Origin of the sequence: Salmonella enterica subsp. diarizonae, assembly GCF_008692785.1 — a bacterium.
GTDB lineage: Bacteria > Pseudomonadota > Gammaproteobacteria > Enterobacterales > Enterobacteriaceae > Salmonella > Salmonella diarizonae.
On record NZ_VXJV01000011.1, the window covers coordinates 1 to 57,671 of the forward strand.

A 57,671-nucleotide genomic window follows, 5' to 3' on the forward strand; every position below is an offset into this window, starting at 1 on the left:
TGAATTAAACTTCGTAATGAATTACGTGTTCACTCAGAGACTTGGTATTCATTTTTCGTCCGGGGACGTTAAGAATCCGTATCTTCGAGTGCCCACACAGATTGTCTGATAAATTGTTAAAGAGCAGTGCCGCTGCGCTTTTCTCAGCGGCGCGGGGTGTGCATATTACGCTTTCCCGCTTCAGAGTCAAGCGTTTATTTTCGCTTTTCTCCGTGAGGCTCTGGTCTGAACCCCGCTGACCCGGCGGCCTGTGTGCCGTTGTTCCGTGTCAGTGGTGGCGCATTATAGGGAGTTATTTCCGCCTGACAAGAGGAAATTTAAAATAATTTTCCAAGTGCCTGGTATTTACCCAAAACGCCATTAAACCGCCAGTTTTTCGAGCGTTTCAAAGCCATAACGCTGTAAAACGGGCAATAATTGTTCAGCTTCTGGCGTCATTGCCATGCAATAAGCAATATTGGCATCGGTCGATTTTGCATACGGCGCTTCATGCTCCAACAGCCAGGCTGTACGACGCGCTATCGCCGCGCCGGAATCCACTAACCGCGTCCCTTCGGGCAGGACTTGCAAAAGCTCGTCTCGTAATAGAGGGAAATGCGTACACCCCAGAACGACCGTGTCAGGCGGTTCCGGCATTCGCAGCCATGGACGTAATATACGGCGTAGCTCTTCCAGCGATACCGAGTTGCCATGTAATTTAGCTTCCGCCAGTTCCACCAGTTCTGCCGACCCCAACATAGCTATCTGACATTCATTGGCGAAGCGCGCAATCAGCTCGTGAGTATAAGGACGCTTGACCGTCGCTCGCGTCGCCAGTAGCCCGACGACGCCATTTGCGGTAAGCCGCGCCGCTGGTTTAATCGCAGGTACAACGCCCACCACCGGGAAGGCAAACTTTTCACGTAATGCGGGAAGTGAAACCGTACTGGCGGTATTGCAGGCTATCACCGCCAGTGAAAGGGGATAGCACTGCTGTACCGCAGTAACAATCTCGACAACGCGCTCGACGATAAACGTTTCGCTCTTTTCCCCATAGGGGAATGCCACGTTATCGAAAGCATATATATAGTGGAGATCCGGCAGGAGCCGCCGAATCTCATCATAGACCGACAATCCACCGACGCCAGAATCAAATACCAGCACGGTGGGACGTGGTTCAGAAGGTGTAGCTGCCAGACAAGGTGTATTCTCGTCCTGCAGTTTGGTAGCCATAAACTGTCTCGTAATCTTTGTCGAACAGGTTGGCTATTTTACCACGAACTGTCAGATGTGAGGTGAGCGGATATGAAACTCCAATATCCCACAAGCTCAAGCCGCCCATTTTTACATCTCTATTATTGTCGAAGTCTTTATCGTAACGTTCGCCGAGGTACTGATACATCACATTCCAGCCGAGTTCAAAAATCTGTCCGGTCAGCTCATACTTTACCTGCTGCTTAGCACGGCGATAGAGAACCTTATTGGTTTCATCATCACGCGGATCGACGTATTGCAGCGTCAGGTGGTGATCTACCGGGCCGGTGGTGATATTTCCGGTCCACTCCAGACCTTTAATGGTGGCCGACTTCAGATTAACGTATTGATTATCTGTATAATCGATCAGGTTTTGAACCTTATAATGATATGCAGAAAGGCGCCAATCCAGCGGTCCGGTCAGCCCATCAATGCCGGCCTCCCACTGCCTGGATTCTTCCGGCTTTAGGTTTGGGTTAGCGGCAATACCAGGCCCATAAGATGATGCAAAACGCGTCGCGCCATATTGCTGCCCAAGGGACGGTGCCAGGAACCCCGTACCATAGGAGAGAGTTGCCCGATAACCATCAACAAACTCCCAGCCCGCTGCGGTCTGCCATGTCCCATGCCAGCCGAACTGCTCATCATGATCTTCACGGCCAGAAGCTTCCAACGTGACACTATCGATTTGTTGCTGTCCGGTCAGGTAGAGCCCGGTGGTATCACGTTTGTAAGTATCGGCCTTCGTTGTACTGCTGGAGGTCAGCTTTTCCTGTTTCCAGTCAGCCCCGCCGCTAACCGCTCCGTGCCCAACTTCAACACTATTACCCCACTGAATATAACGCTGCTCCATGTTATCCAGCGAGGCATCCCCCGCATACCGACCAAGATCGTGACTGTAGTTGTAATCTTTAATATGTTGATAATTGGCGATCAGCTGAGAAGAATAGATGCCAGAACTGTATTGCAGGCCAGCATCCCAAGATTGGGTGTAATTCTGGGCCTCATCATTGCCGCCAACATGACCATATGAACCCTGATCGTAATCGCTATTCGCCGTATAGCCATAACCGCGAAAGAAACCGGAGACGTTATCGTTAAACTTATGCTGTACGCCTCCCCAGAACAGCTTATTGCGGTAGCCGTCCCGGTCACTGTCCCCGTTATAGGGAGAGTCAGGCTGAATGTTAAAACCCCTGGTCGTCTCATACGCCCCGGCAGCAGTTACAATCGTATCGCCAAACCGTTTATTCATAATCCCATCATAGGTCTGGTAACCATCCGATCCCATACCGGCGTTGATCTGTGATTTCTCGTCATTGCTCATCGTAATGATATTGACGACGCCGCCAATCGCGCCAGAACCGTACACCGCTGAACGCGGTCCGCGAATGTATTCAATGCGCTGCACTAACGACACCGGAAGCTGACCAATATCAATCGCGTTACTAATGCCCGCCCGCGCCATCGGCACACCATCAATCAGTACCAGGACATGCCGCGATTCGGTGCCGCGAACATACAGCGAGGAACTCTTCCCCATTCCGCCGCTCTGTGAAATATCCACACCAGGAAGACGGCGCATTACGTCATTAAGATCTTTTGACTGCCAGCGCTGAATATCCTCGCGGGTGACGACATCAGTTGGCGCCAAAACAGAGTTTACAGGCTGCTGAAAACGGTTGGCGGTGACAACCAGGGTATCCGGGCTAGTGTCCTGCGCCCAAGCGGAAAAGGCCGTGACGGAGAACGCCGTCAGCAGCGTAGCTTTTTTAATCATTGTAAAGCATCCACAATATAAGAAGGATGCCGCAGGCTTCATCGATAGTACGCGATGATGAAAACCAGATGCGACGTTAGCCGGCAGGTCTTCGGGCTTGGAGGGTTATCCGTTGGCTGGATAGCAGAAATGATGACTTCCCACCGGAGGCAGTGTCTGCTTACGCTCTCATCTCACCTTTCCTTACCGCTGCGCGTCAGCTCCAGATTTTCACTGGATTCCCTATTAACTCACAGGACCGGCCCACGGATGCTACCGTCTGTCACAACACCCTGTCCAGACCGCGCATCACAAATCAGAAATCATCAATAGCTGGACATCCACTGAGCAATCCCTACAATCCCCGCGTACTTTTATTATTCAGGATGCGATATGACCCCCGAACATCTTCCGACAGAACAGTATGAGGCGCAGCTAGCCGAAAAAGTGGCGCGCTTGCAGAGTATGATGGCGCCGTTTTCTGGCCTGGTTCCGGAAGTATTTCGCTCGCCGGTCAGTCACTATCGTATGCGTGCGGAATTTCGCCTGTGGCATGACGGCGATGACCTGTACCACATTATGTTTGATCAGCAGACCAAAAGCCGGATTCGCGTTGACAGCTTCCCGGCGGCCAGCCAACTGATTAATACCTTAATGAAGGCGATGATTGCCGGCGTGCGCGATAATCATGCACTGCGGCATAAGCTGTTCCAGATCGATTATCTCACCACCTTGAGCAACCAGGCGGTAGTGTCGTTGCTGTACCATAAGAAGCTGGACGAAGAGTGGCATGAAGCCGCCACTGCGTTACGCGATGCTTTACGCGCGCAAGGTCTGAACGTACACCTGATTGGCCGGGCCACTAAAACCAAAGTCGAATTGGATCAGGATTATATTGATGAGCGTCTGCCTGTGGCAGGTAAAGAAATGATCTACCGTCAGGTCGAAAACAGCTTTACGCAGCCAAACGCCGCCATGAATATTCAGATGTTAGAGTGGGCGCTGGAGGTGACGAAAGACTCAAAAGGCGATCTGCTTGAGTTGTATTGCGGCAACGGTAATTTTTCTTTAGCGCTGGCGCGCAATTTTAACCGCGTGCTGGCAACCGAAATCGCCAAACCGTCCGTCGCTGCCGCACAGTATAATATTGCCGCTAATCATATTGATAATGTTCAGATTATTCGCATGGCGGCGGAAGAGTTTACCCAAGCGATGCACGGCGTCCGTGAGTTTAATCGCTTACAGGGGATCGATCTGAAGCGCTATCAGTGCGAAACCATTTTTGTCGATCCGCCGCGCAGCGGTCTGGACAGCGAAACTGAAAAAATGGTGCAGGCTTATCCACGTATTCTGTACATTTCCTGCAATCCGGAAACGTTGTGCAAAAACCTGGAAACATTAAGCCAGACGCACACGGTGTCTCGCCTGGCGCTGTTCGATCAGTTCCCGTATACGCATCATATGGAATGCGGGGTGTTATTGACCGCAAGGTAAAATATACGTCGGATAGCCGATTATACCGCTATCTGGCGTTCTGCCGGGGCGCTTCGCTTGCCCGGCCTACATATATGTACAGTTGTAGGCCGGATCAGGCGCTTGCGCCGCCATCTGGCATTCGCACACTACTCCGCGATGTCCTGCTTCCGATTGCGCATCTTAAAGCCAATCCAGAATACCAGAATCACCGACAGCACCGCCGGAAAGAAATTAGAGCCCATATCCGGATATTCTGCACGCACGACGGTGCTATACAGTAAAACGCCAAGAATGAAACAGGCGGCGGCCAACCCCGGCAAACCTACCGGCATAGTACGATTTTGGTAGCGCTGATGCAGGCAATATACCGTCAGCACCAGCGAGATAATCGGGAATACGGAGAACGGCACAATAGCGCTAAACAGCGCCGCGAATGTGCCGTTAATCGATAAGCCAGCGATGAGCGCCAGCAACAGCGTACCTTTATCTTGACCTGACTGTTTCATTACTCGTCCTTCACGTTATTCGGAATGATGTGCTATTTTCTCTTGCTCACGGCGATACCAGTAATACGCCCCTTTCGCAATCATGCGCAGTTGCAATACCAGCCGCTCTTCTAATTGCCGACGCTGTTCAGCGCCGATGTCCAACGCCTCTGCGCCCGCGCTAAAGACAATCGTCACCATCGCTTCAGCCTGGGCTTCAGTAAACGCGCGCGGCATATGGTTTTCGAGTTCCAGATAGTCGGCAAGTTCCGCAATAAAGTGCTGAATCTCCCGCGCGACGGCGGCACGAAACGCCGCTGAAGTGCCGGAACGCTCGCGCAATAACAGACGGAAGGCGTTGGGGTTGTTGCCGATAAACTCCATAAATGTGGAGACCGACGTGCGAATGACGCTGCCGCCTTTCGCGATGCGCTGTCGCGCCTGACGCATCAACTGACGCAACATCAGACCGCTTTCATCCACCATCGTCAGACCGAGTTCATCAACATCGCGAAAATGGCGGTAAAACGACGTTGGCGCAATGCCCGCTTCACGCGCCACTTCACGCAAACTCAGGCTGGCGAAACTCCGCTCAGCGCTCAGTTGGCTGAATGCGGCTTCCACCAGCGAACGCCGGGTTTTTTCTTTTTGTTGCGCTCTAACACCCATCACAATGTCTGAATCCTTCCATATGCCTTATTCGGCACTATACCAGAGAATAAAAGTAACGGGTTCACACTGGATTGTGAATGATTGTTTACAGACAGTTTGTGCTCCGGCTTCGCAAAAAAGCACAACGATAATTGGGTTAAAGCCGGGCAAATGTTATCATCGTGTTTATTTTATGTATAAAAACAGGTGAGTAATACCATGCCACATTCCTGGGATTATGATGCAGTCGTCATAGGGTCAGGCCCCGGCGGTGAAGGCGCTGCAATGGGTCTGGTTAAGCAAGGAGCACGCGTCGCGGTAATTGAGCGTTATCATAACGTTGGCGGCGGATGTACCCACTGGGGCACCATCCCATCCAAAGCCCTTCGCCACGCCGTCAGCCGCATTATTGAGTTTAATCAAAACCCGCTCTATAGCGACCACTCCCGTCTCCTTCGTTCTTCTTTCGCCGATATCCTTAATCATGCCGATAACGTGATTAATCAGCAAACGCGTATGCGGCAGGGGTTTTATGAGCGTAACCACTGTGAAATCTTGCAGGGCAACGCCCATTTTATTGACGAACATACCCTGGCGCTGGAATGCCATGACGGCACGGTTGAAACCCTGACGGCAGAAAAATTTGTTATTGCTTGTGGTTCGCGTCCTTACCATCCCCATGACGTGGATTTCTCGCATCCGCGGATTTATGACAGCGATTCGATCCTGAGCCTGCATCACGAACCGCGCCACGTTATTATTTATGGCGCCGGCGTTATCGGCTGCGAATATGCGTCCATCTTCCGCGGTATGGATGTGAAAGTGGATCTGATCAACACTCGCGATCGCCTGCTGGCCTTTCTCGATCAGGAGATGTCCGACTCTCTCTCTTACCATTTCTGGAATAGTGGTGTGGTGATTCGCCACAATGAAGAGTATGAGAAAATCGAAGGCTGCGATGATGGCGTCATCATGCACCTGAAATCCGGCAAAAAACTGAAGGCTGACTGTCTGCTCTATGCCAATGGCCGTACCGGTAACACCGATTCGCTGGCGCTGGAGAATATTGGTCTGGAAACAGACAGCCGTGGACAGCTCAAGGTCAACAGCATGTACCAGACCGCCCTGCCGCACGTCTATGCGGTGGGCGACGTGATTGGCTATCCCAGTCTGGCTTCCGCAGCCTACGATCAGGGGCGTATTGCAGCGCAGGCGCTGGTGAAAGGCGAAGCGACCGCGCATCTTATCGAAGATATCCCCACCGGGATTTATACCATTCCGGAAATCAGTTCTGTCGGCAAAACCGAGCAGCAGTTAACGGCAATGAAAGTGCCTTATGAAGTGGGCCGCGCGCAGTTTAAGCATCTGGCGCGAGCGCAAATCGTTGGCATGAACGTCGGCACGCTAAAAATTCTCTTCCACCGTGAAACCAAAGAAATTCTGGGGATTCACTGCTTTGGCGAACGCGCCGCCGAAATTATTCATATCGGCCAGGCGATCATGGAGCAGAAAGGTGGCGGTAACACCATCGAGTACTTCGTTAACACCACCTTTAACTACCCAACCATGGCGGAAGCTTATCGGGTTGCGGCGCTAAACGGCTTAAACCGCTTGTTTTAACGCCTTGTCGAAATGGCCATCCATTGCGCCACGGATGGCCTCTGCCAGTTGCTCATAACGGCTACGCAGCGGCGATCCCGGGCGATAAACCAGCCCCACGGTACGACGCGGCTCCGGCTTAATGCATGGCAGATAGACCACGCCGTCGCGCTTACGCTCCTGCGGCACTGCCAGCGCAGGAAGTAGCGTAATACCACTGCCCGCCGCCACCATGTTGCGCAGCGTTTCCAGACTGGTCGCCCGGAAATGGGTATCTTCATCCGCTCCCGCTTCGAAACAGAACCCCATCGCCTGATCGCGCAGACAGTGGCCATCTTCCAGCATCAGCAATTTTTCGCCCGCCAGATCGGACATCGGCACGCGATCGCGATTCGCCCACGGATGATCCTCATAAATAGCCAGCATCATGGGCTCATCAAACAGCGGCACTTCGATAAATGCCTCACTCTCTTTCACCAGTGCCAGAATAGCGCAGTCAAGCTTGCCGCTATCGAGTTGCGCTAACAGCTGATGGGTTTGCGCCTCATGCAGATACATTTCCAGCTTCGGGAAAGTCTGGTGCAACATCGGAATAATAAGCGGCAGCAAATAGGGGCCAACCGTTGGGATTAAACCAATATGTAACGGGCCGGACATCGCCTCACCTTGTTGGCTTGCCATCTCCTTGAGCACCTTGACCTCACGCAGCACGGTGCGCGCCTGATCCACCAGCAGTAAGCCCGCCTGGGTAAACAGCACCTTACGACTCGTACGCTCCAGCAGCATAACGCCCAGCTCATCTTCCAGCTTGCGAATTTGCCCGCTAAGGGTTGGCTGGCTGACGTGACAGGAGTCCGCCGCTCGCCGGAAATGGCGATGTTCGGCTAACGCCACCAGATATTCAAGATCACGAATATTCATTATTCATCCTCCGTCGCCACGATAGTTCATGGCGATAGGTAGCATAGCAACGAACGATTATCCCTATCAACCTTTCTGATTAATAATACATCACAGAAACGGAGCGGTTTCTCGTTTAACCCTTGAAGACACCGCCCGTTCAGAGGGTATCTCTCGAACCCGAAATAACTAAAGCCAACGTGAACTTTTGCGGACCTCTGGTCCGCTTTTTTTTGCGTAAAAAAACCCGGCGTCGCTTACACTCGGCCGGGCTATATTGCCTGATGGCGCTATGCTATCAGGCCTACAACGCGAGGCGCGCCTTCGCATCGTCGATGGCCTGCGCCACCTGTTGCGGAGAAACACCGCCTTTTGCCGCCCGTTTATCCAGACACGACTGTAAAGACAATATCGGATACACATCGTCGCCAATCACGCGGCTGAATTTCTGTAAATCAGCCAGCGGCAACGCTTCCAGCGGCTTACCCTGGCGAATGGCTTCTACCACCGCTTCGCCGACAATATGGTGCGCTTCGCGAAACGGCACGCCTTTCGCGACCAGGTAATCCGCCAGCTCCGTGGCGTTGGCATACCCCTGTTGCGCCGCGTCCTGGCAACGTGGGCGTTTCACCTGAATACCGTCCAGCACCAACGCCGCCATATGCAGGCAGTCAAGCCAGGTATCGAGCGCATCGAACAGCCCTTCTTTGTCTTCCTGCATATCTTTGTTATAAGCCAGCGGCAGACCTTTTAAGGTCATCATCATGCCGGTTAGCGCCCCTTGTACGCGACCGCACTTACCGCGAATCAGCTCCAGCGCGTCCGGGTTTTTCTTCTGCGGCATTAACGATGAACCGGAAGTAACGCGGTCAGAAAGCTCCACAAAGCCCGCTTCACCAGAATTAAAGAAAATCAGATCTTCCGCGAAGCGTGACAGATGCACCATACCAATAGCCGCATCAGAAAGCAGTTCCAGTACGTGGTCACGATCCGACACGCTGTCCAGACTGTTGCGGGTCGCAAACGTGAAGCCCAGCCAGCCTGCCAATTGTTCACGGTCGATTTCATAGGCTGTTCCCGCCAGCGCGCCGCAACCTAACGGACTCACGTCCAGACGTTTGAGTGTATCCTGCAGGCGGCTTTCATCTCGCACCAGCATTTCGACATACGCGAGACACCAGTGGGCGAAAGTCACTGGCTGCGCGCGTTGCAGATGGGTATATCCCGGCATTACCGCGTCCTGGTTCTCCTGCGCGGTTTCCACCAGCGCGCTCTGTAGCTGGCGGTTGGCGGTGAGCAGCTCCATCACCGTCTCTTTGCACCACAGTTTCAGGTCCGTCGCCACCTGATCGTTACGGCTGCGTCCGGTGTGCAGCTTTTTACCCAACTGACCCACTTTGTCGATGAGCTTACCTTCCACCCAGCTATGGATATCTTCCGCATCGCTTTGCAGGATTTGCTGCGGATTCGCGCGAACCTCTTCCAGCAGCACGTTCAGCGCCTCTTCCAACTGTCGTTGCTCATCGGCAGTCAGTACGCCCACCGTGACTAATGCTTTGGACCAGGCCACAGAACCGACAATATCCTGCTCCGCCAGACGGTAATCGAAGCGCAACGAATCATTGAATTGTTTAAACCGCTGGTCTGCCGCCTGTGTAAAGCGCCCACCCCAAAGTGCCATAATATACTTCCTTAAATTCTTCGAATTTCACTGCCGGATAGCGCTACGATTATCCGGCGCACAAAAATAGTTAAGCCAGAATACGCGTGCCAATCGGCGTACCATTAAACAGCGCTGGCAATTGTTCCGCATGACGCCAGGAAGCGATATCCACCGGGCGACCCAGCGCCCTCGCAGCATCGAGAGCCGCATTCACTTTCACAATCATACCGTCGGTAATAATGCCCTGGTCGATAAGCTGCTCTGCTTTGGACGCCGTCATTTCAGCGATACGCTGGCCTTTGCCGTCCAGAATACCGCTCACGTCAGAAAGCAGGATCAGATCGGCCCCCAGCGTCGCCGCCAGCGCGGTTGCCGCCTGATCGGCGTTGACGTTCATCAGTTGGCCGTCGTCTGTTACGCCAATGGAGCTGACTACCGGCAGAAAGCCGTTTTCCAGCAATGTGTTAATCAGCTTCGGCGACCCCGGCTGCGCCAGCCCGACGTGGCCTAACGCTTCATCGAGTTGAGTCACTTTTACGCTGTTGCCATCGCCCAGAAACAGACCAACAGAGGCGATATGGTGTTTCTTCGCCCAGGCCAGCAGGGTTTTGTTAGCGGTTCCCGCCAGCGCCCCGGTAATGATGCCAATCTGATCGGCAGGCGTCACGCGCAGGCCGTCTTTCTTTTTCACTGGCAAATTAAGCCCTTTCATCAGCTCATCCACCACACAACCACCACCGTGAACAACCACCAGCGCACGCTGATGGGACTCACGATAGTTGACCAGCGCGGTAAAAAGACGTTCCAGAGCCTCTTCGCTATCCAGTAATACGCCACCCAGCTTGATAATTAATGGATTCATCATTTCACCCTTAAATAAGAGACTGCGTTTCAGCGAAGCCGAAACGAATATTAGCGCATTGCACCGCCTGCGCCGCTGCGCCTTTCAACAGGTTATCTTCGGTTGCCACCACAATCAGATGTTCGCCCTGGACGGCAAAACCAATATCACAGAACGGCAACCCGACGACGTTCTTTAACGCCGGAACGCCTTTGTCATACAGGCGCACCAGCGGTTTGTCGCCATAGGCTTTTTGCAACACGTCGGCGACCTGCACATGGGTTACGCCCGCTTTCAGGCGGCAGGTAATGGTTTCCAGAATCCCGCGAGGAAAATTCCCCAGATGCGGGGTGAAGATGACCTCCGCGCCCAGATGGGCGGCGATTTCCGGCTGATGACGATGCGTAAACACGCCATACGGTTGCAGACTCACTTCACAGAAACTGTTCGACATTGCCGCCTTGCGCCCCGCGCCGCTCACCCCGCTGGTGGCATTAATTACTGGCCACTGCGTCAGCTCCAGAAGCCCACCGTCAATCAGCGGTTTTAGCGACAACTGCGCCGCGGTTGGATAACAACCAGGAACCGCAATCAGATTCGCCGCGTTCAGTTTATCGGCATTCCACTCCGCCAGACCGTACACCGCCTGTTCCAGCAGTTCAGGATACTGATGAGTAAATCTGTAATACTTTTCATAGAAGGCGCGATCATTTACCCGAAACGCGCCGGAAAGATCGAATACGACGCATCCGGCCTGTAAAAACTGCGGCGCCAGATCGTGGCTCACTTCATGCGCTGTCGCCAGGAACACCACATCAACATCTGCGCTAAAGTCACGCACATCCGACATCGGTTGCAATGGCAGATCAACAATCCCTTTTAACTGCGGATGTAAATCAGAAATTAACTTTCCTGCATCATTGCTTTGCGCTGAGACGGTCAAAGCGGTTATGGTCATATGTGGGTGGCGATTTACGTAGCTTACAAGCTCTGCGCCCGCATAACCGCTAGCGCCTACAATCAGCGTATTCAACATCGGGTTCCTTTATGCTCAACGTTAGTGTATTTTTATTCACAATTAATGCATGAATATTGATACTATCATGACCTGAGGTGTGTCAACAATGAAAAACGTTTTACCGCCATTTATCGAGATTTACCGCGCTCTGATTGCCACACCATCGATAAGCGCAACCGAAGAATCCCTGGATCAAAGTAATGCGTCTTTAATCACTTTGCTTGCAGGCTGGTTCAGCGAACTTGGTTTCAACGTAGAGGTTCAACCGGTTCCGGGAACGCGAAACAAATTTAATATGCTCGCCAGCACCGGACATGGCGCGGGCGGTTTGCTGCTGGCCGGTCATACCGATACGGTTCCCTTTGATGACGGACGCTGGACGCGCGACCCGTTCACGCTGACCGAGCACGACAACAAGCTCTATGGCCTGGGCACTGCGGATATGAAAGGCTTCTTCGCTTTTATTCTGGACGCGCTACGTGACGTTGACGTAACACAACTGAAAAAGCCGCTCTACATTTTGGCGACCGCCGATGAAGAGACCAGCATGGCCGGGGCGCGTTATTTTTCCGAAACCACGGCATTACGTCCGGACTGCGCAATCATTGGCGAACCGACATCTTTGCAACCGGTACGCGCACACAAAGGGCATATCTCTAATGTCGTTCGCGTCCTGGGCCAGTCCGGTCACTCCAGCGATCCGGCGCGTGGGGTTAACGCCATTGAACTGATGCACGATGCGGTTGGCCGTATCATGCAACTGCGTGACGCGCTGAAAGCGCGATATCACTACGAGGCGTTTACCGTTCCATATCCAACGCTGAACCTGGGCCATATCCACGGCGGCGATGCCTCAAACCGCATCTGCGCCTGCTGTGAACTACATATGGATATTCGTCCACTGCCGGGCATGACGTTAAACGACCTCAATGGATTGCTTAACGACGCGCTGGCCCCCGTAAGCGAACGCTGGCCGGGCCGCCTGACGGTGGCAGAATTACATCCGCCGATTCCGGGCTACGAGTGTCCACCGGACCACCAACTGGTTGAAGTAGTAGAAAAACTGTTGGGTACGAAAACCGACGTGGTGAACTACTGTACTGAAGCACCGTTTATTCAGACATTATGTCCAACGCTGGTGCTCGGTCCTGGCTCAATTAATCAGGCCCATCAGCCGGATGAATATCTCGAAACGCGTTTTATTAAGCCCACCCGGGAATTAATTACCCAGGTAGTACACCATTTTTGCTGGCATTAATGCATATTGCTCGGTAGCGCTATGTTTATCGGGCCAGAATCCACCTGTTGCCGGATTAGTGTAGTGTCATCCGGCAACAGGTCATTACCATGTTTTTTACATTTCCATAAGCAATGCTTATTTGATTCGGTATGAATTAAATAACGTAAATTATCGCCATTTTTTCGTTTGCTGAACCGATTTCGCAGTAATTGACGCCACGGGTTTTACGTGGCTTTATAAAGATGAGAAGTGATGTGAAAAAGCTTGGTCCGAAAGATTTCGCGTTGCGGCAAGACGGCAAACGAGCACATCCCAGGGAGCTTACATAAGTAAGTGACCTGGGTGGGAGAGCGCAGCCAACGCCGCCGCAGCGTGAAAGATGCAGGACAATTACAACAGAGATGGGGTGTCTGGGATCATATGAACGAACAATATTCCGCGTTGCGTAGTAATGTCAGTATGCTCGGCAAGGTGCTGGGAGAAACCATCAAGGATGCGCTGGGAGAGCACATTCTTGATCGCGTAGAAACAATCCGTAAGCTATCCAAATCTTCACGCGCCGGCAATGAAGCTAATCGCCAGGAGCTGCTCACCACGCTACAAAATTTGTCTAACGACGAGCTGCTGCCAGTTGCGCGCGCGTTTAGTCAGTTCCTGAACCTGGCCAATACTGCCGAGCAATACCACAGCATTTCGCCAAAAGGCGAAGCTGCCAGCAACCCGGAAGTGATTGCCCGCACTCTGCGTAAACTGAAAAACCAACCGGACCTCAACGACGCAACCATCAAAAAAGCGGTAGAGACGCTGTCTCTGGAGTTGGTGCTGACCGCCCACCCGACAGAAATTACCCGCCGTACGCTTATTCACAAGATGGGTGAAATCAACAACTGTCTAAAACAGCTTGATAATACCGATATCGCCGACTACGAACGCCACCAGGTGATGCGTCGCCTGCGCCAGTTGATTGCCCAATCCTGGCATACGGATGAAATCCGCAAGCAGCGTCCAAGCCCGGTGGATGAAGCCAAATGGGGCTTCGCCGTGGTAGAAAACAGCCTGTGGCAGGGCGTACCTAACTATCTGCGTGAACTGAACGAACAACTGGAAGAAAATCTTGGCTACAAATTGCCGGTGGATTTTGTGCCGGTACGTTTTACCTCCTGGATGGGCGGCGACCGTGACGGCAACCCGAACGTGACGGCGGATATCACCCGCCACGTACTCTTGTTAAGCCGCTGGAAAGCCACCGATCTGTTCCTGAAAGACATTCATGTTCTGGTATCAGAACTGTCGATGGTCGACGCCACGCCGGAGCTGCTGGCGTTAGTGGGCGAAGAAGGCGCGTCTGAACCGTATCGCTATCTGATGAAAAAATTGCGCGCCCGTCTGATGGCGACCCAGTCCTGGCTGGAAGCGCGTCTGAAAGGTGAGAAACTGCCCAAACCGGCTGGTCTGCTGACGCAAAACGAGCAGCTCTGGGAGCCACTTTACGCCTGCTATCAGTCGCTACAGGCCTGCGGCATGGGCATTATCGCCAACGGCGAGTTGCTCGATACGCTCCGCCGCGTGAAGTGTTTCGGCGTACCGCTGGTGCGTATTGATATTCGCCAGGAGAGCACCCGCCATACCGAAGCACTGGGCGAAATTACCCGCTACCTTGGTATTGGTGACTACGAAAGCTGGTCGGAAGCCGACAAGCAGGCCTTCCTGATCCGCGAGCTGAACTCCAAACGTCCGCTGCTGCCGCGTAACTGGGAGCCGAGCAACGATACCCGCGAAGTGCTTGAAACCTGCAAGGTCATTGCCGAAGCGCCGAAAGGGTCGATCGCCGCCTACGTGATTTCAATGGCGAAAACGCCGTCTGACGTGCTGGCTGTGCATCTACTGCTGAAAGAGGCAGGTATCGGCTTTGCCATGCCGGTCGCGCCGCTGTTTGAAACTCTTGACGACCTGAACAATGCCGACGACGTGATGACTCAGTTGTTGAATATCGACTGGTATCGCGGGCTGATTCAGGGTAAGCAGATGGTAATGATCGGCTACTCCGACTCGGCAAAAGACGCCGGAGTCATGGCCGCGTCATGGGCGCAGTATCAGGCGCAGGACGCACTGATCAAAACCTGTGAAAAAGCCGGTATCGAGCTAACCCTCTTCCACGGTCGCGGCGGCTCTATTGGCCGTGGCGGCGCGCCAGCCCACGCGGCGCTGCTTTCGCAACCACCGGGCAGCCTGAAAGGCGGTCTGCGCGTGACCGAGCAGGGTGAGATGATCCGCTTCAAATACGGCCTGCCGGAAGTCACCGTCAGCAGCCTGTCGCTCTACACCAGCGCAATTCTGGAAGCAAACCTGCTGCCGCCGCCGGAACCGAAAGACGGCTGGCGTCATATTATGGATGAGCTTTCTGTGATCTCTTGCGAAACGTACCGTGGCTACGTGCGCGAAAATAAAGACTTTGTGCCGTACTTCCGCTCCGCGACGCCGGAACAAGAGCTGGGCAAATTGCCGCTCGGCTCACGTCCAGCGAAACGTCGTCCAACCGGCGGCGTCGAATCGCTGCGCGCGATTCCGTGGATCTTCGCCTGGACGCAAAACCGCCTGATGCTACCAGCCTGGCTGGGCGCGGGTACTGCGCTGCAAAAAGTGGTGGAGGATGGTAAACAAAGTGAACTGGAAGCCATGTGTCGCGACTGGCCGTTCTTCTCCACGCGTCTTGGAATGCTGGAGATGGTGTTCTCGAAAGCCGACCTGTGGCTGGCCGACTATTACGATCAGCGCCTGGTGGCGAAAACGCTATGGCCGCTGGGCAAAGAGCTACGAGACCTGCTGGAAGAGGACATTAAAGTGGTGCTGGCGATTGCCAACGACTCGCACCTGATGGCCGACTTACCGTGGATTGCGGAGTCCATTCAGTTAAGAAATGTTTATACCGATCCTTTAAACGTGTTGCAGGCGGAGTTGCTGCATCGTTCCCGTCTGACTGAAGAGCAGGGAAAATCGCCCGATCCTCGCGTTGAACAGGCGTTGATGGTCACGATTGCGGGCGTCGCCGCTGGTATGCGCAACACCGGCTAACGCGAAAAGAAAGCCGCCCTCATGCGATTAAGCAGGGGGCGGCATGAAATACTGCTGTCATAATCGTCGTTTTTTCAATATATTCCTGTCTGCATTTTATGCATCTATAAATCTTTCTTAGCAAAACGCGCGGCATAAAGCAGGTTTGCTTCAGATTCTTTTAAGGTTCAGGCGCTACGTTTGGCGCTACGATTAAAGACAGGCTCTCATTATGCAATCCACATTACTCCAGACTAAACCCGCGTTTAGCTGGAAAGCCCTGGGTTGGGCACTCCTTTACTTTTGGTTCTTTTCCACCCTCCTGCAGGCCATTATTTATCTCACCGGATACAGCGGGACAAACGGCCTGCGGGATTCGCTACTGTACAGCTCACTGTGGCTGATCCCCGTCTTTCTGTTTCCAGGCCGCATCCGACTCATTGCCGCCGTCATTGGCGTCGTACTCTGGGCCGCCTCGCTGGCGGCGCTGAGCTATTACGTGATCTACGGGCAGGAGTTCTCACAAAGCGTGCTGTTTGTGATGTTTGAAACCAATGCCAATGAAGCCAGCGAATATTTAAGCCAATATTTCAGTCTGAAAATTGTTCTTGTCGCGCTGGCTTATACGGTGGCGGCGATTTTGCTGTGGACACGTCTGCGCCCGGTTTATATTCCATCGCCCTGGCGTTATCTGGTGTCGTTTGCCCTGCTGTACGGGCTGATCCTGCATCCCATCGCGATGAATACCTTTATCAAGCATAAGTCGATGGAGAAAACGCTGGATAGCCTGGCGTCACGAATGGAACCCGCCGCGCCGTGGCAGTTTATCTCTGGCTACTACCAGTATCATCGCCAGCTCACCTCGCTGAATAATCTGCTGAATGAAAACGACGCCCTGCCGCCGCTGGCTAACTTCAAAGACCACTCCGGCGATGCGCCACGCACGCTGGTACTGGTGATTGGCGAATCGACCCAGCGTGGCCGTATGAGCCTGTACGGTTATCCGCGCGAAACCACGCCGGAACTGGACGCGCTGCATAAAACCGATCCCGGGCTGACCGTGTTTAATAATGTGGTGACTTCGCGACCTTACACCATTGAGATTCTGCAACAGGCGCTAACGTTCGCGGACGAAAAGAACCCGGACTGGTATCTGACGAAGCCATCGCTGATGAATATGATGAAACAGGCCGGGTATAAAACCTTCTGGATCACTAACCAGCAGACGATGACGGCGCGTAATACCATGCTGACCGTGTTCTCTAAGCAGACTGATAAGCAGTTCTATATGAACCAGCAGCGCACTCAAAGCGCACGCGAATATGACAGCAACGTGCTGGCGCCGTTTAAAGCGGTGTTAGCCGACCCGGCGCCCAAAAAATTCATTATTGTGCATCTGCTGGGAACGCACATTAAGTACAAGTTCCGCTATCCGGAAAACCAGGGCAAGTTTGATGGTAAAACCGACCATGTTCCGCCGGGATTAAGCAATGACGAACTGGAATCGTATAACGATTACGACAACGCGAATCTGTATAACGACTATGTTGTCGCCAGCCTGATTAAGGACTATAAAGCGACCGATCCGAACGGTTTCCTGCTCTACTTCTCCGATCACGGTGAAGAAGTGTATGACACGCCGCCGCATAAAACGCAGGGACGGAACGAAGATTCGCCAACCCGTCATATGTATACGGTGCCGTTTCTGCTGTGGACCTCAGAGAAATGGCAGGCGGCGCATCCGCGCGACTTCTCGCAGGATGTCGATCGTAAGTACAGTAGCTCCGAGCTTATCCATACCTGGTCTGACTTAGCGGGCCTGACCTATGATGGCTACGACCCGACGCGTTCCATCACCAGCCCGCAATTCAAAGCAACCACGCGCTGGATTGGCAACCCGTATAAGAAAAATGCGCTGATTGATTATGATACGTTGCCGTATGGCGATCAGCCTGGGAATCAGTAACCGGTATATTGCCCGATAGCGCTAACGCTTATCGGGCCTGGCGTTATTCTCTCCCGTAGGCCGGATAAGGCGCAGTTCAGCGCCACCATCCGGCAATAATCGCTTGAGGGCATCGGTTTTCGACGTTACTGTTTCCCCTGTTTGCTATCGGCAAGGGATTATCATGTATCACGACGTCAGCCACCTTCTTTCCCGCCTCATCAACGGCCCGCAGCCGCTGCGTCAGATTTATTTTTCCAGCGCCAGCGGCCCAGCACCGGAACTGGCACATCAGGTTGATTTTCCGCGGCTGGAGATTGTGCTCGAGGGCGAGCTTACTGACATAAGCATTACCGCCCCGCTCATTCCTTGCGATGTTCTCTACGTTCCGGCTGGCGGCTGGAACATCCCGCAATGGCAAACGCCCGTCACCACCCTGAGCATCCTGTTTGGCAAACAGCAGTTAGGTTTCAGCGTGGTCCACTGGGACGGTCAGCAGCATCAAAACCTCACGAAACAGCACGTTGCGCGCCGCGGCCCGCGTATCGGCTCTTTCCTGTTACAGACGCTTAATGAGATGCAGATGCAGCCGCAAGAGCAGCAAACGGCCAGATTGATTGTCGCCAGCCTGCTAAGCCATTGCCGCGATCTGCTCGGCAGCCAAATCCAGACCGCCTCCCGCAGCCGCGCGCTTTTTGAAGCTATTAGGGAGTATATTGATGAGCGCTACGCCGCACCGTTGACGCGCGAATCGGTAGCGCAGGCGTTTTATATCTCGCCAAATTACCTCTCGCACTTGTTTCAGAAAACGGGAACCATCGGCTTTAACGAATACCTGAACCATACGCGGCTGGAACACGCCAAAACGTTGCTGAAGGGTTATGACCTGAAAGTTAAAGAGGTGGCGCACCGCTGCGGCTTTGTCGACAGTAACTATTTCTGCCGCCTGTTTCGCAAAAATACGGAACGCTCGCCATCGGAGTATCGCCGCCAGTATCACAGCCAGCTAACGGAGAAATAATCCACACTACAATAAAGAAAATGCAGTAGATAAAAGGCGCATTTACTGGATTATTGTAATATAAATGCAAAAAACTCACTCCCCCACAGGGCATACAACAGCACGTTACACGTTAATCATCGCCAACTTGTGAAGTTAATCACACTTTACCAAGCACATCACATTTGTCCAGTTTTTGGCAGATTTGTCACATAGCGCATCCCGGCAACGCTCCTTTATCCTGTCGATAACGAAAGCTCACGAAAGGAAAGACTATGGAACTCTATCTGGATACCGCTAACGTGGCGGAAGTTGAACGTCTGGCGCGCATTTTCCCGATTGCCGGCGTCACCACCAATCCGAGCATTGTGGCTGCCAGCAAAGAATCTGTCTGGGATGTGCTGCCCAGGCTGCAAAACGCCATCGGCGAAGAAGGCACTTTATTTGCGCAGACCATGAGCCGCGACGCGAAAGGTATGGTGGAAGAAGCCAAACGACTGAATAACGCCATCCCCGGTATTGTGGTTAAAATTCCAGTGACCGCCGAAGGTCTCGCGGCTATTAAACTGCTGAAAAAAGAAGGCATCGTGACGCTGGGCACCGCCGTCTACAGCGCATCCCAGGGCCTGCTGGCGGCGCTGGCGGGCGCAAAATATGTCGCTCCCTACGTCAACCGCGTTGATGCTCAGGGCGGTGATGGCATTCGTATGGTTCAGGAGCTGCAAACGCTACTGGAACGTCACGCGCCCGACAGTATGGTGTTGGCGGCCAGCTTTAAAACGCCGCGGCAGGCGCTGGATTGCTTACTGGCAGGTTGCCAGGCGATTACCCTTCCTTTAGATGTAGCGCAACAAATGCTCAATACGCCTGCGGTAGAGTCAGCAATAGAGAAGTTTGAGCAAGACTGGAAAAACGCTTTTGGTAATCTGAACCTGTAGGGGAGAAATGTATGGATCGCATTATTCAGTCACCAGGCAAGTATATTCAGGGTGCAAACGTCATCGCGCGTCTTGGCGATTATTTAAAACCGATGGCGAACAACTGGCTGGTTGTGGGCGATAAATTCGTGCTGGGATTTGCCGAAGAGACGCTACGCAAGAGCCTGACTGATGCAGATTTATCAGTAGAAATCGTCCCGTTTGGCGGCGAATGTTCGCAAAACGAGATCGACAGGCTGCGCGCCGTCGCCGAGAAAATCCAGTGCGGCGCCGTACTGGGCATCGGCGGCGGTAAAACGCTGGATACCGCCAAAGCGCTGGCGCACTTTATGAACGTCCCGGTCGCTATCGCGCCGACCATCGCCTCTACCGACGCGCCGTGCAGCGCGCTCTCGGTTATTTATACTGATGCCGGTGAGTTTGACCGCTATCTGATGCTGCCGCATAACCCGAATATGGTCATTGTCGATACCCAAATAGTAGCGGGCGCACCGGCGCGTCTGCTGGCAGCCGGTATCGGCGATGCGCTGGCAACCTGGTTTGAAGCGCGCGCCTGCTCACGCAGCGGCGCCACCACGATGGCGGGCGGCAAGTGTACACAGGCCGCGCTGGCACTGGCGGAGCTATGTTATAACACGCTGATCGAAGAAGGCGAAAAAGCAATGCTGGCCGCCGAACAGCATGTCGTCACGCCAGCGCTGGAACGCGTCATCGAAGCTAACACCTACCTGAGCGGGGTCGGTTTTGAAAGCGGCGGTCTGGCCGCAGCGCACGCGATTCATAACGGTTTAACGGCGATTCCGGATGCGCACCACTATTATCACGGTGAGAAGGTCGCTTTCGGTACGCTAACGCAACTGGTGCTGGAAAACGCGCCGGTCGAAGAGATCGAAACCGTTGCTGCACTGTGCCATTCCGTTGGTCTGCCGATGACGCTGGCGCAACTGGATATTAAACAGGATATCCCGGCGAAAATGCGCACCGTCGCGGAAGCTTCCTGCGCAGAAGGTGAAACTATTCATAACATGCCTGGCGGCGCAACGCCGGATGAAGTGTACGCCGCGCTACTGGTCGCCGACCAGTACGGTCAACGCTTCTTGCAGGAATGGGAATAAGGTCGGCTTGTAATGAAAAATCCCCGTAATCGCGGGGATTTTTTTGCCCGGAGGGCATCTGGAGCGGTAGGCCGGATAAGCGTTGGCATCATCCGGCATGAGATTTACAACAAATCGAAACGGTCCAGGTTCATCACTTTCACCCATGCCGCGACGAAGTCCTTCACAAACTTCTCGTGCGCATCGCTACACGCGTAAACTTCTGCCAGCGCGCGCAGTACGGAGTTGGAACCAAACACCAGATCAGCGCGGGTTGCCGTGTATTTTACCTCGCCAGTCAGACGATCGCGGCCTTCGAACAGCTCATTAGAGTCGTCGGTGGGTTTCCACTCGTAACGCATATCCAGCAGATTAGCGAAGAAGTCAGTGCTGAGCACGCCCGGTCTGTCGGTAAAGACACCGTTCTGGCTGCCGTCAAAGTTGGTTCCCAGAACACGCATCCCGCCAACCAGCACCGTCATTTCCGGCGCGGTCAACGTTAACTGCTGCGCTTTATCAATCAGCAGCGACTCGGTCGTCGATACATCCAGACGCGCACGATAGTTACGGAATCCATCGGCAATCGGTTCAAGCAGCGAGAACATCTCGATGTCGGTCTGATCCTGACGCGCATCCACCCGACCCGGCGCAAAAGGTACGCTGATGCTGACACCCGCAGCAGCGGCCGCCTGCTCGATACCGACCACGCCCGCCAGCACAATAATATCGGCCAGAGAGGCTTTATTAGTCGTTTTCTGGAGCTCTTCTAATATCGGCAAAACGCGAGCCGCAACGGCGTTTACATCCCAGTCGCGCTGAGGCGCTAATGCCAGACGCGCGCCGTTAGCGCCGCCACGCTTATCGCCGCCACGGAAAGTAGACGCGGATGCCCAGGCAACCGAAACCATCTCGCTAATAGAGAGCCCGGATGCAGCGATCGCCGCTTTCAGATTAATAATGTCTTCCTGCGTTGGCTGGTAGAGCGGTTGCGGCAACGGGTCCTGCCAGATCAGATCTTCTTTCGGCACTTCCGGTCCGATGTAACGCGCTTTTGGCCCCATATCTCTGTGCGTCAGTTTGAACCAGGCGCGAGCAAAGGCTTCATTAAAGGCCTGCGGATCGTTAAGGAAACGGCGAGAGATCTTCTCGAACTCGGGATCAAAACGCAGCGTCAGGTCGGTGACCAGCATGGTTGGCTTACGTTTTTTCGACGGATCGAACGGGTCCGGGATGATGTCCGGCGCGTCTACCGCTTCAAACTGGATAGCGCCAGCCGGACTACGGGTTTGTACCCACTCATATTTGAACAGGTTCTCGAAGAAATAGTTGCTCCACTGGGTCGGCGTCTGCGTCCAGACCACTTCCAGCCCGGAGGTAATAGCATCCGCGCCAACGCCGCTACCATAGCTGCTGGCCCAACCTAAGCCCTGCGCTTCAATCGGCGCGGCTTCCGGATCGGCCCCTACATGGGATGCTGCTGCCGCGCCGTGGGTTTTACCGAGGGTATGCCCGCCGGCGATCAACGCCACGGTTTCTTCGTCGTTCATCCCCATATTGCCAAAGGTGGCGCGAATAGCGGCGGCGGCAGAAAGCGGTTCGCCGCTGTGATCCGGCCCTTCCGGGTTAACGTAGATAAGGCCCATCTCGGTCGCGCCCAGCGGCGCTTTCGCCAGCGCTTCAGGATGTCGGTGCGTCAACCAGGCTTTTTCATCGCCCCAGTTCACATCCAGATCCGGTTCCCAGACATCTTCACGCCCGGCGCCGAAACCGAAGGTACGGAAACCGGAGTTTTCCAGCGCCACGTTACCCGCCAGAATAAACAGGTCGGCCCAGGAAATTTTCTGGCCATATTTCTGCTTAATCGGCCATAGCAAACGACGCGCTTTATCCAGGCTGACGTTATCCGGCCAGGAGTTGAGCGGCGCAAAACGCTGTTGACCACGACCCGCGCCGCCACGACCATCAATAGAACGGTAGGTGCCAGCCCCGTGCCAGGCCATACGGATAAACAAACCGACATAGCTACCCCAGTCGGCAGGCCACCACGGTTGTGAATCGGTCAGCAGCGCCTTAAGATCCCCTTTCAGGGTGGAGTAGTCTAACTTGCTAAACTCTTTGCGGTAGTCAAAGTCTTCACCCAGCGGGTTAGAACGGTTGGAATGTTGGTTCAAAAGATCCACGCGAAGTTGATTCGGCCACCAGTCGCGGCTGGCTGTCCCTGCTCCTGCGCTTCGGTCATGCCCACCCTGATGGAAAGGACATTTTCCAGTAGATAACGTGTTATGGGTATCGTCGGTCGTGCTCATATCTCAGCTCCCTTTTAAAGTGTTACCGTTACGATATACACCAATTAAGTGAAGAGATAGTTGAATTAATCCACAGATTCGATAGCTAATACCTTTTATATTTTTAGTTACAGAGGTGTAGATCAATATGAGTTGTAATAAAGCCCTCAGCAGAGGGCTGGAGGTTATAAACCAGGCCTTACGCCCAGCGTGTGGCAAATGGCATAACTCATTTCCGCACGATTCAACGTGTAGAAGTGGAAATCCTTCACTCCTTCGCGGCTTAAAATTTTCACCATATCCATCGCAATATTAGCGCCCACCAGCTTGCGGGTTTCCGCGTCATCATCCAGCCCCTCAAACATCTGTGACATCCATGACGGAATGCGGACGTTGGTCATATCGGCAAATTTTTTCGCCTGTTTAAAGTTAGACACCGGTAAAATGCCTGGAATAATTTCTACATCGATACCGGCAGAAACGCAGCGGTCGCGAAAACGTAGGTAGCTTTCCACATCGAAGAAAAACTGCGTAATGGCGCGGTTAGCGCCAGCATCCACTTTACGCTTCAGATTAAGCAGATCGGCCTGCGCGCTTTTCGCTTCTGGATGCACCTCCGGATAGGCCGCCACGGAAATATCGAAATCGGCCACCTCTTTGAGCAAGCCGACCAGATCGGCGGCGTATATATCCGGCTTACCGCTACCCGGCGGCAAATCACCGCGCAAAGCGACAATGTGGCGGATACCGTTATTCCAGTAGTCGCGGGCGATGGTACGCAGTTCATCGCCCGTGGCGTCAATGCAGGTAAGATGCGGCGCGGCCTCAAGACCAGTACGCTCTTTAATGCCTTTAATAACGCTATGAGTGCGGTCGCGCTCGCCGGAGTTGGCGCCATACGTTACCGAAACAAACTTCGGTTTCAGGCTGCTCAGGCGATCGATAGAGTTCCACAGGGTTTGCTCCATTTCACTGGTGCGCGGCGGGAAAAACTCAAACGAAACGTTAATCTGACCCTGTACTTCCGCCAGACTCTGATTCAGGGCTTCCCGCTGGTTGGCGTGAAAAAAGCTCATACCTTACCTCATCAATCGCGTGTTATTATTTGTGATGTTGTAAACATCTATCCGTTTAGACGTCCAGATGTAAAAATGACGGAAAAGCGGGAGGACGTCAACCGAAAAATCATGCCAAAGAATGAGGAATATTCAGCAAAGATGAATATTCCTCATGTCACGCCGCGACACTGAGCGCGCCACGGCAGGGGAAATTACTTCTTCACATCCGCAACGCGCATCCCTTTGAGCTGCTCATCCGTGATGGTGTTTCCCGCGTTAAAATAAGCCACCACCGCATTCGACACATAGTAGCCGCCGGAGGTATTCCGCGCCTGACCTTCCGTGAACGCCGCAAAACCGTCGCCGCCGTCGGCAAGGAAGCTGTTGGTGGCGATATGATAAACCGCCGCATCATCAATCGGCTTGCCATTGAGCGTAAAGGCTACCACGCGCTGACCGATGGGTTTGCTGCTGTCATACTTCATCTCCAGACCTTTAGACACCGGCAAAACACCGTTGCTTAATCCGGCGCCATGTTCCATCAGGCTGCGCAATTGTTTACCGGTTAAATCCATCATGACCCGTTCATTAGGGAACGGGAAGGTACGCCAGCGTCCCGCCTCGCTGTGGTTCGTTGAGGAAGAGATAAACGATGACGATTGCCGCGCAGAGTGGCAACTGTTAGGCAAAATCTGGCAGGGAGGGTGCAAAATCAGTGGCAACTCTGGGGGCACGGCAATAACCGCAAAATGGTCTGTTCGTTAACCGGTTCCCACTTAGCACAAGGCGTCGCCGTTAATCTGACAGCCAGTCGCCGCTTTATTACCTGGCTATGGCAACAGCCTGAATTCCAGCAAAGTGCCCACTATTCCGCCGGACGCGTCACGCAAATCCTTAAGACATTGGCGCTGGAATACAATTCACGCTTAGGGTAACAGCCGGATAGTGACGCTCACGCGCTCATCCAGCCTACGGATCTGGCTTAACGTAGGCTAGATCAGGCGAAGCGGCCATCCGGCAGGCATATTACAAGAGCTGCGCCAGGCGGTTGATATCGGACTGAATCGCCCCGGCGGTGACATCGCGACCCGCGCCCGGCCCACGGATCACCAGCGGGTTATCGCGATACCAGCGGCTTTCAATAGCAAAGACATTATCGCACGGCAGTAGCGCCGCCAGCGGATGCTCCGGACGAACCGCTTCGACGCCGACGCGCGCTTTGCCATTAGCGTCGAAACGCGCCACATAGCGCAGCACCAACCCCAGTTCGCGGGCAGCCTCCAGACGTTGCACCATCTGCTCATTTAGCGCATCGCCATTCTCAAAGAAATGATCGATAGACCCTCCTTCACAATGCGCAGGCACCAACGATTCTACGCGTACCTGATCCGGCTCAATGTCGTATCCCGCCTCGCGCGCCAGAATCACCAGCTTACGCATGACATCTTTTCCGGAAAGATCGACGCGCGGATCGGGTTCGGTCAGCCCCTGCTGCCAGGCCTGATCCACCAGATCGGTAAACGGCACCGTACCGTCAAATTGCAGGAACAGCCAGGATAACGTCCCGGAGAAGATCCCACTGATCGAGAGAATCGTATCGCCGCTGTCGATCAGATCTCGCACCGTGTGATTGATCGGCAATCCTGCGCCCACAGTGGCGTTATACAGCCAGTGACGCCCGGTTTTTTCAAATGCGTCATGAATCTGGCGATACTTATCGCTGGCGCTTGCGCCTGCCAGTTTATTAGCGCTAATCACATGAAAACCGTGGCTGGCGAAATCAAGATACTGATCGGCTAACTGCTCACTGGCGGTCACGTCCAATACCACCAGATCGTCGTAGGGATGAGCGCGCATCCACAGGAATAGCGACTCTTCATCCTGCTCAACGGCTTCATCATCAAAGAACGCCAGCGCGCGACTGGCATCCAGCCCGTCATAGCTGAGCAGGCTGCGGCGGCTATCCACCACGCCCGCCAGCACAAATTCAAAACCAGTACGCGCGGAAAGCGTACTTTGCTCACGGGCAAACAGTTCCAGCCAACGGGAGCCGATATTCCCCTTGCCGAACAACATCAGCCCGATGCGTTTTTCGGCGCGGAACAGCGACTGGTGCAACCCCTGGATCACGCTTTCAGTCGGACCGGTACGCAGCACCGCCACCAGACTGATGCCCTCCTCCGACTGCCAGGTAAATTCCACTGGCTGACCTTTGAGCTGCTGCCAGAAGCGATGGCAGTGTAGCGGATTACGAGTGACGCCCGCGCCGACCATCGCCACCAGCGCCAGCCCCTGTCGCAGGCGCAATTCGCCCGGCAGCCCGACATCGTCGAGGAGCTTCAGTACGCTATCCGCTACCTCGGCGGTATAGCAGAACTGCAATAGCTGGCGATCGCGATGCACGCCCACCGCCAGCGGACGCGCCTGCGCCCGTTTTAAAATTTGGTCGAGCTCTTTGTGCGCCAGCCTGAAATCCTGGCTGGCGGGTACCTGGAACTCAATCAGACAGATATCATCGTGACTGGTCACGATACGCGCGCCCGTCCCGGAAGCCAGCACCCGTTCAATTCGGGTAGACCCTTGATCCGGCGTGTAGCTACAGCGCAACTGCAAATCGATATCGCTGCCGGACACCGGCTGTAGCGTACGGGCGTGCAAAACAGGCGCCGCCAGACGCGCCAGCTCGCTGGCTTCGTCCAGACGCAACAACGGCAGCAGGCAGGCATCTTTGACTTTGCGCGGGTCGGCGCTATAAACGCCCGCCACATCGCTCCAGATGGTCACGCGGGAAACACCCGCCAGCGCGCCGATTTGCGTGGCGGAATAGTCGGAACCGTTACGGCCCAGCAGGACCGTTTCGCCGTCATGATTGCGGCTGATAAAGCCGGTCACGACCAGACGTTTGCCAGGATGCTGCGCCAGTAGCTGTTGCAATAAAGGATAAGATAACCCTTCATCAACCTGCGGCTGTGCGGCGCGTTCGGCGCGTAAAAATGCGCGCGCGTCCAGCCAGGCGGCATCCAGCCCCTGCTGATTCAGGACAGCGGACATCAATCTCGCCGACCAAATTTCGCCGTGTCCGACGATCTCAGCATAGACGGCATCCGTTACGCCGCCGTCGAGCAAGGCGGCAAGACGTTCCAGATCGCTGATAAAAGCGCTGGTTAAGTCATCTGCCGCGTCGGCGGGAAGCAGCCCGCTAATCAGATCGCACTGGTAGCGGCGTAACGTCTGTAATACCTGATGCGCAGAAAGGCGATCGGTCTGGCTTAACTTGAGCCAGCTAATCAACTGGTTGGTGGTACTGCCTGCGGCGGACACTACCATCATATCGTCAGGCTGCGAATACTCCGCCATAATGCCTGCGACACGCAGGTAACACTTCACATCCGCCAGACTACTGCCGCCAAATTTATGCAGTTGACGACCTTTCGCCCCTGCCTGCGCAATCACACTCATGTTTACCCCTTGTTTGCAGCCCGGAAGCCATTTTCCAGGTCGGCAATTAAATCTTCGCCATCTTCAATACCGGTGGAGATACGCAGTAGCGTTTCGGAGATCCCGGCGGCGGCACGCGCCTGTGGCGACATACCGGCGTGCGTCATGGTGGCGGCGTGAGAGATCAAACTTTCCACTCCCCCTAAAGATTCCGCCAGCGTAAACAGCGACAGCCCGCCCAGAAAACGACGTAGCGTCTCCTCATCTCCATCCAGTTCAAAACTCAACATTGCGCCAAAGCCTTTTTGCTGACGCGCGGCAATCTCATGTCCCTGATTATCCGGCAGCGACGGATGATACAGCTTCTTCACCAGCGGCTGGGTTTGCAGGTAATCCACAATCGCTTGCGCATTACGCTGCGCCACCTCCATACGCGGCGACAGCGTACGCAGGCCGCGCAGCAGCAGATAGCTATCAAACGCCCCGCCAGTGACGCCAATATTATTCGCCCACCACGCCAGTTCAGTGACCATTTCTGGATCTTTAGCGATCACCACGCCGGCCACGACATCCGAATGTCCGTTGAGATATTTCGTGCATGAATGCAACACCAGATCGGCGCCCAACGCCAGCGGATTTTGCAGCGCCGGGCTTAAAAACGTGTTATCAACGACGCTCACTGCGCCCGCCTCGCGCGCCAGCCGACAGATTTTCGCAATATCTACCACGCGTAACAATGGATTACTTGGACTTTCTACCAGTACCAGCTTCGGTTTTTCTTCCAGCGCGGTCTGTAAGGCGTGCTCATCGCTCTGATCGACAAACCGCACACGATAGCAACCGCGCGTCGCCAGACTGTCAAACAGACGATAACTGCCGCCGTAGCAATCATGCGGCGCGACCAGCAGATCGCCCGGCTTGAGGAAAACGGTCGTGACCAGATGAATTGCCGACATGCCGGTATTGGTCAATACCGCGCCCGCGCCGCCTTCCAGTTCCGCCAGCGCGCGCTGAACAACATCACGCGTAGGATTACCGCGGCGGGAATAATCATGCGCGCGCGGCTCATTGAAACCGGTAAAGTTATAGGTACTGGAGAGATGGATTGGCGGCACAACGCAGCCGTATTGTTCGTCGTCGTTTAATCCGCTACGCACTGCGATAGTAGCCTGTTTACGCGTCATATGAAGATATTCCTGGCTGAGTCGGTGAAAGTCAGGCCACAGATTAACCACTGCCACAATAGACGTCAATACATCTGGACATCTAAACTTCTTTGCGTATAGATTGAGCAAACTGCAAATAGCCGTTAAAATTATATGCATTAGCGCACATCTGCGACCGCTAACTTCGTGTCAGGGCCGCGCCACTACGGTAAACTACGCGCGATTATGGTCCGGGCTCAGGTTCAGACCTCAATATTAATGACGAAGAGGATTAAGTATCTCATGGCTGAATGGAGCGGCGAATATATCAGCCCATACGCTGAGCACGGCAAGAAGAGTGAGCAAGTCAAGAAAATTACGGTTTCCATTCCTCTGAAGGTGTTAAAAATCCTCACCGATGAACGTACGCGTCGTCAGGTGAACAACCTGCGCCACGCCACCAACAGCGAGCTGTTGTGTGAAGCATTTCTGCACGCCTTTACCGGGCAACCCTTACCGGATGATGCCGATCTGCGAAAAGAGCGCAGCGATGAAATCCCGGAAGCGGCAAAGGAAATCATGCGTGAGATGGGGATTGACCCGGAAACGTGGGAGTATTGATCCCGAAAAGAGCGGCGCAGAATTCCTGGCCGCTGTTTTCATGGTAACGAAAACCCTCTACTCTACAGTTGCTCTACCTTACCCCCACAGATAAGAAGAGGCGAGATTGCTTCCGCCTCTTCTCGATCCGTTCATGAACTCATGGCGTTACTGACTAATGCCATTGAATTTATTTAGTGTTTTTTCCATTTTGAGCGTTTCTTTACGGTTCAGTGGATAGAAAAAAATCAGAATAACCGCCGCCAAAAACAGGCATGAAGCCGGTAAGAGATTCGCCATCGTATAAATATTTTCCTGCACGGCGCTGGTTTGAACAGAGCCGCCCGCTGACGAGGATTGATAACCAATAATGGCCAGCATAAAACCGCCAATAGCTCCTGCGCACGCTTGGCCAACCTTGCGAGCGAAGAAGTTCACACCATAAACAGTGCCATCCTCTCGATCGCCAGTAACATACTGGTGATAATCACACACATCGGTCATAAACGCCCAAATCATCAGGTTAAATAACCCCGCCCCCAGCGTCGCCAGGAACAGGAAAACTAAATAGACTTTCGCGTCGGTAATGTGGATGAAAAACATTATCAGATACATCGCTACCGCAAAGAGCAGCGCGCCGACGCTGGCCTCCTTTTTGCCAAAGCGCTTCGTGAGCCAGGATGCCGATGGCGCCAGCAAAACCAGGGAGCCAAAAGTAAACAACAGCGCGACAGACATGGCCCCTTTATTGTGGAAATAGTCATTAAACAGGTAAGTCATGTTGGTACCGGACAATCCCTGATTAATCACGATCAGCAGATCCACAACCACTAAAACAATCAGCGCCTTATTACGCGCCAATCCCTTCAGCAGCATCGACACGGGCATGCTCTCTTTTCTCTCCACACGCACGCGTTCCGTCGTGAGTTGGCAGGTCAACGATAAGAAGATGAAACCCAGTACAGCGCAACCAATGGCGATCCAGAAGAAATGCTGCCCGGAAATCACCTGGCTTCCGTCCACCAGGGTGGTATACATCAGGATCGGAATAAAAAAGCCAGTTGCCCCGCCGCCGATTGCTGACCCAACGCTGCGGTAAGTTGAGAGTGACACACGATCTTCGGGGTTCGAGCTTATCGCTGCAGACATCGCGCCATAAGGAATACTTATGGTCGATAACAGTGAACCATAAATAAAATAGGAGCAGCAGATGTAGATAATTTTCGCCGTATACGAAAAATCCTGCACAAACGGCAGGAACAGGACGACCGCGATGATGCAGAACGGATACTTCATGCGGCGCACCCAGGGGTTAAAACGCCCATGGGCCGTCAGCCTGGAGGTATCACATAAACGCCCGACCCCAACATCGACAAACGCATCAAAGAATTTAGTCACAAAATAGAGCGAGCCGACAATAGCGCCGGAAATGCCAAGTACGTTAGTGTAATAAATCATTAAAAAACTATTTACTAACCCAAGAATAAAACAGGTTCCCAGGTCACCACACAAATAACCAAATTTATCTCTGAGCCCGAAAGGCCTGATGGTAATACTCTTATTGTTTCCGGTGATAGCACCATCACTAGACATGATGTCAACTCCTTAGATACGTTACTCACGCAAATTATGTATATATCCTGACGCTCAACGTAATAAGCCGATACGAAGGGTATTAATCAGAAGTTATATCCAAGACCAACACGGTAACGGGTCTGACGATCGTCTGTCGTTGTGGTGTTATAACCCGAGGAAACGTTACCCAACTCAATAAATGGGAGCCAGGAACCTATGTTATAAGCAACGCGAAAGTTATATTCGTAATCTTCTTTTTTGTTGTTATACAAATCTTCGCTATCGGCAATCTTATAAATCCCGTTGAGTTCAAACATCCAGTTATTGATGTTATAACCAAGCCATGTTTCAGGACGGTAGACCATGCGGTCATCTTTACCATCGCTGTTTCTGCGCATGTACTCCAGGCGATAGCGGAACGCGGTCCACCAACTGTCATTGATGTTATACTGCACGCGGATATAAGGCTTATAAATCGCGATGTTATCGCCCGTTTCAATAGCAATACCAGGTTGCCAGATAAGATCCTGCCAGGTAAACTGATAGCTTGCGGTATACTCGTTGCCGTTGCTTTCCATATTGTTCCACGCATCGTTAGATTGCGCGTCATCGGAGCGAGAAATGGCTTCGACTGCTACCCCAAAACCTGTAGCAAAACGGTGAGACATATAAACACGATCATAGTTACGTCCATCATCATAATATTCATGACGGTAATCAACATAACCCGCGTGCGTGGCCGCAGAGAGTAATGGAATAATTAATAATACGAATTTTAATTTCATGATCGTCCCTCTTCATACACAATTAAGTAATTAACCCGATCTTTACTCCGTTATGGAAAAAGAAAATCGGGCCTATGAATAATTTTAAATTTCCTAAAAAGTGTATTGAAGCAAGGGAAACAAAACCTTTTTGATTTTGCCAACAAAAGAAACAAATGGCAAAAAAATGAAGATAAAAAGGATGGAGATCACTAATAGAAACAATTTATCGAAAAAATAAAAACAGCGTTTTATTTATTAATAAAGGAAATTCATTCAATGACTAAATGTATATTCCAATTCTGGTTCACTCATACAAAAAAAGCGCCTTGCGGCGCTTTTTTCTGGCGATAACTTATTTGCTGCCAGGGATGCTGAAGCGTTTGTTGAAACGCTCAACACGACCACCGGTATCAACAACACGCTGCTTACCAGTGAAGAACGGGTGGCATTTGCCGCACACGTCCAGGTTCAGGTCGTGACCCACGGTAGAGTGGGTTTTGATAACATTACCGCAAGAACAGGTTGCAGTAATTTCTACGTAATTCGGGTGAATACCTTTTTTCATGGGGAACCTCAGTGTAAGGCCGCGTCGCTCTTCCAGCCCTAACGCCAGACACCACGCGAAGTTAATAGTAAAGGGTTTGATGCTCATAACACGCACCAAAGGCGGCGAATCATACAGAATTTGACCACCGTATGCAAACTGATCCGCGCTCCCTTATCGTAATGTGTATACTACCCGACGAAATTTCAAGTCAGGAAGATGCTATGTCCGTCGCGCGCGTTGCCTTGCCCGTTCCGCTTCCCCGAACCTTTGATTACCTGCTGCCGGAAGGCGGGGTCGCCAAAGCCGGGTGCCGCGTGCGCGTGCCATTAGGTAAGCAGCAAGAGCGTGTGGGCATTGTCGTCTCGGTTAGCGACCACAGCGAATTGCCGCTCGATGAATTAAAATCGGTCATTGAAATCCTGGATAACGAGCCGGTCTTTTCTACCTCCGTCTGGCGCTTACTCCTCTGGGCGGCGGATTACTACCACCATCCCCTCGGCGATGTTCTGTTTCACGCTCTGCCGGTTTTACTGCGTCAGGGAAAACCAGCCAGCAACGCGCCCCTATGGTATTGGTTCGCCACCGAAGAGGGGCAAGCCGTCGACATCAACAACCTGAAACGCTCCGCCAAACAACAACAGGCGATGGCGGCGCTGCGGCAAGGAAAGATCTGGCGCTATCAGGTCGCTGAGCTCGATTTTACCGACGCCACGCTGCAAACGCTGCGACGTAAGGGGCTTTGTGAGCTTGCCAGTGAAACGCCCGCGTTTACCGACTGGCGAGAATGTTATGCCGTCGCAGGGGAGCGGCTGCGGCTGAATACCGAACAGGCGACGGCAGTCGGCGCGATTCACAGCGCGTCGGACGGTTTCTCCGCCTGGTTACTGGCAGGCGTGACCGGTTCCGGCAAGACCGAAGTGTATCTGAGCGTGCTGGAAAACGTCCTCGCCCAGGGCAAACAGGCGCTGGTGATGGTGCCGGAAATCGGCCTGACGCCGCAAACGATCGCCCGTTTTCGCGAACGTTTCAACGCGCCGGTGGAAGTGCTGCATTCCGGGCTAAACGACAGCGAGCGTCTTTCGGCATGGCTGAAAGCGAAAAACGGCGAAGCGGCGATTGTCATCGGCACGCGTTCCTCCCTCTTTACGCCGTTTAAGCATCTTGGCGTGATTATTATTGATGAAGAGCACGACAGTTCTTATAAACAGCAGGAAGGGTGGCGCTACCATGCCCGCGATTTGGCGGTGTATCGCGCCCATAGCGAGCAGATCCCGATTATTCTCGGCTCCGCCACGCCAGCACTGGAAACGCTATGCAATGTACGGCAGAAAAAATACCGGATGCTGCGTCTGACGCGGCGCGCAGGCAACGCCCGCCCAGCCCTGCAGCATGTGCTGGATTTAAAAGGCCAGCGTCTCCAGGCGGGACTGGCGCCCGCCCTTATCGCCCGTATGCGCCAACATCTCCAGGCCGACAATCAGGTGATTTTATTTCTTAACCGCCGGGGATTCGCGCCCGCGCTGCTTTGCCACGACTGCGGCTGGATTGCGGAGTGCCCGCGTTGCGATCACTACTACACGCTACACCAGGCGCAGCATCATTTACGCTGTCACCACTGCGACAGTCAGCGTCCGGTACCGCGCCAGTGCCCCTCCTGCGGCTCCACACATATGCTACCGGTTGGGTTAGGGACGGAACAGCTTGAGCAAGTGTTGGCCCCCTTCTTCCCCGGCGTGCCGATTTCACGAATCGACCGTGATACCACCAGTCGTAAAGGCGCGCTGGAGCAGCATCTGGCGGAAGTTCACCGTGGCGGAGCGCGCATCCTGATAGGCACGCAAATGCTGGCGAAAGGCCATCACTTCCCCGACGTCACGCTGGTAGCCCTGCTGGATGTCGATGGCGCGCTCTTCTCCGCCGATTTTCGTTCAGCGGAACGCTTCGCTCAACTCTACACTCAGGTTTCCGGCCGCGCCGGACGCGCGGGTAAACAGGGCGAAGTGGTGCTACAAACGCACCATCCTGAGCATCCCCTGCTGCAAACGTTACTGCATAAAGGCTATGATGCGTTTGCGGAACAGGCGCTGGCGGAACGGCAAACGCTCCAGCTTCCGCCGTGGACCAGCCACGTCATTATTCGCGCAGAGGATCACAACAATCAGCAGGCGCCAGTCTTTCTCCAGCAGTTGCGTAATTTGATTCAGGCCAGCCCGCTATTAGACGATAAGCTGTGGATCTTAGGTCCGGTGCCGGCCCTCGCGCCAAAACGCGGCGGCCGCTATCGCTGGCAAATTTTGCTTCAGCATCCTTCACGGATTCGCCTGCAACACATCATCAGCGGCACGCTGGCGTTGATCAATACGCTCCCTGAAGCGCGAAAAGTTAAATGGGTTCTTGACGTCGATCCGATTGAAGGATAGTCCTCACGATGCGAGGCGGATCGTAAAATTAAACATCCATCACACTTTTTATGAAAATTCTGTAACCGCTTCCACGCACTATCTGATAAAAATGTTTTCGATGAGTGTTAGCAGGGATAGATCTGCGCCAGCAGTTCCCAGGCGAGGAGAAAGAGTGAAATCGAACAAGCAGGTTACTGCCGCTACGATGAAGGATGTTGCGTTGAAGGCGAAAGTCTCTACGGCAACCGTATCCCGTGCGTTAATGAACCCCGATAAAGTCTCCCAGTCGACCCGTAGCCGGGTTGAACAGGCCGCGCTTGAAGTGGGTTATTTCCCGCAGTCGATGGGGCGAAATGTAAAACGCAATGAATCTCGTACGGTTTTGGTAATTGTCCCGGATATTTGCGATCCCTTCTTCAGTGAAATTATCCGCGGTATCGAAGTTACCGCGGCAGAACAGGGATATCTGGTGCTGATTGGCGATTGCGCGCATCAAAACCAGAAAGAAAAAACCTTTCTTAATCTCATCATCACCAAACAGATCGACGGCATGGTACTTCTCAGCTCCCGACTGCCCTTTGACGCCAGCGTTGAGGAACAGCGCAATTTGCCTCCGATGGTGATGTCGAATGAGTTTGCGCCGGAGCTTGAACTGCCGACGGTACATATCGATAACCTGACCGCCGCGTTTAATGCCATGAACTACCTGCTGGATTTGGGCCACAAGCGTATTGGTTGTATTGCGGGGCCGGAAGATATGCCGCTCTGTCACTATCGCTTACAAGGTTACGTACAGGCATTAAGACGCAGTGGCATTGTGGTCGATCCGCATTACATCGCCCGTGGCGACTTTACCTACGAAGCCGGGGCAAACGCATTAAAGCAGTTGCTTGAGCAACCGTTACCGCCTACCGCCGTCTTTTGTCATAGCGACGTAATGGCGCTGGGCGCGCTCTCCTGGGCCAAGCGCCAGGGTCTGAAAGTGCCTGACGATCTGTCGATTATCGGCTTTGACAATATCGCACTGGCCGAGTTTTGCGACCCTCCGTTAACAACCGTGGCACAGCCGCGTTTTGACATTGGTCGCGAGGCGATGCTGTTGTTGCTCGATCAGATGCAGGGGCAAAATGTGAGCAGCGGCTCGCGTTTAATGGATTGCGAGCTGATTATTCGCGGTTCTACGCGCGCTTTACCCTAAAGTAAATAGCTTTAAGACTCACCTGTCTGGTCAAAGGCCCGCCGCTTCAGTAACATGACGGGCTGACGAACGAATAAATACAGCGAAACGATAGTGGCACAACGAGATTATGTACGTCGCGGCCAACCGGCTCCTTCGCGGCGCAAAAAGAGCACCTCACGGAACTCACGGAAAAAGCAAAGCAACATGCCTGCGGTCTCGCCGGCAATGGTCGCGATTGCGGCAGCCGTCCTTGTGACCTTTATCGGCGGCTTGTACTTCATTACGCACCATAAGAAAGAAGAGTCCGAAACGCTACAAAACCAGAAAGTCACCGGCAATGGGCTTCCACCAAAACCGGAGGAACGCTGGCGTTACATCAAAGAGCTGGAAAGTCGCCAACCGGGCGTGCGTACGCCAACGGAACCGTCCGCCGGCGGCGAAGTCATGAATCCGAATCAGCTCACCAGCGAGCAGCGTCAACTCCTGGCGCAAATGCAGGCGGATATGCGTCAACAGCCGACGCAACTTAATGAAGTGCCGTGGAACGAGCAGACGCCAGAACAGCGTCAGCAAACGCTACAGCGTCAGGCGCAGCAGCAGCAGCAGCAGCAGCAGCAGCAGTGGACTCAAACGCAGCCGGTTCAGCAACCACGAACGCAGCCGCGGATAAACGAGCAGCCGCAAACGCGTACGGTACAGTCCGCCCCGGCGCAACCCGCGCGCCAGAGCCAGCCGCCGAAGCAGACGGCCTCGCAGCAACCTTATCAGGATTTGCTGCAAACGCCGGCGCATACCAGTGCGGCAGCGCCGAAAGCCGCGCCAATTACGCGTGCGCCTGAAGCGCCGAAAGCGACAGCAGAGAAAAAAGATGAACGTCGCTGGATGGTGCAATGTGGATCATTCAAAGGCGCTGAGCAGGCAGAAAGCGTACGCGCTCAGCTAGCGTTTGAAGGCTTTGACTCCAAAATAACCACCAATAACGGCTGGAATCGCGTCGTTATCGGGCCGGTTAAAGGTAAAGAAAATGCCGACAGCACCATTAACCGTCTGAAGATGGCGGGTCATACAAACTGCATTCGACTCGCCACCGGGGGTTGAAACCCTCAAAATCTCCCCCATCTATACTTGCATTACGCCCCGTACGCCGTACGGGGCTAGAATTCTGCATTAGTAACCAAGGGGTCTGCTCGTGACAACAATAGTAAGCGTACGCCGTAACGGCCACGTGGTAATCGCCGGTGATGGTCAGGCCACACTGGGTAACACCGTAATGAAAGGCAACGTGAAGAAAGTCCGCCGTCTTTACAACGACAAGGTCATTGCGGGCTTTGCGGGCGGTACTGCGGATGCATTCACGCTGTTCGAGCTGTTTGAACGTAAACTGGAAATGCATCAGGGGCATCTGGTCAAAGCCGCCGTTGAACTGGCGAAAGACTGGCGTACCGACCGTATGCTACGCAAGCTTGAAGCGTTGCTGGCCGTCGCGGATGAAACCGCCTCGCTCATCATCACGGGTAACGGCGATGTCGTGCAACCTGAAAACGATTTAATTGCTATCGGCTCCGGCGGTCCTTATGCCCAGGCTGCCGCTCGCGCTCTGTTGGAAAACACCGAGCTCGGCGCGCGCGAAATTGCTGAAAAGGCGTTGGATATTGCAGGCGATATCTGCATTTACACCAACCATTTCCACACCATTGAAGAATTGACCTCCAAAGCGTAAGGACCTCTCATGTCTGAAATGACCCCACGCGAAATTGTCAGCGAACTGAACAAACACATTATCGGCCAGGATAACGCTAAGCGTTCCGTGGCGATTGCATTGCGTAACCGCTGGCGTCGTATGCAGCTTGATGAAGAGCTGCGCCACGAAGTGACTCCGAAAAATATTCTGATGATTGGCCCGACCGGCGTCGGTAAAACCGAAATCGCCCGTCGTCTGGCAAAACTCGCCAACGCGCCGTTCATTAAAGTCGAAGCCACCAAATTCACCGAAGTGGGCTATGTTGGTAAAGAAGTGGACTCTATCATCCGCGATCTGACCGATGCCGCTGTGAAAATGGTTCGCGTACAGGCTATCGAAAAAAACCGCTATCGTGCGGAAGAGTTGGCGGAAGAACGTATTCTCGACGTGCTGATCCCGCCGGCAAAAAATAACTGGGGCCAGGCCGAACAGCAGCAGGAGCCTTCTGCCGCCCGTCAAACGTTCCGCAAAAAACTGCGTGAAGGCCAGCTCGACGATAAAGAGATCGAGATTAATCTCGCCGCCGCGCCAATGGGCGTAGAGATTATGGCGCCTCCGGGCATGGAAGAGATGACCAGCCAGTTGCAGTCTATGTTCCAGAACCTGGGCGGTCAGAAACAGAAACCGCGTAAGCTGAAAATTAAAGACGCGATGAAACTGTTGGTTGAAGAAGAGGCTGCTAAGCTGGTCAACCCGGAAGAGCTGAAACAGGACGCTATCGACGCGGTTGAACAGCACGGCATCGTGTTTATCGATGAAATTGACAAAATTTGTAAGCGTGGCGAAACCTCCGGCCCGGATGTTTCACGTGAAGGCGTACAGCGCGATTTACTGCCGCTGGTAGAAGGCTGCACGGTTTCGACCAAACATGGGATGGTCAAAACGGATCATATTCTGTTTATCGCCTCTGGCGCGTTCCAGGTGGCGAAGCCGTCTGATCTGATCCCGGAGCTGCAGGGCCGTCTGCCTATTCGCGTTGAACTTCAGGCGCTGACCACCAGCGATTTCGAACGCATTTTGACCGAGCCAAACGCGTCCGTCACCGTGCAGTACAAAGCGCTGATGGCAACTGAAGGCGTCAATATTGAGTTCACCGATTCCGGTATTAAACGTATTGCCGAAGCGGCCTGGCAGGTTAACGAAACCACCGAAAACATCGGTGCGCGTCGTCTACACACCGTACTGGAACGTCTGATGGAAGAAATTTCCTATAACGCCAGCGATCTACACGGCCAGGACATCACAATTGATGCGGAATATGTGAGCAAACATCTGGATGCGCTGGTCGCAGATGAAGATCTAAGCCGTTTTATCTTATAATCGCGTCCAATGCATTTTCATCACTGTTGATGGGGCTGAAAAGCCCCATTTTTATTGGCGCTAAATATGACTGAACAACAACAAATTAGCCGCACCCAGGCCTGGCTGGAAAGCTTACGACCCAAAACCTTACCCCTCGCCTTCGCGGCGATTATCGTCGGTACGGCCTTAGCATGGTGGCAAGGCTATTTCGATCCTCTGGTTGCACTGCTGGCCCTTATCACCGCCGGGCTGCTGCAAATTTTATCCAACCTCGCCAACGATTACGGCGACGCTGTCAAAGGCAGTGATAAACCGGATCGCATCGGGCCGCTGCGGGGGATGCAAAAAGGCATCATCACCCGGCAGGAGATGAAGCGGGCGTTAATCATTACCGTCGTGCTAATCTGTATCTCCGGACTGGCGCTGGTGGCGGTCGCGTGCCATACGTTAACCGATTTTGTCGGCTTCCTGATTTTGGGCGGGCTGTCGATTATCGCAGCCATCACCTACACCGTGGGTAATCGGCCCTACGGTTATATCGGGCTGGGCGATATCTCTGTCCTGGTATTCTTTGGCTGGCTAAGTGTCATGGGGAGCTGGTATCTCCAGGCGCATACGCTGATTCCGGCGCTGATTCTCCCTGCCACCGCCTGCGGTTTACTGGCGACGGCGGTACTGAATATTAATAACCTGCGCGATATTAATAGCGACAGAGAGAATGGCAAAAACACCCTTGTGGTACGTCTGGGCGATGTCAACGCGCGTCGTTATCACGCCTGCCTGTTGCTGGGCGCGCTGCTCTGTCTGGCGCTGTTTAATCTGCTCTCGTTACACAGTCCGTGGGGATGGTTGTTTATTCTGGCTGCGCCGTTACTCATCAAACAGGCGTGCTATGTGATGCGCGAAAGGGAGCCTGCGGCAATGCGCCCGATGCTTGAACGTACCGTTAAAGGCGCGCTGTTAACCAACCTGTTATTTGTGATTGGGATACTCTTAAGTCAGTGGACCGTTTAACTGACAAATATCAATTAACAATTGATGATTTTGCCAACAGTGTACTTAGCGCGATATACTAAAAATTGTCGCAGCAACTAAACGTTAAGCCTATGAAATACGATACTTCCGAGCTTTGTGACATCTATCAGGAAGATGTCAACGTCGTGGAACCGCTGTTCTCTAACTTTGGAGGGCGGTCGTCGTTTGGCGGACAAATCATCACGGTAAAATGTTTCGAGGACAACGGGTTGCTGTACGATCTGCTCGAACAAAATGGCCGTGGTCGGGTTCTGCTGGTCGATGGCGGCGGTTCTGTCCGTCGTGCATTGGTCGATGCGGAGCTGGCGCGTCTGGCTACGCAAAATGAATGGGAAGGGCTGGTTATCTATGGCGCGGTGCGTCAGGTGGACGATCTGGAAGAGCTGGATATCGGCATTCAGGCGATCGCCGCAATCCCGGTTGGCGCCGCAGGTGAAGGCATTGGGGAAAGCGATGTGCGCGTCAATTTCGGCGGCGTGACGTTCTTCTCCGGCGATCATCTCTATGCCGACAACACCGGTATTATCCTTTCCGAAGACCCGCTTGATATCGAGTGATCAAAAAAAGGCGCCGCAAGGCGCCTTTTTTATGCGTTGTCGCTGATTGCCGGATGGCAGCTTACACGCAGGGACGATTACGCGAACGATTTCGTGTTGTAGCAAGGCGGCAAGCGAAGATATCCCCAGGAGCGTAGTGAACTACGTGACTGGGGTAACTGAGCGCAGCCAACGCAGCTACGGCACGAAAGATAAAGCGTAATCAGACTTCTTCCATACGACCAAGCAGGGCCTGCAGACGCTCCTGCCAGCCGCTCTGCTGTTCCTTCAGAGAGTTGTTCTCACGCTCCAGCTCTTCACGCTGATGCTGTGCAGACTGTACTTCCTGCGCCAGGCTGTTGTTCTTTTCTTTCAGCTCTTCAATTTCCATCTGTAACAGGGTGATGGTGTCAATCGCCTGCTGTACTTTTGCTTCCAGTTTCTCAAACACTTCTAAAGACATGATCTTACCTCTCCTGAATTGCAAGGCGACGCTTCACGTAAACGCGCACAATATATAGTGCCGATTGTATGAAGCCCCGCTCTCGCTGTCCAGCGACATACCGCGTAGATTGCGGTTTGCAACAATTTTCATCCATCTCCTGGTAACATTCATCCAATAACTCAAAAGTGTTAACATGTTGGTTAATAAAATGATTCAATTCACACTCTTCTACTGTCTCAAAACGCGCTTCATGGCGCGATAACGCTCATTTTATTGACGCAGTACACACATTTCGATTTCGATATTTCTCGTTTTTGCTCGTTAACGATAAATTAACAGTGTGCCTACAGGGCATCGTGGATGTCCATGACCTCCTCGCATACCAATAAACATTACATACTCTTCAGGATCCGATTATGAGTCAAACATCAACCTTAAAAGGCCAGTGCATTGCTGAATTCCTCGGTACCGGGTTGTTGATTTTTTTCGGTGTGGGTTGTGTCGCTGCGCTTAAAGTTGCCGGAGCCACTTTTGGGCAGTGGGAAATCAGCGTCATCTGGGGTCTGGGAGTAGCGATGGCTATCTACCTGACGGCAGGTGTTTCTGGCGCACACCTGAACCCGGCAGTGACCATCGCACTCTGGCTATTTGCCTGTTTCGACAAACGTAAAGTTGTTCCTTTTATTATTTCTCAAGTTGCCGGCGCCTTTTGCGCAGCGGCGTTAGTTTACGGGCTTTATTACAATCTTTTTGTGGACTTCGAACAAACCCACCATATCGTCCGTGGCAGCGTTGAAAGTCTTGATCTCGCAGGCATTTTCTCAACTTACCCGAATCCTCATATCAATTTTGTGCAGGCCTTCGCGGTTGAAATGGTGATTACCGCTATTCTGATGGGGCTGATTCTGGCGCTGACCGACGACGGCAACGGCGTACCTCGCGGTCCGCTTGCACCACTGCTCATTGGTTTACTGATCGCCGTTATCGGTGCCTCTATGGGGCCGTTGACCGGCTTTGCGATGAATCCGGCGCGTGACTTTGGCCCCAAAATGTTCGCCGGGCTTGCCGGTTGGGGCGAAATTGCGTTTACCGGCGGTAGAGACATTCCTTACTTCCTGGTGCCGCTGTTTGGCCCCATCGTCGGCGCCATTCTGGGCGCATTTGCTTATCGCAAATTTATTGGCCGTCATTTGCCGTGCGATACCTGCGTCGTGGAAGAGAAGGACTCCACCGCTACCACACAACAAAATGCTTCGCTGTAATCTGATTACGGGACAAAATTATGACTGAAAAAAAATATATCGTTGCGCTCGACCAGGGCACCACCAGCTCCCGCGCGGTCGTTATGGATCATGACGCGAATATCGTCAGCGTATCACAGCGCGAATTTGAGCAAATTTATCCTAAGCCAGGCTGGGTGGAACACGACCCGATGGAAATTTGGGCGTCCCAAAGCTCAACGCTGGTAGAAGTGCTGGCCAAGGCCGATATCAGTTCCGATCAGATTGCCGCTATCGGTATCACCAACCAACGTGAAACCGCGATCGTCTGGGAACGTGAAACCGGCAAACCAATATACAACGCTATTGTCTGGCAGTGCCGTCGTACCGCCGACATTTGCGAACAGCTTAAACGAGACGGCCTGGAAGATTACATCCGCGACAATACCGGTCTGGTCGTCGACCCGTACTTCTCTGGCACTAAAGTGAAATGGATCCTTGACCATGTGGAAGGTTCGCGTGAACGCGCGAAGCGTGGCGAGCTGCTGTTCGGTACGGTGGATACCTGGCTTATCTGGAAGATGACGCAGGGCCGCGTCCACGTTACGGATTACACCAACGCCTCACGAACCATGCTGTTCAACATTCATGATCTGGACTGGGACGATAAGATGCTGGACGTGCTGGATATCCCACGCGCGATGCTGCCCCAGGTACGTAAGTCCTCCGAAGTTTACGGCCAAACCAATATTGGCGGTAAAGGCGGTACGCGTATTCCTATCGCCGGTATCGCCGGGGATCAGCAGGCGGCGCTATTCGGCCAACTGTGCGTAAAGGAAGGGATGGCGAAGAATACCTACGGCACCGGCTGCTTTATGCTGATGAACACCGGCGAGAAAGCGGTAAAATCGGAAAACGGCCTGCTGACCACCATCGCCTGCGGCCCAAGCGGCGAAGTTAACTATGCGCTGGAAGGCGCGGTGTTTATGGCGGGAGCGTCCATTCAATGGCTGCGTGATGAAATGAAGCTCATCAGCGACGCGTTCGACTCCGAATATTTCGCCACGAAAGTGAAAGATACCAACGGTGTCTACGTGGTTCCGGCCTTCACCGGTCTGGGCGCGCCGTACTGGGACCCGTATGCCCGCGGCGCCATTTTTGGCCTGACCCGCGGCGTGAACTCCAATCACATTATCCGCGCGACGCTCGAATCCATCGCTTACCAGACCCGCGACGTACTGGAAGCGATGCAGGCGGATTCCGGCATTCGCCTGCACGCTCTGCGTGTGGACGGCGGCGCGGTGGCCAACAACTTCCTGATGCAGTTCCAGTCAGATATTCTCGGCACCCGCGTGGAACGCCCGGAAGTGCGTGAAGTGACGGCGCTGGGCGCGGCCTATCTGGCCGGTCTGGCGGTCGGCTACTGGCAGAATCTGGATGAGCTGCAGGAAAAAGCGGTTATTGAGCGTGAATTCCGCCCCGGCATTGAAACTACCGAGCGTAACTACCGTTATAGCGGCTGGAAGAAAGCGGTTCAACGCGCGATGGCGTGGGAAGATCACGACAAGTAAGGTCGCCATCCGGCAAAATCTTTGTGCGGGGGCAACTCCGCACACACATCAATTATTCCCTCCCTCCCCTGTGCTACACTGCGCGCCATTCCTTTCTGCTACGAGTTTGTTATGAGACGAGAACTTGCCATCGAATTTTCCCGTGTAACCGAAGCGGCGGCGCTGGCTGGCTACAAATGGCTGGGACGCGGCGATAAAAATATCGCGGACGGCGCGGCGGTCAACGCCATGCGTATCATGCTCAACCAGGTCAACATTGACGGCACCATCGTGATTGGCGAAGGCGAAATCGACGAGGCCCCGATGCTCTATATCGGCGAGAAAGTCGGTACAGGCCACGGCGATGCGGTAGATATCGCCGTCGATCCGATTGAGGGCACGCGCATGACGGCGATGGGCCAGGCGAACGCGCTGGCGGTACTGGCGGTCGGCGATAAAGGCTGTTTCCTGAATGCGCCCGATATGTATATGGAAAAACTGATTGTCGGTCCGGGCGCCAAAGGGGCAATCGATCTCAATCTGCCGCTGGCGGATAACCTGCGCAACATCGCGGATGCGCTGGGTAAACCGCTTGGCGATCTGACCGTGACCATTCTGGCAAAACCGCGTCATGACGAGGTCATCGCAGAGATGGCCAAACTGGGCGTGCGCGTATTTGCCATTCCTGACGGCGACGTCGCGGCCTCAATTCTGACCTGTATGCCGGATAGCGAAGTCGACGTGCTGTACGGGATTGGCGGCGCGCCAGAGGGCGTGGTATCCGCAGCGGTGATCCGCGCGCTGGACGGCGACATGCAGGGACGTCTGCTGGCACGCCATGACGTGAAAGGCGACAGCGAAGAAAATCGCCGCATTGGCGAACAGGAACTGGCGCGCTGCAAAGCAATGGGGATTGAAGCGGACAAGGCGTTATGCCTGGGCGACATGGCGCGTAGCGATAACGTTATTTTCTCCGCGACTGGCATCACGAAAGGCGATCTGCTGGAAGGAATTAGCCGGAAAGGCAATATCGCCACGACGGAAACGCTGCTGATCCGCGGCAAATCACGCACTATCCGCCGCATTCAGTCAATCCACTACCTTGATCGTAAAGATCCGGATGTGCAGGCGCATATCCTCTAGCGCATTTGTTAGTTAGAGCCTTCCAGCCTCGCGGGGCTGGAAATCTTTCTCCTGACGAACGAAGATAAGGTTAGCGATTCAGAACAGGAGAAAACCATGGCCGATTGGGTAACAGGTAAAGTCACTAAGGTGCAAAACTGGACTGACGCACTGTTCAGCCTGACCGTTCACGCCCCCATTAATCCTTTCACTGCAGGCCAATTTACCAAACTCGGACTGGAGATCGATGGCGAGCGCGTTCAGCGCGCGTATTCCTATGTGAATGCGCCTGACAATCCGAATTTAGAGTTTTATCTGGTTACAGTTCCGCAAGGAAAGCTCAGCCCGCGGCTGGCGGCGCTAAAACCTGGCGATGAGGTGCAAGTGGTCAGCGACGCGTCGGGTTTCTTTGTACTGGATGAAGTGCCTGACTGCGAGACGCTATGGATGCTGGCGACTGGAACCGCTATCGGTCCGTATTTGTCTATTCTGCAATATGGCCAGGATGTAGCGCGCTTTAAAAATATGGTCTTAGTTCATGCCGTACGCTTCGCCGCCGATTTAAGCTATCTGCCGCTAATGCTGGAACTGCAACAGCGTTATGAAGGCAAGCTGCGTATCCAAACGGTGGTCAGCCGGGAGAGCGTGCCAGGCTCGCTTACCGGACGTGTGCCTGCGCTCATTGAAAACGGCGAGCTGGAAAAAGCCGTGGGATTGCCGATGGATAAAGAGACCAGCCACGTCATGCTGTGCGGTAACCCGCAGATGGTGCGCGATACGCAGCAACTGCTGAAAGAGACCCGACAGATGACTAAACATCTGCGCCGCCGACCGGGACATATGACGGCTGAACATTACTGGTGATGTTTTGCCGGATGGTTTGTGCGCCTTATCCGGCCCACAAATCATCACCAATCCATAGGCCCGGTAAGCGTCAGCGCCACCGGGCAAATTACGGTTTACCGCCCGTTTACGGTTCTGCTTTAAACTTCACGTCCTGTGTCGCTTTCCCAAACTTATTTTCCCCCTGAACACCGACAAACGCGCCCAGATCGATAAGCATCATCACCAGGATCAACGTCGGAATAAATCGCCCGACGACCCACTGCCACATCCCCGGCAGCATCATCCAGTTTCCGGCCAGCAGCATCCACGCCAGAATCATCAGCAACGCCCACGCGCCGGAGCGCCCCCGGTCATGCAGACGTTTGACCATGACGGCAGCGGTCGGCCACAGCAGGCACACCAGGCAAAATGCCGCCGTTTGAATATCAAGCAGATTTTTCCCCGCCAGCGAAAATAGCGCCAGCATCCCGGCAAACCAGAGGCCGATCCAAATCCAGAAATCACGGCGCCCAATACGCCCTTTAAATGAGAATAACCATTGCTGTATGGTCATGTAAGTTCCTTATATTTTGCCTTCCGCTACAGTTTACCCTTTTGACAAGCCTGACAGTTATCGTTTTAATCGTGAGCAGTCCTAACGAAAGGTAAGATTGATGAAGCCAGGATGTACTCTGTTTTTACTGTTGTTTTCTGCTCTCACCACCAGCATAACGGCGCGCGCGCAGCTCTCTTCATTGACCACGACAGCGCCCTATCTGCTGGCGGGCTCGCCGACCTTTGATCTCTCTATTAGCCAGTTTCGTGAGAACTTTAACCGCCAGAATCCCGATCTGCCGCTCAATGAATTTCGTGCCATTGAGAATAGCCGCGATAAAGCGAATCTGACCCGCGCCGCCAGTAAGATTAACGAAAATCTGTATGCCTCCACGGCGCTGGAGCGCGGTACGCTCAAAGTGAAAAGTATGCAGATTACCTGGCTGCCAATTCAGGGGCCGGAACAGAAAGCGGCGAAAGCGAAAGCGCTGGAATATATGGCCGCCATTATTCGCACTGTCGCCCCGTTGCTGACAAAAGAGCAAAGCCAGAAAAAACTGCAAAAGATGCTTATCGCCGGTAAAGGTAAACACTATTACGCTGAGACCGAAGGCGCGGTACGTTATGTTGTCGCAGATAACGGCGAAAAGGGGCTGACCTTCGCGGTTGAACCGATTAAGCTGACGTTATCTGAAAATCTGGAAGGGGCGAATTGATGACAAAAAGCAAAGCCTTTCCGGGGATGAATCTCTATACTGTTTCACAGACCATGCTGCTCTGACGAGCGGCCATCTTCCTTAATTCGCTGACTAAGCGTGGAGAAATGAAATGCGACATCCTTTAGTGATGGGTAACTGGAAACTGAACGGCAGCCGCCACATGGTAAACGAACTGGTGGCTAACCTGCGTAAAGAACTGGCGGGCGTAGCAGGCTGCGACGTGGCAATCGCTCCGCCGGAAATGTATATCGATCTGGCGAAACGCGCTGCTGCCGGCAGCCACATCATGCTGGGCGCGCAGAACGTTGATCTGAACCTGTCTGGCGCATTCACCGGTGAAACTTCGGCTGAAATGCTGAAGGATATCGGCGCGCAATACATCATTATCGGTCACTCCGAGCGTCGTACTTATCACAAAGAATCTGACGAGCTGATCGCCAAAAAATTCGCCGTGCTGAAAGAACAAGGTCTGACGCCGGTACTGTGTATCGGTGAAACCGAAGCGGAAAACGAAGCGGGCAAAACAGAAGAAGTGTGCGCACGCCAGATCGACGCGGTACTGAAAACGCAGGGCGCGGCGGCCTTTGAAGGCGTGGTTATCGCTTACGAACCCGTATGGGCGATCGGCACCGGTAAATCTGCGACCCCGGCTCAGGCGCAGGCGGTACACAAATTCATCCGCGACCACATTGCCAAAGCTGACGCTAAAATCGCTGAGCAGGTCATTATCCAGTACGGCGGTTCCGTCAACGCGTCCAACGCAGCCGAACTGTTCGCGCAGCCGGACATCGACGGCGCACTGGTAGGCGGCGCTTCTCTGAAAGCTGACGCCTTCGCCGTGATCGTGAAAGCAGCCGAAGCCGCTAAACAGGCTTAAGTTGTTGCGACGGGAGGAACTCACCTCCCGTTATTATCGTGTCACCAATATCCCAACCAGTGCCACCAGAAGGCACCGGTCACGCCCCAGATAGTCAGGTTGACTACACTCATCACCAGCCCCGTTTTCCACCACTCCGCCAACGTAACATAGCCAGAGCCAAAGATAATGGGCGCGGTGCCCGTGCCATAGTGCGTCAGCGACATCATCAACGAGGAAGAGAAACCAAGCATCAGCCCAAGCAGCGCCGGCGGCGCGCCGAGACCCAATCCCGCGGCGAAGAACGCAGCAAACATCGCGGTAATATGCGCCGTGGTACTGGCGAAAAAGTAATGCGAATAAACGTAAAGCAGGATCAGCAGTAGCGTTGCTATGCTCCAGTGCACGCCGAGATGGTTGATGGCGCTACCGACGCTGGTCGCCAGCCAACCGACCAACCCCAGCTTGCTGAGAAAATCAGCCATCATCACCAGCGCGGCGAACCAGACAATAGTATCCCACGCCCCACGACATTTCAGAATGTCGTCCCAGCTTAATACTCCCGTCAGTAACAGAATTGATAAGCCAATTAATGCGGCGCTGGTAGGATTGACGGTCCAGCCGCTCCCCATGAGCATGGCAGGAACGCCAGCCCACAGGCAAAGCAGCAAAATAAAAACCGCGAGGGTGATTTTCTCTGCCAGCGAGAGAGGGCCAAGCGCAGTTAGCTTTTGTCGGGCGAACTGCGGCGCATCCGGCGTACGCGTAACGGCAGGCGGGTAGAGCCACCAGATCACAATGGGCATCACAACCAGCGATACCACCGCAGGAAGGAGCGCGGCGATAGCCCACATTCCCCAGGTCATATTCAGTACCCCGTCCGTCCCTTTGGTCAAGAAACTGACAATTAACGGGTTAGGCGCGGTTGCAGTGATAAACATCGCCGAACTGATCGGATTAATATTGTAATTCACCAGCGCGAGGTAACGGCCCGTCGCGCCATTCTCACGGTTTCCAGGCTCGGAACCAAGACTTTCCGCAATCGCCCGCATCACCGGGTGAATAATGCCGCCGCCACGCGCGGTATTACTTGGCGTCACCGGCGCAATCAGGGTTTCTGCCAGCGTTAATGCCCAGGCGATCCCCAACGTTCTTTTACCAAACAGAGCAATAAACCCATAGCCTATACGCGCGCCCAGTCCCGTTTTCAACAAACTTTGCGACAGCATGATGGATAAGCCAATCAGCCAGATAAGTTGATTAGAAAAACCGCTCAGCGCATCGTTCAGCGCCGCTGAAGGTTTACCGGGATGGGTGACGCCGGTCATTGCCACCAGCATAATCGCCACAATCGCAATAGCGCCAATAGGCATGGCTTTCGCGATAATCGCCGCGATAGTACCGATAAACAACGCCAGCAGTTGCCATGCCTGTGGAGTCACATTCGCAGGACAAGGGATAACAAACCAGATGGTCAGAGTAATCACGATCGAAATGATGGCAGGCCAACAGCGAATGGGGGTCAATCTGTCCATGAATCAATCCTTGAGTTTCCAGCGCACACATCTGCGCACCGGTATTAACCGGCATCGATGCAAATAAAACAATTCACCCTCTCACAAAACAAAAAATTAACAGTCCGTTAAAACTATAATTTACCCAGAACTCGAAACCAGGCATAATCCAGTGGTAGCAGTACCAGATACGTCACCGCCGCCAGCGCCAGACACAGTAACATTCCCGCCCTTGCCGGCACCTTTCCTAACGCCATCGCAACAACAATCGGCGACGCCTGATACGGTAATAGCGGCGTGGAATAACCCAGCACCTGAATCATAATGACCGATAACAGTGGAAAACCGGTAGCATCTGCAAAACTTTCCGCCAAAGTCGTATAGAGCGCCGGTACGCCGTTAGCGGTCATAATAAAATTCAGTACCGTCGTGATACCCGTGAGCGCAAGGAAACTGGTAAACGGTTTTTGCGTATCTAATGGCATAACGCGCAGTAATGTTTCCCCCACCGCATTACCAATACCGGTTTGCGTTACGGTGAGCGCCAGCCCCAGAATCCCGGCGACATAAATACAGGCGCGAATATTAATACCACTGGCAAACTCATCCCCGCTGATAAAACCTACTCGCGGCAACATCGTCACTACCGCTGCCGCCAGACCGGTCCAGGCTGGGCCAATGCCGTGCCAGCTTTCCGTTACCCACATCGTCAACACCACCGCCAACATCCACGCCAGCCGCTTTTCATTGCGGCTCATTGGCGCAGGCGGCGCTGCCTCGTGCTGCGCATGGGGCGCACCGGGAAATAGCCAGCAAATCAGGGCGATTAATACGATGCCTTTTAACCATCCCAGCACCGGCGTATGCAGCAGTAAATACGGCACATAGTTCAGGTGGATGCCATAAGAGCCTTCTGCCGCGCCGCTCATCACCAGGTTGGGCACGTTCGCAGGCAAAATGGTGGCGGAAAGCTGGAAGGTGCCAAACCCGACGGCCAGTGCCAATCCATACCAGGCGCGGGTGCCATCCGCTATTCCGGCGCGTTTCGCCATCGCCGCGACAATCGGCATTAGCAGCGCAATACGTCCCATATTTGAGGGCATCACAAACGCCAGAGCATAGCTAAGCAACACCACACTGCTAACCATCAGAAACCAGGAGTCCGTTAATTTAGCCGATAATGCGCGCGCCGCTCTGTCCGCCAACCCGGTTTTACGAATCGCGATTCCCAGTACGAATCCGCTGAATACCAGCCAGAAAGCTGAAGAGGCAAAACCGCCGAAGATCGTATCCGGCGGCGCAATTTTCGCCGCCATCGCTATGGTAAAAAAGAGCAGTGCGGTAATAAATTCCGGCAGCAACGAAGTAGCCCAAAGCAGGATAGTAATGCCGACAACCAGCGAAGGAAGAAACAGAGGGTGCGAAAGCCAGAGCGACATGCCTGTCTCCTGTTGTTTTTTTCAACAAGAATACGGGGACAGGCACGTAGAGTAAACGCCAGAATCGCCAGAGTTACTTCAGAATCTCACACTGATGATCCTGAATTTCCTCAGCAGAAGCGCGATTGAGGGTCAATAAATTACGCTGCGTCGCCAGCAGAACAAAAGAACCATCGCTTTGGCGCACCACCGCCAGCCCATAGCGTCCCATATGATTGCGTGCTTCCGGTACCTCTTCCGCCAGCATCATAAACGGGCTACGCTGCGCCAGCTCGCTCTCGGTTACCCGGCGCGCCAGGTATTCATGCCCCATCAGGTCGCCCGGCAGCGGAAGCCAGTGAGTACTGATACGCGTGAGATCATTATCCAGTTGTTCCCGAACGTCAGGACGGATGCAAGAAATATGGATATGTAAATGGTCCTGTGAACGACCAAGCCGCGAATTAATCGTCAGCGAAACCGCGCTATCCGGAATATCATGCCCGTATTTTTTGCTCATATAGCCGCGAGCCTGCCAGGCCAGCCAGAAAAAGTTGGGCGTAGCGGGCTCCAGCAGCAGCGGGCTTTCCGTACCATTGATACGGTAGGTGGGCATCAATAAATATTGCAGCGGGCCGTGACGATCTTTAAAGACGACATAGCCAGCGCGAGGTTTGACTTCCGCGCAGGGCGCTGGATTTTGATGCTGTAACTGATCGGGCAGGCACTGTTCAAGAACGATTTCCCGTAATGCATCAGGATTGCCGGAAAATTTCCAGTAACCGACGCCCGCCGCGGCGACAATCACTATCACCGCCAGTAAAAAGTAGCCTGTTTTTTTCATGTTATGCGTTCCCTGTGTCTCATAGACGGAGAAGAGTAACGCAAAATTATGGCAAAGAAAAAACCCGGCAACATAATACGTTACCGGGTTTATAAACGGTTTAGCGTTTGCTGATTTGGTCGAACGTACCGCCATTAGAGAAGTGATCTTTTTGCGCCTTTGCCCAGCCGCCAAACACCTCGTCAATGGTGAACAGCTTCAGCTTCGGAAACGCATCGTCGTATTTTTTCGCCACGTCAGCATCGCGCGGACGATAATAATTTTTTGCCGCAATTGTCTGGCCTTCCGGCGAATAGAGGTACTTGAGATATGCTTCCGCCACCGCATTCGTCCCTTTCTTCTCAACGACTTTATCGACCACGGACACGGTCGGCTCCGCCAGAATGGATTCGCCAGGCGTGATAATCTCGAACTGGTCTTTGCCCAGCTCGTGCGTCGCCAGCAACGCTTCGTTTTCCCAGGCGATTAATACATCGCCGATCCCGCGTTCCACAAAGGTATTGGTTGAGCCGCGTGCGCCGGAGTCTAACACCTCGACGTTCTTATATAGCGCTTTGACAAAATCCTGCGCTTTGACCTGGTCATTATTGTTATGATGCAGGGCATAACCCCATGCCGCCAGATAGTTCCAGCGAGCGCCGCCGGAGCTCTTCGGGTTTGGCGTAATCACCGACACTCCGGGTTTAATCAGATCGTTCCAGTCATGAATTTGTTTTGGATTGCCCTTGCGCACCAGGAAGACAATGGTGGACGTATACGGCGCAGAATTGTCCGGCAGGCGTTTGATCCAGGCCTTATCAATGCGCCCACGCTCGGCAATGGCATCAACATCCCAGGCCAGCGCCAGCGTAACGACATCCGCATCAATACCGTTAATCACCGACGTAGCCTGTTTGCCTGAGCCGCCGTGCGACTGACGGATAATCACATTATCGCCGGTCTCCTGTTTCCAGTGCGCGCTAAACGCTTTGTTGTACTGTTCGTACAGTTCGCGCGTTGGATCGTAAGACACGTTAAGTAGCTGAATATCCTTTGCCAGAACGCTGGTTGACGCCAGCAATAATGTGAATCCCACGCCCCACTTTTTCATCGCCCGACTCGCTTATGTTGTGTTGTGATGAGCAAAGCGTGCCAGAAAGCGATCCAAACATTAAAGAATAAAAAAAGATTGGCTATAACAGAGGGGAATATGTAACAGAGGGATTTTTGGCGGCTTGCGACTTATCCGACCTACACGTAACTTGTAGGCCGGATAAGCACAGCGCCTTCAGGCAATTTACGTCGCCAAAACTTAGTACAGTTTTTTCGCGCACTCCATCCAGTCGCTTTTGAACGGACGCTTCATGTTTTCAATCGCATCGATGATGTCATGATGAACAAGCTGCTCGTTCTGGATACCGACACAACGGCCACCGTGGCCTTCCAGAAGCAGGTCAATAGCATAAGCGCCCATGCGGGAAGCCAGAATGCGATCGTAAGGTACGGGAGAACCGCCGCGCTGGATGTGGCCCAGCACCGTCGCACGCGTTTCACGACCCGTTTCTTTTTCAATAAAGTGCGCCAGTTCGTCAACATCGCACATATGTTCGGTGATAGCGACGATAGCGTGTTTTTTACCTTTCGCGATACCGGCTTTGATTTCCGCCACCAGATCCTCGCGATTAAATTCAACTTCCGGCACCACGATAAACTCACAGCCGCCGGCAATAGCCGCCGCCAACGTCAGGTCGCCGCAATAACGCCCCATCACTTCAACAATAGAGATACGCTGGTGAGAAGAGGAGGTGTCACGCAGACGGTCAATCGCTTCCACCACGGTGCCAAGAGCAGTGAAATAGCCGATAGTGTAGTCGGTGCCTTTGATATCGTTATCGATAGTGCCTGGCAGACCGATGCACGGGAAGCCCATTTCAGTCAGACGTTTTGCACCCAGATAAGAACCATCGCCGCCAATAACCACCAGCGCATCGATGCCACGTTTTTTCAGGTTTTCGATCGCGACAGCGCGAATATTTTCGTCACGGAATTCCGGGAAACGGGCGGAGCCGAGGAAAGTACCGCCACGGTTGATCATGTCAGATACGCTGTAACGGTCAAGCTGAACCATACGATCTTCATACAGGCCCAGATAGCCGTCATAAATGCCCATGACTTCCAGCCCTTCCGTCAACGCTGAGCGCACAACACCGCGGATTGCCGCGTTCATGCCCGGCGCATCACCGCCGCTTGTCAACACACCGATTTTCTTAATCATGACTACCTCTGAACTTTGGAATGCAAAATGAAATCTATTGCCGGAAGCCGATTTCGCACTTCGAAACGATCCAACGAATATACAGATAGTATAACAATCCCTTCCTGCTGAATTGATTCAGGTCAGGCCAAATGGCGGTAATTTATACACAAAATGCTGGCCTGGCTCACTTTTTAACAATCAATTATACAAGCTCGAACTTCTTGCCTTCCCTGGGGACGACTGAACAGGGATCCTGATGAATAATGACATCTGAACCCGGAAAACGCTGCAAAATCGCCTGCTCTACCTGTTCAGCCACTAAATGCGCCTGAACGAGCGGCAGATTATCTTCCATTTCCAAATGAATCTGAATAAAGCGGGTCGGCCCTGACTGCCGCGTGCGGAGATCGTGCGCGCCGCTGACGCCCGGCCATGACGTCACGATATCAATAATTTCCTGTCGTTCCGCATCGGGCAGCGCGCGATCCAATAATGACTGCACCGCCTCATACCCCATACGTAACGCGCTATACAAAATATAGATGCCAATACCTAACGCAAACAGGGCATCCGCACGATGCCAGCCGTACCAGGATAACCCAAGCGCGATAAGAATCGCTCCGTTCATCATAACATCAGACTGATAATGAAGCATATCCGCTCGTACCGCCTGACTTTGGGTCTTGCGTACCACCCAGCGCTGAAACGTGACCAGTATAATAGTGCATATCAGAGCGATAACGGTAACGCCAATCCCCACGCCGGGGTCGTTCATTGGCGTCGGCTTAATCAGGTTCTGGATACTGGTCAAAAATAGAAACAGCGCCGAACCGGAAATAAACATACTTTGCGCCAGCGCCGCCAGCGACTCCGCTTTACCATGACCAAACGTGTGTTCATCATCTGCTGGTTGCAGCGAATAACGCACGACCAATAAGTTCGTCAATGACGCGGCAATATCCACCAACGAATCCACCAACGCCGCCAGAATACTCACCGAGCCCGTATACCACCACGCAAAAATTTTGATCAAAAGTAACGCTGATGCCATCGCCGTTGCCGCGATAGCCGCCCGGCTGACCAGCCGTCCATAGGTTTGATTCATAAATACTCCCGCTATCTTCTGCCGGTAGTATAACGGATGGTTTAAAACAGTAAGCTAATAACAGAATGACAAATTGGGGATAAAAAAAACCCCCACATCATGTGGGGGAAGACAGGGATGGTGTCTATGGCAAGGAAAACAGGGTTGTTACTGGGAACGTGAGTTGCTACTACTCAATAATTTCAACGATGAACTTTTTTGCCATTGCGCCACGTCGCGCAGTTGCTCCATTCGTTGCTGATGCTTTTCATTCAAAACCGCTTGCTGCTCCGGCGTTAACAGGCGATACATCTGGTTACGCACGCGGGCCATTTCGACCTGGCGGGCAACCTGCTCTTGCGCCATTTTTTCTGCCTGAGCGCGCACAGCGCTTTCATCAAATTTTTCTGCGGTGACAAGCCGATGCATTGTCTCCATTTCGCTAACATTAACAGGAGGCTGTTCGTGCCTTGCCCGCTGCATAAGATCTCGCATCTGTTGACGCTGATGTTCGGTTAAACTTATGCCGTCAAACATATGATTTTGCGTGCTACGCTGCGTGGCCCCGTCACCGGGGTGCCAGTTATCGCTTGTAACAACTTCAGCTGCGTGGCTTAAGAAACTGAATGCCAGCGTTGAGGCCATAACAGCAGCGGTAACTTTGCGCATCGCTTGCTCCCAAAATCTTTTCTGTCGCGATTCAACGAGAGACAGTTTACGATTCGGGCTGCAAACATGCGTCAGGGGGTGTAAAACAACGTAAAGTCATGGATTAGCGACGCCTGATGACGTAATTTCTGCCTCGGAGGTATGTAAACAATGAATAAAATCCTGTTAGTTGATGATGACCGAGAGCTGACTTCCCTGTTAAAAGAGCTCCTCGAAATGGAAGGTTTTAATGTTCTGGTGGCCCACGACGGCGAGCAGGCGCTTGAGCTTTTGGATGACAGCATCGATTTACTTTTGCTTGACGTCATGATGCCGAAGAAAAACGGTATCGATACGTTGAAGGCGCTTCGCCAGACACACCAGACGCCTGTCATTATGCTGACCGCGCGCGGCAGCGAGCTGGATCGCGTTCTCGGCCTTGAGCTGGGCGCGGACGACTATTTACCTAAGCCGTTTAACGACCGCGAACTGGTAGCGCGCATCAGGGCTATTTTGCGCCGCTCCCACTGGAGCGAACAGCAGCAGAGCAGCGACAATGGCTCGCCGACGCTGGAAGTCGATGCGCTAAGCCTTAATCCTGGCCGTCAGGAAGCCAGTTTCGATGGCCAAACGCTGGAACTGACCGGTACGGAATTCACCCTGCTCTATTTGCTGGCGCAACACCTCGGCCAGGTGGTTTCCCGTGAACATTTAAGTCAGGAAGTGCTGGGTAAGCGCCTGACACCGTTCGATCGTGCCATTGATATGCATATTTCTAACCTGCGCCGCAAACTGCCGGAACGCAAAGACGGTCATCCGTGGTTTAAAACATTGCGTGGTCGCGGCTATCTGATGGTTTCCGCTTCATGATAGGAAGTTTAACCGCGCGCATCTTCGCCATCTTCTGGTTGACGCTGGCGCTGGTGCTAATGCTGGTACTGATGTTGCCCAAGCTCGATTCACGCCAGATGACCGAGCTGATGGACAGCGAACAGCGCCAGGGATTGATGATAGAGCAACATGTAGAAGCTGAACTTGCGAACGATCCGCCCAACGACCTGATGTGGTGGCGTCGCCTGTTCCGCGCGATCGACAAGTGGGCACCGCCTGGACAGCGGTTATTACTGGTGACCTCTGAAGGACGCGTGATCGGCGCTGAACGCAGCGAAATGCAGATCATTCGTAACTTCATTGGTCAGGCGGATAACGCCGATCATCCGCAGAAGAAAAAATATGGCCGCGTAGAGATGGTCGGGCCATTCTCCGTGCGCGATGGAGAAGACAATTACCAGCTTTACCTGATTCGACCGGCCAGCAGTTCACAATCCGATTTTATTAATCTGCTGTTTGACCGCCCGCTCCTGTTGCTGATTGTCACGATGCTGGTCAGTTCGCCGCTCTTGCTATGGCTGGCGTGGAGTCTGGCAAAACCGGCGCGTAAGTTGAAAAACGCGGCTGATGAAGTGGCGCAAGGCAACCTGCGTCAGCACCCGGAGCTGGAGGCGGGTCCGCAGGAGTTCCTCGCCGCTGGCGCCAGTTTTAACCAGATGGTGACGGCGCTGGAACGGATGATGACCTCGCAGCAGCGTTTGCTGTCAGACATCTCCCACGAGCTGCGAACGCCCCTTACGCGCCTGCAACTGGGTACCGCGCTGCTGCGTCGTCGTAGCGGCGAAAGCAAAGAGCTGGAGCGTATTGAGACCGAAGCGCAACGTCTGGACAGCATGATCAACGACCTGCTGGTGATGTCGCGTAACCAACAGAAAAACGCGCTGGTCAGTGAAACGATGAAAGCTAATCAGCTATGGGGTGAAGTGCTGGATAACGCTGCCTTTGAAGCCGAACAGATGGGCAAGTCGTTAACGGTAAATTATCCGCCGGGGCCGTGGCCGCTCTATGGCAACCCGAACGCGCTGGAAAGCGCGCTGGAAAATATTGTCCGTAATGCGCTGCGCTATTCACACACGAAGATTGAAGTCGGCTTCTCGGTGGATAAAGACGGTATTACGATCACGGTCGATGACGACGGACCGGGCGTCAGCCCTGAAGACAGAGAGCAGATCTTCCGTCCCTTCTATCGCACCGATGAGGCGCGCGACCGTGAATCCGGCGGTACCGGCCTGGGTCTGGC

Annotated in this window: 48 protein-coding genes, 2 pseudogenes and 1 riboswitch (1 of these 51 running past the window's edge); of the genes and pseudogenes, 25 read left to right on the plus strand and 25 right to left on the minus strand. The window is 53.5% G+C overall.

The genetic code is table 11. The annotated features are described in order from the left end of the window. Nucleotides 1-360 precede the first annotated feature (360 nt). On the minus strand, nucleotides 361-1,212 hold the full coding sequence (gene murI, locus F4V72_RS20380; RefSeq protein ID WP_023249175.1) for a glutamate racemase: 852 nt from the start codon (nucleotides 1,210-1,212) through the stop codon (nucleotides 361-363). After that, on the minus strand, nucleotides 1,157-3,013 hold the full coding sequence (gene btuB / locus F4V72_RS20385) for a TonB-dependent vitamin B12 receptor BtuB (protein ID WP_023249174.1): 1,857 nt from the start codon (nucleotides 3,011-3,013) through the stop codon (nucleotides 1,157-1,159). The genes murI and btuB overlap by 56 nt, the downstream gene beginning before the upstream one ends. A gap of 65 nt (nucleotides 3,014-3,078) precedes the next feature. Next, nucleotides 3,079-3,271, minus strand: a riboswitch (cobalamin riboswitch). A gap of 114 nt (nucleotides 3,272-3,385) precedes the next feature. Between btuB and trmA the strand changes: the two genes are divergently transcribed. Then, nucleotides 3,386-4,486 carry a tRNA (uridine(54)-C5)-methyltransferase TrmA gene (gene trmA / locus F4V72_RS20390; protein ID WP_136058568.1) on the plus strand — a complete coding sequence of 367 codons (1,101 nt, stop codon included), beginning with the start codon at nucleotides 3,386-3,388 and terminating at the stop codon, nucleotides 4,484-4,486. A gap of 128 nt (nucleotides 4,487-4,614) precedes the next feature. Here trmA and F4V72_RS20395 read toward each other — a convergent pair whose 3' ends face one another. Both F4V72_RS20395 and fabR read right to left on the minus strand, forming a co-directional pair. After that, nucleotides 4,615-4,974: a YijD family membrane protein gene (locus F4V72_RS20395; protein WP_023249172.1), complete on the minus strand. Its 360-nt coding sequence runs from the start codon at nucleotides 4,972-4,974 to the stop codon at nucleotides 4,615-4,617. Between the two features lie 15 nt (nucleotides 4,975-4,989). Continuing rightward, nucleotides 4,990-5,625, minus strand: a complete 636-nt coding sequence (gene fabR / locus F4V72_RS20400; RefSeq protein WP_000971958.1) for an HTH-type transcriptional repressor FabR — start codon at nucleotides 5,623-5,625, stop codon at nucleotides 4,990-4,992. A gap of 198 nt (nucleotides 5,626-5,823) precedes the next feature. Between fabR and sthA the strand changes: the two genes are divergently transcribed. Continuing rightward, nucleotides 5,824-7,224 (plus strand): Si-specific NAD(P)(+) transhydrogenase, encoded by a 1,401-nt coding sequence (gene sthA, locus F4V72_RS20405; RefSeq protein WP_136058569.1) that lies wholly within the window; start codon nucleotides 5,824-5,826, stop codon nucleotides 7,222-7,224. Here sthA and oxyR read toward each other — a convergent pair. The 4 genes from oxyR to argC all read right to left on the minus strand — a co-directional run bounded on the left by oxyR (nucleotide 7,207) and on the right by argC (nucleotide 11,643). Next, nucleotides 7,207-8,124 (minus strand): DNA-binding transcriptional regulator OxyR, encoded by a 918-nt coding sequence (gene oxyR / locus F4V72_RS20410; protein WP_023249171.1) that lies wholly within the window; start codon nucleotides 8,122-8,124, stop codon nucleotides 7,207-7,209. The two genes, sthA and oxyR, sit on opposite strands and share 18 nt — an antisense overlap. Before the next feature lie 283 nt (nucleotides 8,125-8,407). Beyond that, nucleotides 8,408-9,784 carry an argininosuccinate lyase gene (gene argH / locus F4V72_RS20415; protein WP_080071072.1) on the minus strand — a complete coding sequence of 459 codons (1,377 nt, stop codon included), beginning with the start codon at nucleotides 9,782-9,784 and terminating at the stop codon, nucleotides 8,408-8,410. Between the two features lie 70 nt (nucleotides 9,785-9,854). Continuing rightward, nucleotides 9,855-10,631, minus strand: coding sequence for an acetylglutamate kinase (gene argB / locus F4V72_RS20420; RefSeq protein ID WP_136058570.1), 777 nt, complete (start codon nucleotides 10,629-10,631; stop codon nucleotides 9,855-9,857). Nucleotides 10,632-10,638: 7 nt separating this feature from the next. Further along, nucleotides 10,639-11,643, minus strand: coding sequence for an N-acetyl-gamma-glutamyl-phosphate reductase (argC, locus tag F4V72_RS20425; protein WP_150342502.1), 1,005 nt, complete (start codon nucleotides 11,641-11,643; stop codon nucleotides 10,639-10,641). Nucleotides 11,644-11,731: 88 nt separating this feature from the next. Here argC and argE point away from each other — a divergent pair, with 88 nt between their 5' ends. The 6 genes from argE (at nucleotide 11,732) to gldA (ending at nucleotide 20,914) form a co-directional block, all read left to right on the plus strand. Further along, complete coding sequence (gene argE / locus F4V72_RS20430; RefSeq protein ID WP_136058571.1) at nucleotides 11,732-12,883, plus strand: acetylornithine deacetylase; 1,152 nt, start codon at nucleotides 11,732-11,734, stop codon at nucleotides 12,881-12,883. Nucleotides 12,884-13,285: 402 nt separating this feature from the next. Continuing rightward, on the plus strand, nucleotides 13,286-15,937 hold the full coding sequence (ppc, locus tag F4V72_RS20435) for a phosphoenolpyruvate carboxylase (RefSeq protein ID WP_053528810.1): 2,652 nt from the start codon (nucleotides 13,286-13,288) through the stop codon (nucleotides 15,935-15,937). Between the two features lie 211 nt (nucleotides 15,938-16,148). Beyond that, entirely contained in the window at nucleotides 16,149-17,882 is a 1,734-nt protein-coding gene (locus F4V72_RS20440; RefSeq protein WP_063389971.1) for a phosphoethanolamine transferase CptA, read from the plus strand. Nucleotides 17,883-18,045: 163 nt separating this feature from the next. Further along, complete coding sequence (locus F4V72_RS20445; RefSeq protein WP_053528776.1) at nucleotides 18,046-18,882, plus strand: helix-turn-helix transcriptional regulator; 837 nt, start codon at nucleotides 18,046-18,048, stop codon at nucleotides 18,880-18,882. Between the two features lie 254 nt (nucleotides 18,883-19,136). Continuing rightward, complete coding sequence (gene fsa, locus F4V72_RS20450; RefSeq protein ID WP_023249163.1) at nucleotides 19,137-19,799, plus strand: fructose-6-phosphate aldolase; 663 nt, start codon at nucleotides 19,137-19,139, stop codon at nucleotides 19,797-19,799. 11 nt (nucleotides 19,800-19,810) lie between these two features. After that, nucleotides 19,811-20,914: a bifunctional L-1,2-propanediol dehydrogenase/glycerol dehydrogenase gene (gldA, locus tag F4V72_RS20455; protein WP_023249162.1), complete on the plus strand. Its 1,104-nt coding sequence runs from the start codon at nucleotides 19,811-19,813 to the stop codon at nucleotides 20,912-20,914. Nucleotides 20,915-21,018: 104 nt separating this feature from the next. On the opposite strand, the gene katG is transcribed toward gldA, so the two are convergent. The 3 genes and pseudogenes from katG to F4V72_RS20470 form a co-directional block, all read right to left on the minus strand. Continuing rightward, on the minus strand, nucleotides 21,019-23,199 hold the full coding sequence (katG, locus tag F4V72_RS20460) for a catalase/peroxidase HPI (protein ID WP_023249161.1): 2,181 nt from the start codon (nucleotides 23,197-23,199) through the stop codon (nucleotides 21,019-21,021). Nucleotides 23,200-23,363: 164 nt separating this feature from the next. Further along, nucleotides 23,364-24,254, minus strand: coding sequence for a methylenetetrahydrofolate reductase (gene metF, locus F4V72_RS20465; RefSeq protein ID WP_023249160.1), 891 nt, complete (start codon nucleotides 24,252-24,254; stop codon nucleotides 23,364-23,366). A 194-nt stretch (nucleotides 24,255-24,448) separates the two neighbouring features. Continuing rightward, nucleotides 24,449-24,841: pseudogene (locus F4V72_RS20470) on the minus strand (5'-nucleotidase C-terminal domain-containing protein); the annotation flags it as partial. Between F4V72_RS20470 and F4V72_RS24540 the strand changes: the two are divergent. Beyond that, a pseudogene (locus F4V72_RS24540) lies at nucleotides 24,837-25,171 on the plus strand (cytoplasmic protein); the annotation flags it as partial. The pseudogenes F4V72_RS20470 and F4V72_RS24540 sit on opposite strands and share 5 nt — an antisense overlap. A gap of 91 nt (nucleotides 25,172-25,262) precedes the next feature. On the opposite strand, the gene metL reads toward F4V72_RS24540, so the two are convergent. Further along, entirely contained in the window at nucleotides 25,263-27,695 is a 2,433-nt protein-coding gene (metL, locus tag F4V72_RS20480; RefSeq protein WP_023249157.1) for a bifunctional aspartate kinase/homoserine dehydrogenase II, read from the minus strand. 2 nt (nucleotides 27,696-27,697) lie between these two features. Continuing rightward, nucleotides 27,698-28,858 carry a cystathionine gamma-synthase gene (gene metB / locus F4V72_RS20485; protein WP_023249156.1) on the minus strand — a complete coding sequence of 387 codons (1,161 nt, stop codon included), beginning with the start codon at nucleotides 28,856-28,858 and terminating at the stop codon, nucleotides 27,698-27,700. Between the two features lie 264 nt (nucleotides 28,859-29,122). Here metB and metJ point away from each other — a divergent pair, with 264 nt between their 5' ends. Further along, nucleotides 29,123-29,440, plus strand: a complete 318-nt coding sequence (metJ, locus tag F4V72_RS20490) for a met regulon transcriptional regulator MetJ (RefSeq protein WP_000852811.1) — start codon at nucleotides 29,123-29,125, stop codon at nucleotides 29,438-29,440. 147 nt (nucleotides 29,441-29,587) lie between these two features. On the opposite strand, the gene F4V72_RS20495 is transcribed toward metJ, so the two are convergent. The 3 genes from F4V72_RS20495 to rpmE all read right to left on the minus strand — a co-directional run bounded on the left by F4V72_RS20495 (nucleotide 29,588) and on the right by rpmE (nucleotide 32,326). Continuing rightward, nucleotides 29,588-31,012, minus strand: a complete 1,425-nt coding sequence (locus F4V72_RS20495; protein WP_136058572.1) for an MFS transporter — start codon at nucleotides 31,010-31,012, stop codon at nucleotides 29,588-29,590. Nucleotides 31,013-31,098: 86 nt separating this feature from the next. Next, nucleotides 31,099-31,779, minus strand: a complete 681-nt coding sequence (locus F4V72_RS20500) for an oligogalacturonate-specific porin KdgM family protein (RefSeq protein ID WP_023249154.1) — start codon at nucleotides 31,777-31,779, stop codon at nucleotides 31,099-31,101. Nucleotides 31,780-32,113: 334 nt separating this feature from the next. Beyond that, a complete protein-coding gene (gene rpmE, locus F4V72_RS20505) occupies nucleotides 32,114-32,326 on the minus strand; it encodes a 50S ribosomal protein L31 (protein WP_000715284.1) in 213 nt (70 codons plus the stop codon). Between the two features lie 203 nt (nucleotides 32,327-32,529). Here rpmE and priA point away from each other — a divergent pair, with 203 nt between their 5' ends. The 7 genes from priA (at nucleotide 32,530) to rraA (ending at nucleotide 40,525) form a co-directional block, all read left to right on the plus strand. Then, nucleotides 32,530-34,728 (plus strand): primosomal protein N', encoded by a 2,199-nt coding sequence (priA, locus tag F4V72_RS20510; protein ID WP_136058573.1) that lies wholly within the window; start codon nucleotides 32,530-32,532, stop codon nucleotides 34,726-34,728. A 154-nt stretch (nucleotides 34,729-34,882) separates the two neighbouring features. Next, nucleotides 34,883-35,908 carry a DNA-binding transcriptional regulator CytR gene (cytR, locus tag F4V72_RS20515; RefSeq protein WP_023249152.1) on the plus strand — a complete coding sequence of 342 codons (1,026 nt, stop codon included), beginning with the start codon at nucleotides 34,883-34,885 and terminating at the stop codon, nucleotides 35,906-35,908. 93 nt (nucleotides 35,909-36,001) lie between these two features. Then, the gene (ftsN, locus tag F4V72_RS20520; RefSeq protein WP_136058574.1) at nucleotides 36,002-36,988 is read left to right on the plus strand and encodes a cell division protein FtsN; all 987 of its coding nucleotides are present in this window, start codon (nucleotides 36,002-36,004) and stop codon (nucleotides 36,986-36,988) included. A 91-nt stretch (nucleotides 36,989-37,079) separates the two neighbouring features. Next, nucleotides 37,080-37,610, plus strand: a complete 531-nt coding sequence (gene hslV, locus F4V72_RS20525) for an ATP-dependent protease subunit HslV (RefSeq protein WP_000208241.1) — start codon at nucleotides 37,080-37,082, stop codon at nucleotides 37,608-37,610. A 9-nt stretch (nucleotides 37,611-37,619) separates the two neighbouring features. Continuing rightward, nucleotides 37,620-38,951 carry an HslU--HslV peptidase ATPase subunit gene (hslU, locus tag F4V72_RS20530; protein ID WP_023249150.1) on the plus strand — a complete coding sequence of 444 codons (1,332 nt, stop codon included), beginning with the start codon at nucleotides 37,620-37,622 and terminating at the stop codon, nucleotides 38,949-38,951. A 66-nt stretch (nucleotides 38,952-39,017) separates the two neighbouring features. Then, on the plus strand, nucleotides 39,018-39,947 hold the full coding sequence (menA, locus tag F4V72_RS20535) for a 1,4-dihydroxy-2-naphthoate polyprenyltransferase (protein WP_023249149.1): 930 nt from the start codon (nucleotides 39,018-39,020) through the stop codon (nucleotides 39,945-39,947). A gap of 92 nt (nucleotides 39,948-40,039) precedes the next feature. Continuing rightward, a complete protein-coding gene (rraA, locus tag F4V72_RS20540) occupies nucleotides 40,040-40,525 on the plus strand; it encodes a ribonuclease E activity regulator RraA (protein WP_000872918.1) in 486 nt (161 codons plus the stop codon). Nucleotides 40,526-40,727: 202 nt separating this feature from the next. On the opposite strand, the gene zapB is transcribed toward rraA, so the two are convergent. After that, nucleotides 40,728-40,967: a septal ring assembly protein ZapB gene (gene zapB, locus F4V72_RS20545; protein WP_000051365.1), complete on the minus strand. Its 240-nt coding sequence runs from the start codon at nucleotides 40,965-40,967 to the stop codon at nucleotides 40,728-40,730. Between the two features lie 398 nt (nucleotides 40,968-41,365). Here zapB and F4V72_RS20550 point away from each other — a divergent pair, with 398 nt between their 5' ends. The 4 genes from F4V72_RS20550 to fpr all read left to right on the plus strand — a co-directional run bounded on the left by F4V72_RS20550 (nucleotide 41,366) and on the right by fpr (nucleotide 45,705). Beyond that, a complete protein-coding gene (locus F4V72_RS20550; RefSeq protein WP_000084285.1) occupies nucleotides 41,366-42,211 on the plus strand; it encodes an MIP/aquaporin family protein in 846 nt (281 codons plus the stop codon). A gap of 20 nt (nucleotides 42,212-42,231) precedes the next feature. After that, nucleotides 42,232-43,740: a glycerol kinase GlpK gene (gene glpK / locus F4V72_RS20555; RefSeq protein ID WP_063389967.1), complete on the plus strand. Its 1,509-nt coding sequence runs from the start codon at nucleotides 42,232-42,234 to the stop codon at nucleotides 43,738-43,740. 111 nt (nucleotides 43,741-43,851) lie between these two features. Then, complete coding sequence (glpX, locus tag F4V72_RS20560; protein WP_080071078.1) at nucleotides 43,852-44,862, plus strand: class II fructose-bisphosphatase; 1,011 nt, start codon at nucleotides 43,852-43,854, stop codon at nucleotides 44,860-44,862. 96 nt (nucleotides 44,863-44,958) lie between these two features. Then, on the plus strand, nucleotides 44,959-45,705 hold the full coding sequence (gene fpr / locus F4V72_RS20565) for a ferredoxin--NADP(+) reductase (protein ID WP_070804231.1): 747 nt from the start codon (nucleotides 44,959-44,961) through the stop codon (nucleotides 45,703-45,705). A gap of 106 nt (nucleotides 45,706-45,811) precedes the next feature. Here fpr and F4V72_RS20570 read toward each other — a convergent pair whose 3' ends face one another. Then, nucleotides 45,812-46,240 (minus strand): DUF805 domain-containing protein, encoded by a 429-nt coding sequence (locus F4V72_RS20570; RefSeq protein ID WP_023249144.1) that lies wholly within the window; start codon nucleotides 46,238-46,240, stop codon nucleotides 45,812-45,814. Nucleotides 46,241-46,340: 100 nt separating this feature from the next. Here F4V72_RS20570 and F4V72_RS20575 point away from each other — a divergent pair, with 100 nt between their 5' ends. Both F4V72_RS20575 and tpiA read left to right on the plus strand, forming a co-directional pair. Then, the gene (locus tag F4V72_RS20575) at nucleotides 46,341-46,937 is read left to right on the plus strand and encodes a YiiQ family protein (protein ID WP_023249143.1); all 597 of its coding nucleotides are present in this window, start codon (nucleotides 46,341-46,343) and stop codon (nucleotides 46,935-46,937) included. Between the two features lie 112 nt (nucleotides 46,938-47,049). Beyond that, nucleotides 47,050-47,817: a triose-phosphate isomerase gene (gene tpiA, locus F4V72_RS20580; protein ID WP_023249142.1), complete on the plus strand. Its 768-nt coding sequence runs from the start codon at nucleotides 47,050-47,052 to the stop codon at nucleotides 47,815-47,817. Nucleotides 47,818-47,858: 41 nt separating this feature from the next. On the opposite strand, the gene F4V72_RS20585 is transcribed toward tpiA, so the two are convergent. The 7 genes from F4V72_RS20585 to cpxP form a co-directional block, all read right to left on the minus strand. Next, complete coding sequence (locus tag F4V72_RS20585; RefSeq protein ID WP_136058575.1) at nucleotides 47,859-49,331, minus strand: DASS family sodium-coupled anion symporter; 1,473 nt, start codon at nucleotides 49,329-49,331, stop codon at nucleotides 47,859-47,861. A gap of 113 nt (nucleotides 49,332-49,444) precedes the next feature. Continuing rightward, nucleotides 49,445-50,749, minus strand: a complete 1,305-nt coding sequence (locus F4V72_RS20590) for an SLC13 family permease (RefSeq protein WP_053528785.1) — start codon at nucleotides 50,747-50,749, stop codon at nucleotides 49,445-49,447. Between the two features lie 73 nt (nucleotides 50,750-50,822). Further along, nucleotides 50,823-51,572: a CDP-diacylglycerol diphosphatase gene (locus F4V72_RS20595; RefSeq protein ID WP_023249139.1), complete on the minus strand. Its 750-nt coding sequence runs from the start codon at nucleotides 51,570-51,572 to the stop codon at nucleotides 50,823-50,825. Between the two features lie 100 nt (nucleotides 51,573-51,672). Next, nucleotides 51,673-52,662 carry a sulfate ABC transporter substrate-binding protein gene (locus F4V72_RS20600; RefSeq protein ID WP_023249138.1) on the minus strand — a complete coding sequence of 330 codons (990 nt, stop codon included), beginning with the start codon at nucleotides 52,660-52,662 and terminating at the stop codon, nucleotides 51,673-51,675. Nucleotides 52,663-52,863: 201 nt separating this feature from the next. Next, nucleotides 52,864-53,826 (minus strand): 6-phosphofructokinase, encoded by a 963-nt coding sequence (gene pfkA / locus F4V72_RS20605; protein ID WP_136058576.1) that lies wholly within the window; start codon nucleotides 53,824-53,826, stop codon nucleotides 52,864-52,866. A 184-nt stretch (nucleotides 53,827-54,010) separates the two neighbouring features. Beyond that, a complete protein-coding gene (gene fieF / locus F4V72_RS20610) occupies nucleotides 54,011-54,913 on the minus strand; it encodes a CDF family cation-efflux transporter FieF (RefSeq protein ID WP_023249136.1) in 903 nt (300 codons plus the stop codon). Nucleotides 54,914-55,060: 147 nt separating this feature from the next. Next, a complete protein-coding gene (cpxP, locus tag F4V72_RS20615) occupies nucleotides 55,061-55,561 on the minus strand; it encodes a cell-envelope stress modulator CpxP (RefSeq protein ID WP_023249135.1) in 501 nt (166 codons plus the stop codon). A gap of 150 nt (nucleotides 55,562-55,711) precedes the next feature. On the opposite strand from cpxP, the gene cpxR reads away from it, so the two are divergent. Together cpxR and cpxA are read left to right on the plus strand one after the other, a co-directional pair. Continuing rightward, entirely contained in the window at nucleotides 55,712-56,410 is a 699-nt protein-coding gene (gene cpxR / locus F4V72_RS20620) for an envelope stress response regulator transcription factor CpxR (RefSeq protein ID WP_001033731.1), read from the plus strand. Next, nucleotides 56,407-57,671, plus strand: partial view of an envelope stress sensor histidine kinase CpxA gene (gene cpxA, locus F4V72_RS20625; protein ID WP_000580434.1) — the 5' portion only. Its footprint extends 109 nt past the window's final position; 1,265 of the gene's 1,374 nt are visible here — the first part of the coding sequence; it begins with the start codon at nucleotides 56,407-56,409; its stop codon lies off the right edge, out of view. The genes cpxR and cpxA overlap by 4 nt, the downstream gene beginning before the upstream one ends.

Excerpts from the sequence above, each read along its gene's own strand:
- murI (WP_023249175.1), bottom strand. The coding sequence starts at position 1,212 with ATGGCTACCAAACTGCAGGACGAGAATACACCTTGTCTGGCAGCTACA.
- btuB (WP_023249174.1), bottom strand. The coding sequence starts at position 3,013 with ATGATTAAAAAAGCTACGCTGCTGACGGCGTTCTCCGTCACGGCCTTT.
- trmA (WP_136058568.1), top strand. The coding sequence starts at position 3,386 with ATGACCCCCGAACATCTTCCGACAGAACAGTATGAGGCGCAGCTAGCC.
- F4V72_RS20395 (WP_023249172.1), bottom strand. The coding sequence starts at position 4,974 with ATGAAACAGTCAGGTCAAGATAAAGGTACGCTGTTGCTGGCGCTCATC.
- sthA (WP_136058569.1), top strand. The coding sequence starts at position 5,824 with ATGCCACATTCCTGGGATTATGATGCAGTCGTCATAGGGTCAGGCCCC.
- oxyR (WP_023249171.1), bottom strand. The coding sequence starts at position 8,124 with ATGAATATTCGTGATCTTGAATATCTGGTGGCGTTAGCCGAACATCGC.
- argH (WP_080071072.1), bottom strand. The coding sequence starts at position 9,784 with ATGGCACTTTGGGGTGGGCGCTTTACACAGGCGGCAGACCAGCGGTTT.
- argB (WP_136058570.1), bottom strand. The coding sequence starts at position 10,631 with ATGATGAATCCATTAATTATCAAGCTGGGTGGCGTATTACTGGATAGC.
- argC (WP_150342502.1), bottom strand. The coding sequence starts at position 11,643 with ATGTTGAATACGCTGATTGTAGGCGCTAGCGGTTATGCGGGCGCAGAG.
- argE (WP_136058571.1), top strand. The coding sequence starts at position 11,732 with ATGAAAAACGTTTTACCGCCATTTATCGAGATTTACCGCGCTCTGATT.
- ppc (WP_053528810.1), top strand. The coding sequence starts at position 13,286 with ATGAACGAACAATATTCCGCGTTGCGTAGTAATGTCAGTATGCTCGGC.
- F4V72_RS20440 (WP_063389971.1), top strand. The coding sequence starts at position 16,149 with ATGCAATCCACATTACTCCAGACTAAACCCGCGTTTAGCTGGAAAGCC.
- F4V72_RS20445 (WP_053528776.1), top strand. The coding sequence starts at position 18,046 with ATGTATCACGACGTCAGCCACCTTCTTTCCCGCCTCATCAACGGCCCG.
- fsa (WP_023249163.1), top strand. The coding sequence starts at position 19,137 with ATGGAACTCTATCTGGATACCGCTAACGTGGCGGAAGTTGAACGTCTG.
- gldA (WP_023249162.1), top strand. The coding sequence starts at position 19,811 with ATGGATCGCATTATTCAGTCACCAGGCAAGTATATTCAGGGTGCAAAC.
- katG (WP_023249161.1), bottom strand. The coding sequence starts at position 23,199 with ATGAGCACGACCGACGATACCCATAACACGTTATCTACTGGAAAATGT.
- metF (WP_023249160.1), bottom strand. The coding sequence starts at position 24,254 with ATGAGCTTTTTTCACGCCAACCAGCGGGAAGCCCTGAATCAGAGTCTG.
- metL (WP_023249157.1), bottom strand. The coding sequence starts at position 27,695 with ATGAGTGTGATTGCGCAGGCAGGGGCGAAAGGTCGTCAACTGCATAAA.
- metB (WP_023249156.1), bottom strand. The coding sequence starts at position 28,858 with ATGACGCGTAAACAGGCTACTATCGCAGTGCGTAGCGGATTAAACGAC.
- metJ (WP_000852811.1), top strand. The coding sequence starts at position 29,123 with ATGGCTGAATGGAGCGGCGAATATATCAGCCCATACGCTGAGCACGGC.
- F4V72_RS20495 (WP_136058572.1), bottom strand. The coding sequence starts at position 31,012 with ATGTCTAGTGATGGTGCTATCACCGGAAACAATAAGAGTATTACCATC.
- F4V72_RS20500 (WP_023249154.1), bottom strand. The coding sequence starts at position 31,779 with ATGAAATTAAAATTCGTATTATTAATTATTCCATTACTCTCTGCGGCC.
- rpmE (WP_000715284.1), bottom strand. The coding sequence starts at position 32,326 with ATGAAAAAAGGTATTCACCCGAATTACGTAGAAATTACTGCAACCTGT.
- priA (WP_136058573.1), top strand. The coding sequence starts at position 32,530 with ATGTCCGTCGCGCGCGTTGCCTTGCCCGTTCCGCTTCCCCGAACCTTT.
- hslU (WP_023249150.1), top strand. The coding sequence starts at position 37,620 with ATGTCTGAAATGACCCCACGCGAAATTGTCAGCGAACTGAACAAACAC.
- menA (WP_023249149.1), top strand. The coding sequence starts at position 39,018 with ATGACTGAACAACAACAAATTAGCCGCACCCAGGCCTGGCTGGAAAGC.
- rraA (WP_000872918.1), top strand. The coding sequence starts at position 40,040 with ATGAAATACGATACTTCCGAGCTTTGTGACATCTATCAGGAAGATGTC.
- zapB (WP_000051365.1), bottom strand. The coding sequence starts at position 40,967 with ATGTCTTTAGAAGTGTTTGAGAAACTGGAAGCAAAAGTACAGCAGGCG.
- F4V72_RS20550 (WP_000084285.1), top strand. The coding sequence starts at position 41,366 with ATGAGTCAAACATCAACCTTAAAAGGCCAGTGCATTGCTGAATTCCTC.
- glpK (WP_063389967.1), top strand. The coding sequence starts at position 42,232 with ATGACTGAAAAAAAATATATCGTTGCGCTCGACCAGGGCACCACCAGC.
- glpX (WP_080071078.1), top strand. The coding sequence starts at position 43,852 with ATGAGACGAGAACTTGCCATCGAATTTTCCCGTGTAACCGAAGCGGCG.
- fpr (WP_070804231.1), top strand. The coding sequence starts at position 44,959 with ATGGCCGATTGGGTAACAGGTAAAGTCACTAAGGTGCAAAACTGGACT.
- F4V72_RS20570 (WP_023249144.1), bottom strand. The coding sequence starts at position 46,240 with ATGACCATACAGCAATGGTTATTCTCATTTAAAGGGCGTATTGGGCGC.
- F4V72_RS20575 (WP_023249143.1), top strand. The coding sequence starts at position 46,341 with ATGAAGCCAGGATGTACTCTGTTTTTACTGTTGTTTTCTGCTCTCACC.
- tpiA (WP_023249142.1), top strand. The coding sequence starts at position 47,050 with ATGCGACATCCTTTAGTGATGGGTAACTGGAAACTGAACGGCAGCCGC.
- F4V72_RS20585 (WP_136058575.1), bottom strand. The coding sequence starts at position 49,331 with ATGGACAGATTGACCCCCATTCGCTGTTGGCCTGCCATCATTTCGATC.
- F4V72_RS20590 (WP_053528785.1), bottom strand. The coding sequence starts at position 50,749 with ATGTCGCTCTGGCTTTCGCACCCTCTGTTTCTTCCTTCGCTGGTTGTC.
- F4V72_RS20595 (WP_023249139.1), bottom strand. The coding sequence starts at position 51,572 with ATGAAAAAAACAGGCTACTTTTTACTGGCGGTGATAGTGATTGTCGCC.
- F4V72_RS20600 (WP_023249138.1), bottom strand. The coding sequence starts at position 52,662 with ATGAAAAAGTGGGGCGTGGGATTCACATTATTGCTGGCGTCAACCAGC.
- pfkA (WP_136058576.1), bottom strand. The coding sequence starts at position 53,826 with ATGATTAAGAAAATCGGTGTGTTGACAAGCGGCGGTGATGCGCCGGGC.
- fieF (WP_023249136.1), bottom strand. The coding sequence starts at position 54,913 with ATGAATCAAACCTATGGACGGCTGGTCAGCCGGGCGGCTATCGCGGCA.
- cpxP (WP_023249135.1), bottom strand. The coding sequence starts at position 55,561 with ATGCGCAAAGTTACCGCTGCTGTTATGGCCTCAACGCTGGCATTCAGT.
- cpxR (WP_001033731.1), top strand. The coding sequence starts at position 55,712 with ATGAATAAAATCCTGTTAGTTGATGATGACCGAGAGCTGACTTCCCTG.